Source organism: Stenotrophomonas terrae (assembly GCF_039674165.1).
Lineage (GTDB): Bacteria > Pseudomonadota > Gammaproteobacteria > Xanthomonadales > Xanthomonadaceae > Stenotrophomonas > Stenotrophomonas terrae_A.
In genome coordinates this window covers 1-48853 of the sequence record NZ_JBDJMY010000032.1, presented here as the reverse complement: position 1 = coordinate 48853, position 48853 = coordinate 1, and the positions used below count along the sequence as shown (strand labels likewise).

Sequence of the window (48853 nt, the reverse complement as noted above, 5' to 3'; positions counted from 1 at the left end):
GCCATGCTCGGCAGGGGGCTTTACCGGTAAGGCCTCTGCCGAGCATGGCTCGGCACTACAAGGTTGGCTTTACCGGCAGTGCCCCTGCCGAGCATGGCTCGGCACTACCTGGGCCTGGGTTTGGAATGATTTTTGCACGGCAATGGAAGAACCCTTCTTCCATGCCAGGCAATGTCAGAAAACGAACAGGCCGGGGAAAAAACCGAACTCCCCACCGAAAAACGCCTGCGCGAGGCGCGTGAGCAAGGCAATATCCCGCGCTCACGCGAACTGGCCACCGCTGCCGTCTTCGTCGCTGCGGTACTGACGCTATACGCGATGTCCGGCTCCATGGGCGGTTCGGCACGGCAATGGATGAAGGCCGCGCTGTCGCCCGAGCCCGGCCTGCTGGACACCCCCAACGCCTTGTTCGGCCACGCCGGCTGGCTGTTGCTCAAGCTGATGCTGGCCTTCAGCCCGCTGGTGCTGGTGTGCGTGGCCGCCGGCTTCATCGCACCGGTATTGATGGGCGGGCTGCGGTTCTCCAACAAGGCGATGATGCCGGACTTCAATCGCATGAACCCGATGAGCGGGATCAAGCGCCTGGTCGGCCCCGAAGCCCTGGCCGAACTGGTCAAGTCACTGCTGCGGGTGGCCTTTGTCGGCACCGCCGCCGGCCTGTGCATCTGGCATGGCGCGGATGCGCTGCGCGGGCTGCTGCACCTGCCACTGGAAAGCGCCATCGGCCGTGGCCTGGGCTTCACCCTCAAGCTGCTGCTGGCCACCGCCGGTGCGATGGCGCTGCTGGCCGCCATCGATGCCCCGTACCAGAAGTGGAACTGGCTGCGGAAGCTGAAAATGACCCGCGAAGAACTGCGCCGCGAGATGAAGGAAAGCGAAGGTAGCCCCGAGGTCAAGGGCCGTATCCGGCAGATGCAGATGCAGCTGTCGCAGCGCCGGATGATCGAGGCCGTCCCCACCGCCGACGTCGTACTGGTCAACCCCACCCACTACGCGGTGGCGCTGAAGTACGAAAGCGGGCGCATGAACGCCCCCACCGTAGTCGCCCGCGGCGTGGACGAAATGGCCCTGCGCATCCGCCAGGTGGCCGACGGCAACAAGGTCGCCATCGTCTCGTCGCCGCCTTTGGCACGGGCCTTGTATCGGGAAAGCCAACTTGGCAAGGAAATCCCCGTGAGACTGTATTCGGCTGTTGCCCTTGTCCTGTCCTATGTCTACCAGCTGCGCCAATGGCGTAGCGGCCCGATGCCGCAGATGGCGTCCATTGATATCGATGAATTCGGCAAGGGAGAAACCCGATGAGCAGCCAGACCTCGGGCATGTCCGCACGCCGCGTACTGGACATGCTGCGCCACGGGCTGGGCGCGCCGCTGATCGTGCTGGCCCTGCTGGCAATGGTGGTGGTGCCCTTGGCCGCACCGGTGCTGGACGCCCTGTTCACCCTCAACATCGCCATCTCGATGCTGGTGCTGCTGGCCGTGGTCTACGTGAAGCGGCCGCTGGACTTCACCATCTTCCCGATCGTGCTGCTGGTCACCACGATGCTGCGGCTGGCGTTGAACGTGGCCTCGACCCGGGTGATCCTGCTCAATGGCCAGAACGGCCATGAGGCCGCCGGCAAGGTGATCGCCGCGTTCGGCGAGTTCGTGATCGGCGGCAACTATGCGGTCGGCATCGTGGTGTTCGCGATCCTGACCATCATCAACTTCGTGGTCATCACCAAGGGTGCCGGGCGCGTATCGGAAGTGACCGCGCGCTTCATCCTGGACGCCATGCCCGGCAAGCAGATGGCGATCGATGCCGACCTCAACGCCGGTTTGCTGACGCGCGAGGAAGCCAAGCTGCGCCGCGAAGAGGTGCGCGAAGAAGCGGACTTCTACGGCGCGATGGACGGCGCCAGCAAGTTCATCCGCGGCGACGCCATCGCCGGCATCCTGATTCTTTTCATCAACATGCTCGGCGGCCTGGCCGTTGGCGTACTGCAGCATGACATGGCCTTCGGCGACGCCGCAGCCACCTACACGCTGCTGTCGATCGGTGACGGCCTGGTAGCGCAGCTGCCGGCCCTGCTGGTCTCCAGCGCCGTGGCCATGCTGGTCACCCGCGCCTCGCGCTCGCAGGACATGAGCGAGGCGATGATGGGCCAGGTGTTCGGCCAGTACCGCGCGCTTGCCATCACCGCCGGCATCATCGGCCTGGTCGGCCTGGTGCCGGGCATGCCCAACGTTGCCTTCCTGAGCCTGGCCCTGATCCTGGGTTTCATTGCCTGGAAGCTGTGGAAACGCGAAGCCAGCGCTGCCGCCAATGCGGCAGCCAACGCAAGTGCAGCCACCGAAGGCGGCATCAACGCACTGGGCCAGCCACAGCCCGCCCCCACCGCCGAGCTGACCTGGGACGAACTGCGCCCGGTTGATCCGCTGGGCCTTGAAGTCGGCTACCGGCTGATTCCGCTGGTCGACAAGACCCAGGGCGGTGAACTGATGGCGCGGATCAAGGGCGTACGCCGCAAGCTGACCCAGGACTTGGGCTTCCTGATCCCGCCGGTGCATATCCGCGACAACCTGGAGTTGCCGGCAACCCATTACCGCCTGTTGATCCATGGCGTCCCGGTCAGCACCGCCGACATCCACCCGGATCGCGAGCTGGCATTGGACCCGGGCAGTGCCATGGGCAAACTCGACGGCATCGCCGGCAAGGATCCGGCCTTCGGCCTGGACGCCACCTGGATCCAGCCGCACCAGCGCGCCCACGCCGAATCATTGGGCTACACCGTGGTCGACCCGGCCACCGTGGTTGCCACCCATCTGTCGCACCTGATCCGCGAGCACGCGCCGGAACTGCTGGGTCACGAGGAAGTGCAGCAACTGCTGGCCACCCTGGCCAAGAGTGCGCCCAAACTGGCCGAAGACCTGTCGCCCAAGGCGCTGCCGCTGTCCAGCGTGGCCCGTGTACTGCAGAACCTGCTGGTCGAGCGCATCCCGGTCCGCCAGCTGCGCAAGATCGCCGAAGCGCTGGTCGAAGCCGCACCCGTCACCCAGGACCCGGCCGCGCTCACCGCTGCGGTACGCAACGCCCTTGGCCGCTTCATCGTGCAGGAAATCGCCGGCTCCTCGCCGGAGCTGCCGGTGTTCACCCTCAACCCGCAATTGGAACGGGTCTTGCAGGAGTCAACACAAGGCAATGGTGCCGCACTGGAACCCGGTCTCGCCGAACGCCTCCACCAGAGTCTTGCCGAATGTGTCGGCAAGCAGGAGGCCCGCAACGAGCCCGCGGTTGTGCTGGTACCGGCCCCGGTCCGCGCCGCGCTGGCGCGCCTGGTCCGCCACAGCGTTCCCTCGCTGTCGGTCCTGGCCTACAGCGAAGTGCCGGAAGACAAACGCCTGAAGCTGGTCGGCACGATCAGTTGATGCAAGCCGAAAGCCGACGCCGGCAGCACTGCCGGCGACGGAAACCAGACACCTGCAGCAGCACGCACCCATTCCGCAAGAAGGAGCCCGTCACGCCATGTATGACATCGCCAACGCCACTCCTTCACCGCAACCCCACTCCCGGTACCAAAGCATGAAGATCAAACGTTTCGTCGCCGCTGACATGCGCACCGCCATGAACCTCGTGCGCAAAGAACACGGTCCCGATGCCGTGATCCTGTCCAATCGACGGATCGAGGAAGGTGTCGAGATCGTGGCTGCCGCACACTACGACGAAACCGCAGTACAGCAGGCATTGGAAGCGACCCGCCCGGCCCCGCCGGCACCGCCCAAGCCGCGCAGCGCCGCCGAAGCCATCATGGCCGCGATGACCCGCCGCAAGGCACCGGAGCCGGAACCGGTCACCGCCACCACCTCGGCCGTCGCCGCACTGGCGCGCTCGGCGGTAGGCGCCACCGGCCGCTCCATCGACAGCAGCGTTGAACTGGCACCGGGCAGCCGCTTCTCCGGCCTGCTCAAGTCGGCCGCGATCGAGCCGGTCGCACCGCGCCAGGCCGCCGTAACGCAGAGCCTGTTTGCCACCCAACCGGCCAGCGCCGACGAACTGCCGGTAGTGCCGGCATTCCGTCCCGCCGGCACGGCCGCAGTCGCCATCACGCCGCTTGCTGCCGCCCCGGTCAACACCGCGCAGGCCAGCTTTGCCGACGCCATTGCCGCCGTCACCATTGCGCCGCCCGCACCCGCACCGGTTGAACGCGCCCGCTTCGTGATCGATCCGCCGATGCCGGAGCCAGCCAGCCTGGCGCCCGTCGCGGCGCCGGCCCTGCCTGCCGCAGCGACGGCCGCTACCGCCTACATCGCAGCGCCGGTTGCAGCCAGCGCTCCGATCATCAACACCGCCGAAGTCGCGCAGCCCATCAACGCTGCCGTCACCGAAAGCGCGCCGGTTGCGGCCGCTCCGGCACTGAGCCCGGTGGCGACCAGCCCGGCCGTGGCCACCCGCGACGACGAACAGCTCAGCCAGCTGCGCCAGGAAGTAGCCGGCATGCGTCACCTGATCGAGCGCGAGATGAACCGCTTCACCGACGAACGCCTGCGTGGCAGCGCGGTGCGCGCCAACGCTTTGGACCTGATGGACGAGTACGGCTTCGACGCCGGCCTGGCCCGCGACGTCGCCACCCAGATTCCAGCCGATATCGATCCCAGCCGTGCCCGTGGCCTGATGCTGGGGCTGATTTCCAAGAAGCTGCCGATTGCCCCGGTCGATCCGATGGAAACCGGCGGCGTCATCGCCCTGGTCGGCCCCACCGGTGCCGGCAAGACCACCACCATCGCCAAGCTGGCCTCGCGCTTTGCCGAAGCCCATGCCGCCCGCGACGTGGCCCTGGTCACCACCGATACCCAGCGCATCGGCGCCCGCGAGCAGCTGTACGGCTTTGGCCGCCAGCTCGGCATCGCCGTGCACGAGGCCAACAGCGGCACCGATCTGAACCAGCTGCTGCAGAAGCTGGCCGACTACAAGCTGGTCTTGATCGACACCGCCGGTCTGGGCCAGCGCGACCGCGCCCTCACCGCCCAGCTGCAGTGGCTGCGCGCCGCCGGCCAGATCCGCACCCTGCTGGTGCTGCCGGCCAACACTGCTTTCCAGGACATGGACGAAGTGGTGCGCCGCTTCAGCGCCGCCAACCCGCAGGGCGTGGTGCTGACCAAGCTGGACGAGACCGGCCGCTTCGGTTCGGCCCTGTCGGTGGCAGTCGACCATCGCCTGCCGATCACCTGGGTAACCGACGGTCAGGACGTTCCGGAAGACCTTTATCGGGCCTCTGCCGCAAATCTGGTACTTCGCCTTGAAGATTTGCGCCGGGCGGCCGATATGCCCTGCAACACGGAGTTGAACAATGCAGTCGCGTGAGTACGCCAAGCTGACCAACACCTTCCCGCTGTCGGCTACCCGGCACGAACCGGCCGGCCCGGTACGCACCATCGCGGTGACCGGCGGCAAGGGCGGTGTGGGTAAAACCAATGTCTCGGCCAATCTGGCCGTGGCACTGGCAGGCATGGGCAAACGTACGCTGCTGCTGGACGCCGACCTGGGCCTGGCCAATATCGACGTGGTGCTGGGCCTGCAGCCCAAGCACACCCTGGCCGACCTGGTCGCCGGGCGCGCCACGCTGGAAGAAGTCATCATCGAAGGCCCGAACGGCGTGCTGGTAGTGCCAGCCGCTTCCGGCCGCCGGCACATGGCCGAGCTGCAGCCAGCTGAGCACGTTGGCCTGGTCAATGTGTTCTCCGAGCTCGAACGCGACCTTGATGTGATGATCATCGACACTGCCGCCGGCATCACCGACAGCGTGTTGACCTTCTGCCAGGCCGCCCAGGACACCGTGGTGGTGGTCTGTGACGAGCCGGCCTCGATCACCGACGCCTACGCACTGATCAAGGTGCTCTCGCGCGAGCGCGGCGTGGACCGCATCCAGGTGGTGGCCAACATGGTCCGCGACCCGAACGAAGGCCGCGCCCTGTACGAAAAGCTGGTGCGGGTCTGCGAGAAGTTCCTGATCGATGTCTCGCTGAATTACCTGGGCTGCGTGCCGCAGGACGACTGGCTGCGCCTGTCGGTGCAGCGCCAGCAGCCGGTGGTCAAGCTCTACCCTTCCGCGCCGGCATCGCTGGCCATCAACGAAATCGCCCGTCGCACCGCGCGCTGGCAAGCCCCAACCGCTCCGCGCGGCGGCGTTGAGTTCTTCCTGGAACGCATCATCCAGCAGAAGGTGAAGGCATGAACAATGCAGCCGCCCAATACCGTGAAGTCCAGCGCAACGCGGCCAATGACTGCATCGCCCGCCACGCCGACCTGGTCCGCCGCATCGCCCACCATTTGGCCGCGCGCCTGCCCGCCAGCGTCGAGGTCGACGATCTGATCCAGGCCGGCATGATGGGGCTGATCGAAGCTTCGCGCAGCTACGACGCCGAACAGGGCGCCTCGTTCGAGACCTATGCATCCATCCGCATCCGCGGCTCGATGATCGACGAGATCCGCCGTGGCGACTGGGTGCCGCGCTCGGTGCACCGCCGGGCCCGTGACGCCGCCGCCACCATTCGCCGCCTGGAGCAGAGTACCGGCCGTTCGGCCAGCGCCAGCGAAGTGGCCGAGGCGATGGAGCTGCCCCTGCCCGATTACATGCGGCTGGTCGAAGACGCCTCGCGCGGCCAGGTGCTGAGCCTGGAATCGCGCATCGAAGACCAGGGCGAACTGGATACCCCGACCACCGGCGGCCCCAATCCGCAGCAGGTTTTGGAGCGCAGCCAGTTCGGCGCCGAGCTGGGCAAGGCCATCGGCCATCTGCCCGAGCGTGAGCAGCTGGTGCTGTCGCTGTACTACGAGCAGGAATTGAACCTGAAGGAAATCGGCGCGGTATTGGGCGTAAGCGAATCCCGCGTCTGTCAGATCCACGGCCAAGCCATGCTGCGCCTGCGCGGGCGGCTGAAGATTTTCGAGGCGGCCGACGCCGGCCTTGAGGAACCATGAAGAGGAAAGTCTTTTGAACAAGAACATGCGCATCCTGATCGTTGACGACTTCTCGACGATGCGTCGCATCGTCAAGAACCTGCTCGGCGATCTGGGCTTCACCAATACCGCCGAAGCCGAGGACGGGCATGCCGCGCTGTCGCTGCTGCAGAGCCAGCCGTTTGATTTCGTCGTGACCGACTGGAACATGCCGGTGATGACCGGCATCGAGCTGCTCAAGGCGATCCGCAACGATGCCAAGCTCAAAACCCTGCCGGTGTTGATGGTCACCGCCGAAGCCAAGCGTGAGCAGATCATCGAGGCCGCGCAGAGCGGCGTGAACGGCTACATCATCAAGCCATTCACCGCGCAGACGCTGGAAGAAAAGCTCGGCAAGATCTTCGAACGCCTGGCTGCGAGCGCCTGATGAACCAGCTCGGGGAATTGAGCGACAAATCGGCCCTGGTGCAGCGCCTGCAGGACGCACTGGCAGCACTGGAAAGCGGCGACGAAGCCGGCTGGCGCAGGGAAATCGACGCACTGGCTGCGTTGCGTGCACAACCGATGATGTCCGGCCTGGGCCGGCTCGCGCGCGAGCTGGGCCAGGCATTGGGCGAACTGCCCAGCGTACCCAGCGAAGCCGGCGAGCTGGACGACGCCTGCGCGCGCCTGGACCACGTGGTGCAGATGACCGAACAGGCCACCCATCGCACACTTGATCTGGCCGAAGAATGCCGGGCGCTCACAGAGCGTCTGCGCAGCGACGGGCTCAATGCCGAACAGGGCGAAATCCTTGAGCGCATCCGCCACAACCTTACCGAAGTGGCACTGACCCAGAGCTACCAGGACCTTACCGGGCAGATCATCCGCCGGGTGGTTGGCATCGTCCGCCGCGTGCACGAAGGCTTCGGCGCGCTCGGCCTGCCGCCGCCGGAAGAAGACGCCCGCAACCAGGGCTTGGCCGGCCCGGCCGTCAATGGCCTGGACCGCCACGCCGTGTCGCAGGTGGATGCTGACGACCTGCTCTCGGACCTGGGGCTGTAAGCCATGAGTGCATTTGCCGACGACATCGCCGCCGACTTCATCCTCGAAGCGCAGGAGATCCTGGATCGCCTCGGCGAACAGCTGGTGACGCTGGAACAGGCACCGCACGATAGCGAGCAGCTCAACGCCGTGTTCCGCGGCTTCCACACGCTCAAGGGCGGCGCCGGTTTTCTGGCGATCCATCCGATGGTGGAGCTGTGCCACGCCGCCGAGGAAACCCTGGGCATGGCGCGTGCCGGCAAGGCTGAACTGCTGGCCCATCATTTCGATGCCGCCCAACAATCGCTGGACTGGCTGCAGGCCATGCTCGACGCGGTGTCTTCGGGCACCGAACCGGAGCATGCACCTGCGGCGCTGATCGCCCAGTTCGATGTCGGTGCTGCACCGGTCGTTGCAGTCGCGCAGCCGGTCGCCGCGTCTGCAGGTGGCAGCGAGCTGATCAGCGAAGACGAGTTCGAAGCCCTGCTCAACGAGCTGCACGGCAGCGGCACGCCCGGTGCCCAGCCCATCGCTGCGGCAAAGGCCGGCGATGAGCTGATCGACGAAGACGAATTCGAGGCCCTGCTCGACAAGCTGCATGGCGGTGCTGCACCCGGTGCAGTGGCCGTACACGCTGTTCCTGCGGCAGCAGCGGCGCCCAAGCCCGCCCCGCCGCGTGCTGCTGCGCCCGCACCGCGCCCGGCAGCAGCTGCCGCCAAACCGGCAGCCGCCAAAGCCGCCGAGCCCGAGCACACCGTGCGCGTGGACACCAAGCGCCTGGACGCCATCGTCAACCTGATCGGCGAACTGGTGCTGGCGCGCAACCGGCTCAAGACCCTGCGCGTGCGCTTGAAGGACGAAGAACTGGACCGCGCAGTTTCCACTTTGGATATCGCCACCGCACGCCTGCAGTCGGCGGTCATGCGTACCCGCATGCAGCCGGTCGGCAAGGTGTTCTCGCGTTTCCCCAAGGTCGCCCGCGACGTGGCCCGTTCGCTGCACAAGGAAGTCGATCTGGAATTGATCGGCGCCGATACCGAGCTGGACCGCAACCTGGTTGAAGCACTGGCCGATCCACTGGTGCATCTGGTGCGCAATGCCATCGACCATGGCGTGGAATCACCCGAACTACGTGAGGCCCAGGGCAAGCCACGGATGGGCCGGGTACGCCTGTCTGCTCAACAGGAAGGCGACTACGTCAGCATCGAAGTGCAGGACGACGGCGCCGGCATCGACCCCGAACGCCTGCGCGCCAAGGCCCGTGACAAGGGGTTGATCGACCCGGAAGCAGCCGCCCGCCTGACCAGCGAAGAATGCCTGCACCTGGTGTTCCTGCCCGGTTTCTCGACCAAACAGGAAGTCACCGACATTTCCGGCCGTGGCGTTGGCATGGATGTGGTGCAGTCACGCATCCGTGAACTCAGTGGCCAGATCCAGATCCAATCCGAGCTGGGCCGTGGCAGCCGTTTCCTGATCCGCGTGCCGCTGACGTTGGCGATCCTGCCAACCCTGCTGGTGCAGGCCGGCGACGACGTCTACGCGCTGCCACTGGCGCGGGTAATGGAAGTGCTGCATGCGCCGGCCACCTCGCTGGGCTGGTTTGACGGCCGCGCCGTGCTGGACCGCAAATCCCACACCCTGGCATTGCTGGACCTGCGCCAGTGGCTGGGAGTCACCCCGGCGCCAGCGACGCTGCTGACCATCGTCGTGCTGCAGATGGGCGAAGCCCGTTTCGGCCTGGTGGTGGACCAGGTACGTGGCCGCGAGGAAGTGGTGATCAAACCACTGCCGCGCGCACTGCGCGGCCTGAACGGTTATGCCGGCGCCACTTTGATTGGTGATGGGCGCATGGCGTTGATTCTGGATGTGGATGGGCTGCGCGGAGGGCAAGGGTAAGCGATGCAGCAAAACCCCCAGTTGAGCTTGCAATCACGCATCCCCTCTCCCGCCTGCGGGAGCACGCATCCCCTCTCCCGCCTGCGGGAGAGGGAGCCCCGCGAAGACGGGGCGGGTGAGGGCAGCTTTTAACCCGTAGAGCAAAACGCTGTCCCCTCTCCCGCCCGCGGGAGAGGGGCTTGAGCAAAGCCCCTCTATTCAAGACTGCTCCAACAGCGCCCTCACCCCAACCCCTCCCCCGCCTGCGGAAGAGGGGCTTAAGCAAAGCCCCCGATTCAAGACCGCTCCAACCAGGCCGATATACGCACCATGGACCGACTCAGCATCATTGGACTTTTCCTCGCCCTCGCCTCGCTGGTGGGTGGCAGCATCCTCAAAGGCGCCGGCCTGTCCTCGCTGTGGTCACCGGCTGCGTTTGTGATCGTCATCGTCGGCACCTTGGCGGCCATCCTGCTGCACACCTCGCCGGCGGTGTTCAAACACGCCTTCAAGATCGTGCGCTGGGTGATCCGCCCGCCGGCCAGCGATCGCCGCGCGCTGGTCCAGCAGATCGTGGACTGGAGCAATATCGCGCGCCGCCAGGGCCTGCTCGGCCTGGAGCCGCAGGTCGAGATGCAGGACGATCCGTTCATCCGCAAAGGCCTGCAACTGGTGGTTGACGGCGTTGAGCCGGACACCATCCGGCACATGATGGAAATCGAACTGGGCAGCCAGGAACAGCAGGATCTGGCCGCCACCAAGGTGTTCGAGGGCATGGGCATCTACGCCCCTACTCTGGGCATCATCGGCGCCGTGCTCGGGCTGATCGCAGTGATGAAGAACCTGGCCGACCCGAGCAAGCTGGGCCACGGTATCGCTGCCGCCTTCACCGCCACCATCTACGGCATCGCCTCGGCCAACCTGCTGTTTCTGCCGGTCTCGGCCAAGCTCAAGGGCGTGATCGCCAGCAGCTGCCGCGAACGCGAAATGATCATCGAAGGCCTGATCGCCATTGCCCAGGGCGAAAACCCGCGCAATATCGAAAACAGCCTGGCCGGCTTCGTGAACTGAACCATGGCCCGTCGCAAGCGCCACGAAGAGCACGCCAACCATGAAGCATGGGCCATCCCCTATGCCGATCTGATGACGCTGCTGCTCGCGTTCTTCGTGGTGATGTACGCGATCTCCTCCTTGAACGAAGGCAAGTACCGGGTCATGGCCGATGCGCTGACCACCGCTTTCGGCGGCGCCCCGCGCACCATCAGCCAGGTACAGGTAGGCAACAAGCAGCTGCAGGGTGGCGGTTTTGATTCACCCTCGGTGATCCGAGCACCGAGCATGACCGGCGGCGCACTGGCCGATCCTACCCAACTGCCTTCGATGGCGTCGCACATGCGCATGCCGGTTTCGGCGCATAACCAGGAACAGCTGCAGCGCGCCGAGCGCCAGCTCAACCAGATCGCCGACCAGCTGAGCAGGACACTGGCCCCGTTGGTCAAACAAGGCGTCATCACGGTGCGCCGCACCGAACTGTGGATCGAGGTCGAGATCAACAGCGATATCCTTTTCGTCACCGGTTCGGCCGCGCTCGATGTCGGTGCCCGCGAAACCCTGGGTACGCTGGCCGATGTATTGCTGGACGCACCCAACGGCGTGCGCGTGGAAGGCCATACCGACAACCTGCCAATCGCCACCGCGCAGTTCCCGTCCAACTGGGAATTGTCGGCGGCGCGCGCGGCCAGCGTGGTCCACCTGTTTGCCGACCACGGTGTACAGCCGCAGCGGCTGGCCATGGTCGGCTACGGCCAGTTCCGCCCACGCGAAAGCAACGATGCGCCCGAAGGGCGCAACCGCAACCGGCGGGTGATGGTGATCATCCTCGCCGATTCGGCAGCAGCAGCCGATCTGCCTGCAGCCGGCAACACCACAGCCAGCACCAGCGGCGATGACGACAGTGGCGGCGCTGCCGCCGCAAGCGCCATTCGCAGCGCGGTACCGGCGGTCATCGAAGGAGTCCACTGATGCGCATCTGGGCCATTGCCAACCAAAAAGGCGGCGTCGGCAAAACCACCACTACCCTGTCGCTGGGACGCGGCCTGGCCGCGCGCGGCCACAAGGTGCTGCTGATCGACCTGGACCCCCACTCCTCCTTGACCCGCGCCTTCGGTGTGCCTGTCGAGCCGGTGCCGCAAGGCGTGCAGGAGCTGTTCGCCGCACCACCGCACGAAATCGCCGCGCTGGCCCGCCACAGTGACATCCCCGGCCTGGACTATCTCTGCGCGCAGGCCTCGCTGGCCACGCTGGAACGGCGCAGCGCCAACCAGCCTGGCCTCGGCCTGGCCCTGCAGCAGGCCCTTGCACGCCACGGCGAACAGCACGACTACATCCTGCTCGACTGCGCGCCCACGCTGGGCCTGCTGATGATCAACGCCTTGGCAGCGGCCGACCGCCTGATCATCCCAACCCAGGCCGAGCCACTGGCCCTGCATGGTCTGGACGGCATGGTCCGCACCGGCGAGATGGTGGAGCGCTCACGCAAGCGTGCCCTGCCCATCTCGGTGCTGCCGACCCTGTTCGACCGCCGCACCCGCGCCGGCAACGAAACCCTCAAGCTGATGCAGGACCGCCATGGCGAACGCGTCTGGGAAGATGCGATTCCAATCGACACCCGCATCTGCAATCCGGCCGCATTGACCGTACCGCTGCTTGGCGATGATTACCCCGGTCGCGGCATGGCCGCCTACCGCCACGCGCTGGAATGGTTGCTGCTCAACGAGGCCGCGCAGCTGGAGCGCGCCGCATGAGCAACGACGTACTGGACGACTATCTGGGCGAACTGCTGATGGAAGCGGTACCGGCCCCGGTTGCTGCCGAACCGGTCCTCGCCGCACCCGCCGCCGCAAAACCAGCCTTTGAAGCGCCCGGCGACAGTGCCGAGCTGGAAGCCGTGTTTGAGGCCGCCTTGGCAGCCACGCAGTCCAAAGCCACCGCAGCACCGGCCGCGCCAACTCCGCCAACCAGCGTAGCTGGCGACAACGCTGCCCTGCAGGCCGCGTTCGACGATGCCATGGCAGCCACCAGCGCCGCCAACGCAGGCCGTCCGCCAACCTGGGACGACCTGCCGGACGAAGTGATCTACGAAACCGGCCCCGCTGAAAGCCGCAAGCTCGCCCACAGCGACAGTGCCTGTCTGCAGGCCGCGTTCGCGACTGCGGCGGGCCTGCCGGCGCCCCCGCCTGCGCCGCCGCGCAGCACACCCAACGTACGCGCACTGGAAACGCCGGTGGCAGACGCACGCCCCAGCACCTGGCAGGAGCTGCAGGCACAGGCACAGCGCCCGGCCAACAACCAACAGCGCCGCGCCTCCGAGCGCAGCACGCGTTGGCTGCGCCTGCGCTGCGGCCAGCAAACCTATGCACTGGAATTGTTGAAGGTGCAGGAGGTGGTCCTGCCGGTGCCATTGCTGGCATTGCGCGGCACCGGCCCGGCAATGCTGGGCATCATGAACCTGCGTGGCCAGGTGGTGCCGGTGATGGACCTGTGCCGCCACCTGGATGTACACAGCGCAGCGGAAGACGCGCAGACCCGGATTGTCGTGCTGGAAGAAAACGGCGAGACCCTGGGCCTGCGGGTGTCGGCGGTGGAAGACGTGGCCAACCTCAACGACTCGCAGATCGAGCCACCGGATACCGCGCGCATCTGCCAGATCTCCAACGAACTGTTCCGCGGCATCGCCCGCGTTGGCCAGCAACCGATGATCCTGCTCGACGCCGGCCGCCTGCTGCGCTGATTGCCGCCTGGCCTCCTCCCTTTCGCGCAGCGAAGGGGAGGATTGAGGAGGGGTGCTGTTGCCCCATGCCTCCTCCCTTTTGCGAAGCAAAGGGAAAGAAACAAAGGTAGTGCCGAGCCATGCTCGGCAGAGGCTTTACCGGTGAGGCTTCAGCCGAGCATGGCTCGGCTCTACACAGTCAAAAGCTACCCCTCCCCGGCCCTCCTCTGCGCTTTGCGCAAGGGAGGGAGCAGAGCTCACCCCTCCCCAACCCTCCCCTTCGCTGCGCGAAAGGGAGGGGGCAAAGCAGCCTCCACCTTCGGCGCAAGGAGGGGCTGATGCCACCAAAACCGTGCGCCGGTTAACACTATCTGCTGCAACGCATCGCAGCCCTAAAGATCGCTGGCGGATCGCCGCTATCTCTCCCAGTAACGTTTGTTCGGAGCAATGATGAGCACTGTGGCCCTGGCGCAGGATCTCGGCATCGAGTCCACCAGCGAGTTGAAGCAACAACTGGCAACCCATCTGCCGCAGGCCGGTCAGCTGCGTGTGGATGCCAGCCAGGTAGGCCGTGTGCACACCGCCGCGATGCAGGTGCTGTGCGCCTTTGTGCTGGCGCGCCAGCAGGCCGGCCATGGCACCGTGTTTGACAACGCTACCGATACCTTCCGCGACGCCGCGCGCCTGCTCGGTGTCCTCCGGACCCTGGGTCTGGAAGCAACCCCTGACACAACGAAATCTGTGGAGAACGCTGCATGAGCGCACGAATCTTGGTGGTGGACGACTCGGCGTCAATGCGCCAGATGGTCTCTTTCGCCCTCACCTCAGCCGGCTTTTCGGTTGAAGAAGCCGAGGACGGCGCTGTCGCCCTGGGCCGCGCCAAGGGCCAGCGTTTCAACGCCGTGGTCACCGACGTCAACATGCCCAACATGGACGGCATCGCGCTGATCCGCGAGCTGCGCCAGCTGCCGGACTACAAGTTCACGCCGATGCTGATGCTGACCACCGAGTCGGCCGCAGACAAGAAATCCGAAGGCAAGGCCGCCGGTGCTACCGGCTGGCTGGTCAAGCCGTTCAACCCCGAACAGCTGATTGCCACCGTCCAGAAAGTCCTGGGCTGATCAGCCCACCTGCCCTACCGATCGGATACCGCGCCAATGAGCATGGACCTGCAGCGTTTCCACGCCACCTTCTTCGAAGAAAGCCGCGAAGGGCTGGATGCAATGGAGGCCGGCCTGCTGGCACTGGAAGACGGCCAGCACGACCCCGAAGTCATCAACTCGGTGTTCCGTGCCGCGCACTCGATCAAGGGTGGCGCCGGTACCTTTGGCTTTGATGCCATCGCCGCACTGACCCACGTACTGGAAACGCTGCTTGATGAGCTGCGCTCCGGCAAGCGCGCACTGGAAGGCAACGCCGTCGATGCGATGCTTGGCTCGGTGGATGTACTGCGCGCCTTGCTGCGTGAAGTGGAGCATGGCCAGGCCGCCGATCCGGCTGCGGTCAAGGCGGTCACCGACCGCCTGCAGGCGGTGCTGGCGGGCGATGCCCCGGCAGCGGTCGTCGCCCCCAAGCAGGAAGAAACCCCGGACGCCTGGCAGATTGGCTTCGCCCCGGCGCCGTCGTTGTTCATGAGTGGCAACGATCCGCTGCGCATCATCCGCGAGCTGGAAACCCTGGGTTCGCTGCACGTCGAACCGCGTATGGCGCGCCTGCCCAGCTTCGATCAGCTCGATCCGCTGGAAGCCTACCTGGCCTGGGATCTGGGCCTGGTTGGCAAGGTGCCGCGCAGCCGTATCGAAGACACCTTTGCCTGGGTGGTGGACGACTGCGAACTGGACATCCGTCCGGCCGCACCGCCCAGCCTTGCCATCGAGGCAGCTCCGGTAACAGCTGCCGCCAGCACCGAGGCCGCCGCCAAGGCGCCGGCCAGCGCGCAGCAGCATGAAGCGGAAAGCTCGATCCGGGTCAGCGTCGACAAGGTCGATGCACTGATCAACCTAGTCGGCGAACTGGTCATCACCCAGGCCATGCTCAAGCAGGTTTCCGGCGGGCTGGATCCGGTCTTTGCCGAGCAGCTGTTTGCCGGCCTGGACCTGCTTGAACGCAATACCCGCGACCTGCAGGAAGCCGTCATCGGCGTGCGCATGCTGCCGGTGGATGCGGTGTTCCGTCGCTTCCCGCGCCTGGTCCGCGACCTGTCCGGCCGGCTCGGCAAGCAGGTGCGCCTGCGCACCATCGGCGAAGGCACCGAGCTGGACAAGGGCCTGATCGAGAAGATCGCCGATCCGCTGGTGCATCTGGTCCGCAACTCCATCGACCACGGCCTGGAAATGCCGGACGTGCGTCGCGAGGCCGGCAAGGACGAAACCGGCACGATTACGTTGGCCGCATCGCATCAAGGCGGGCATATCGTCATCGAGGTCAGCGACGACGGCCGCGGCCTGAACCGCGACAAGATCCTGGCCAAAGCGCTGGAACGCGGCTTGAGCGTGCCGGACAACCCCACCGACGCACAGGTCTGGGACCTGATTTTCCAACCCGGCTTCTCCACCGCCGACGCGGTCACCGATCTTTCCGGCCGTGGCGTCGGCATGGACGTGGTCCGCCGCAACATCCAGGCACTGGGTGGCGAGGTGCAGCTGGAAAGCCGCACCGGTGCCGGCACCCGCGTGCTGATCCGGCTGCCGCTGACCCTGGCCATCCTGGATGGCATGACGGTCTCCATTGCCGGCGAAACCCTGATCCTGCCGCTGGCCTACGTGCTCGAAGCACTGCAGCCACAGCCGGACGATATCCGCAGCATGGCCGGCGAAGGCCGCGTATTGCGGGTGCGCGGCGAATACCTGCCGATCCTGTCGCTGGGCCAGTACTACGGCTATCCGCACAATCCGCAGGCCGACCCGCTGGTGGTCGTGGTCGAGGGCGACGGCCAGAAGATCGCACTGGAAGTGGACGAGCTGATCGGCCAGCAACAGGTGGTCGTCAAGAACATCGAAAACAACTACCGGCGCATCAGTGGCGTTTCCGGCGCCACCATCCTCGGCGATGGCCGGGTTGCGCTGATCGTTGATATTGGTGGCCTGGTGCGCTCACTGCGCACCCAGCAAGCGGCCTGATCACACCGTAAACGCCTGCCCCTGACGCCGCTCGCCCCTCATCTGGGCGGGCGGCGTTCTGTTGTATGTCCGCGTATGCCCCACGCTCCAGCGGTCATTCGCGAGCGGTCCTTCGGCTGGCTGAATCACATCCGCAGAGTTTCTTCAAGAAGCTCGGAAATCTGCCGATACCGCATCGCAATGCAATCAGGTTTGTCCATCGACCTGGGCCTCCGTCGCGGCCCGCACCACTCATGACACTCCCCAGGGGCGCCGGACCTGAGGGTCGCCCCCAATGCTTGCCTACGGAGATGTCTGCAATGAAGTGGTTCCAGAATCTGTCGATCACCCGAAAGCTGGTGCTTGCTTTCTGCAGCACCAGCCTGCTTACCCTGCTGCTTGCGCTGTTCGCGCTGTGGCGCATGAACGTGGCCGACACCCAGATACAGCAGGTCAACAACAACTGGATGCCGGCGGTGCAGCAGCTCGGCGAAATGCGCGCCCAGCTCGGTGAATACCGTACCTTCGAGCAGGCCCAGCTGTCCTACCAGGGCAACCCGGCCCAACTGGCCGACTACGACAAGCGCCTGGCCGATACCCGCAAGCTGATTGAAGCTGCGGAGAAGGCCTATGACGAAATCGATTCGGATTACAGCCCGGAAGAGCTGGCCCTGTACGAAAAAATGAAGGAATTGCGTGCCGGCTATTTCGGCGCGCACGACCGCATAGCCGCGGCCATCGCTGCGGACGACTTCGTTACCGCCAGCAGCATTTCCAGCGACGAATCGCGCATGCTGCGCCGCGGCCTGTTCGACCAGCTCAAGCAGCTCTCGCAGTACAACCAGACCCAGCTGACCAAGCAGACGGCCGAATCACGCAGCGCCCACAAGCGTTCGCTGCTGGCCATCCTGGCCGGCTTGGGCGTGTCGCTGCTGCTGGCCGCAGCGCTCGGCTTGGCAATCATCCGTGCCATCACCGTTCCCCTGGCCGAAGCCGTGCGCGTGGCCGACGATGTCGCCGCCGGCAAGCTCGACCGTCGCATCGACACCTCGCGCCGTGATGAAGTGGGCATGCTGCTGCAGTCCATGCAGCGCATGCAGGCACAGCTGCAGTCGGTGATTGGCGCCCAGCGCAAGATGGCCCAGCAGCATGACGCTGGCATGATCAGCTACCGCATGGACGAGGCCGCCTTCCCCGGCGATTACGGGGTAATGGTCAAGGAAAGCAACGCACTGGTCGCTTCGCATATCCAGCTGCTGCAGTCCGCTCTGGAAGTGATCAAGCGCTATGCCAGCGGCGACCTGTCGGTGGACATCGAGCAGCTGCCCGGCGAGAAGGCCGTCATCACCGAGACCGTGGACGCGGTCAAGGCCAGCCTGTCGGCGATCAACAACGAGATCAAGCACCTGGCCAGCGCCGCTGCAATGGGCGACTTCTCGGTGCGCGGTGATGCCGATGCCTACCAGCACGACTTCCGCGACATGGTCAGCAGCCTCAACCAGCTGATGGAAACCACCGACGGCAATCTGTCCGAGCTGTCCAAGCTGTTGCAGGCCATTGCCCGTGGCGACCTGACCGCAAAGATGCAGGGTGACTTCCACGGTGTGTTCGCCAACATGCGCGACGATGCCAACGCCACGGTTGGCCAGCTGACCGACATCATCGGCCGCATCCAGCACGCCGCCACCAGCATCAATCTGGCCGCCAGCGAAATCGCCACCGGCAACAGCGACCTGTCGCGCCGTACCGAGCAGCAGGCCGCAAATCTGGAGGAAACCGCCGCCTCGATGGAGGAACTGACCTCCACCGTGCGCCAGAACGCCGAGCACGCCCGCCAGGCCAACCAGCTCGCCATCGGCGCGCATGGCGTGGCCAGCCAGGGCGGCAATGTGGTCGGCCAAGTGGTCACCACGATGAGCGCGATCGAAGCCTCGTCGAAGAAGATCGCCGACATCATCAGCGTCATCGATGGCATCGCCTTCCAGACCAATATCCTCGCGCTCAACGCCGCCGTGGAAGCCGCCCGTGCCGGCGAGCAAGGCCGTGGCTTTGCGGTGGTTGCCTCGGAAGTACGCACGCTGGCCCAGCGCTCCGCCGCTGCCGCCAAGGAAATCAAGGGCCTGATCGATGACTCGGTCGGCAAGGTCGGCGAAGGCTCGGTACTGGTCCGCCAGGCCGGCACCACGATGGAAGAAATCGTCACCTCGGTGCAGCGCGTGACCGACATCATGGCCGAGATTTCCGCCGCCTCGCAGGAACAGAGCGCCGGCATCGACCAGGTCAACCAGACCGTCATGCAGATGGACGAAACCACCCAGCAGAACGCCGCGCTGGTGGAAGAAGCCACCGCCGCCGCACGCTCGATGGAAGACCAGGCCAATCAGCTGGCCGAGGCGGTCGCCGTGTTCCGTACCGACAGCGTGCAGGTCGTGGCAGCACCGCCGCTGCAGAGCAAGCCCGCGCTGGCCGCGGCACCGGCACCCGTTCGCCGACTGCGCTCGGCGGCACCGGCACAACGCGGCAATGCCGCCGTGCGTATCGACAACGACAGTGATTGGCAGGAATTCTGATCAGCGAAGGCGCTCCCCTCCACAGGGGAGCGCCTTGCGTTGAAAAGGATGACTCCAGCGATAGATTCAGCTGCAAAAAACAAACGAAACCCCCACTTTTCAGGCTACTAGTACCCCATGTCTCTGCCCAACGGTTTCCTGACCCGCAGTATCGCAATGCGCTTGATGCTGGGAACAGCATTGGTCGCCACCTTCGCTTTCGGCTTCACCGCCCTGATCATCTACCTGCGCAGCAGTGACGCACTGCTGGGCGCTTCGCGGGTGAGCCTGGAGAACATCGCGCAGCTTGAAGCGCAACGGATCTCCACAGAACTCGGCCATGGTTTTGAGGCCAACGACACCGTCGCGCGCAGCTTCCTCACCCTGCGCCAGCAGGGTGGATTCAGCCGCCAGAGTGCGGCGGCCATGCTGCAGGCACAAGCCTTGGACAACCCGCAGTGGGTCGGTGTCGGCACCATGTGGGAGCCGCAGGCATTCGATGGCGATGACGCCAGCCATGTGGACAGCGAAGGGCATGATGCCAGCGGCCGCTTCATGAGCTATTGGGCCTGGCAGGATGGCGCGCCGGTGCGCGAACCCCTGCGTGACTATGATGTCCCCGGCAACGGCGATTGGTATCTGCAACCGCGCGCCTCCAACAAGCCCTCCGTGCAGGAACCTTACAGCTACGAAATTGGCGGCAAGGTCATCCTGATGACCACGCTGGCCACGCCCATCGTGCAGGACGATCAATTCCTGGGCGTTGTGACCGTGGACTTCGCGCTGCAGTCGCTGCAGGACCGCCTGTCCAAGATGCACCCTATGGAGCAGGGTTATGTGCGCCTGCTGTCACCGGCCGGCACCATCATCGCCGACCGTGACCCCGCCAAGGTTGGCAGCAAGGTCGATGACGCCGATACGCGCGCGATGCTGGCCGCCACCGCCAAAGGCCAGATCACCTTCGAGCAGCATCATGACAGCACGCTCGACCAGGAAATGATCGAGACCTATGTCCCGCTGAAGATTGGCAACGCCGCGCAGAATTTCGCCTTCGGCGTGGTCGTTCCACGCGCCCTGCTGATGCAGCAGGCACGCGCGTTGCTGTGGACCATCATCATCGTCGGCGTGCTTGCCGCCCTGCTTCTGTGTGGCGCGCTGTATCTGCTGCTGCGCCGATTTGTATTCACGCCGCTGAATGAGGCGGTAAAGATTTCCGACAACATCGCCGCCGGCAAGCTGGACAACACCATCGGCGCACAACGCGATGACGAGCTTGGTACCCTGCTCACCTCGATGCAGCGCATGCAGACCCGCCTGCAGGCCGTCATCGGCGCGCAACGCGAAATGGCCCATCGGCACGATGCCGGCAGCATCAGCTACCGCATGGACGAGGCCGCCTTCCCGGGTGACTACGGGGTGATGGTCAAGGAAAGCAATGCACTGGTCGCTTCGCATATCCAGCTGCTGCAGTCCGCTCTGGAAGTGATCAAGCGCTATGCCAGCGGCGACCTGTCGGTGGACATCGAGCGTCTGCCGGGCGAAAAGGCCGTCATCACCGAAACCGTGGACGCGGTCAAGGCCAGCCTGTCGGCGATCAACAACGAGATCAAGCACCTGGCCAGCGCCGCTGCAATGGGTGACTTCTCGGTGCGCGGTGATGCCGATGCCTACCAGCACGACTTCCGCGACATGGTCAGCAGCCTCAACCAGCTGATGGAAACCACCGACGGCAATCTGTCCGAGCTGTCCAAGCTGTTGCAGGCCATTGCCCGTGGCGACCTGACCGCAAAGATGCAGGGTGACTTCCACGGTGTGTTCGCCAACATGCGCGACGATGCCAACGCCACGGTTGGCCAGCTGACCGACATCATCGGCCGCATCCAGCACGCCGCCACCAGCATCAATCTGGCCGCCAGCGAAATCGCCACCGGCAACAGCGACCTGTCGCGCCGTACCGAGCAGCAGGCCGCAAATCTGGAGGAAACCGCCGCCTCGATGGAGGAACTGACCTCCACCGTGCGCCAGAACGCCGAGCACGCCCGCCAGGCCAACCAGCTCGCCATCGGCGCGCATGGCGTGGCCAGCCAGGGCGGCAATGTGGTCGGCCAAGTGGTCACCACGATGAGCGCGATCGAAGCCTCGTCGAAGAAGATCGCCGACATCATCAGCGTCATCGATGGCATCGCCTTCCAGACCAATATCCTCGCGCTCAACGCCGCCGTGGAAGCCGCCCGTGCCGGCGAGCAAGGCCGTGGCTTTGCGGTGGTTGCCTCGGAAGTACGCACGCTGGCCCAGCGCTCCGCCGCTGCCGCCAAGGAAATCAAGGGCCTGATCGATGACTCGGTCGGCAAGGTCGGCGAAGGCTCGGTACTGGTCCGCCAGGCCGGCACCACGATGGAAGAAATCGTCACCTCGGTGCAGCGCGTGACCGACATCATGGCCGAGATTTCCGCCGCCTCGCAGGAACAGAGCGCCGGCATCGACCAGGTCAACCAGACCGTCATGCAGATGGACGAAACCACCCAGCAGAACGCCGCGCTGGTGGAAGAAGCCACCGCCGCCGCACGCTCGATGGAAGACCAGGCCAACCAGTTGACCGAGGCGGTGGCCGTGTTCCGCACCACCGAAAGCAGCGCCACCACATCCGCCCCCGGGCACGGGCACGGGCAACCGCTGTGGGGCAGCGTCCGCAGCAACGGCTGCGTCCGCTCGCGGCCAGCGCACAGGGCGGAAAGTCTGCACGACAGCTGGATTATGCAGACTGGCGTGAATTCTGACCCCTGACTTCCAGCGCTGAGCTGCCGCAGGTTCCCCCAAGCCCCCGACTGCATCTGTCGGGGGCTTTTTCATGCCGCAGGCAAACACAACGGCGTTGGCCAGACCTGCAGCCGTTGCCCCTGCACTCGCCAGGAAACGTAAGAGAGTGGGTGAAATCATCTGAAATTGTGCGCCGTCGCACAGTTAACTGACAGGCGGATTCGCCAAATGCCCCACTGGTCCTGACTGTGCTGAATTCTTCAGAATTTCCGGAGTACAGCTCCCTACAGCGACGCGGGAAGGCGCCGTTATCGGCTATGACAGCACCCGCAGGGATGTGCGGTGTCGACATCACGCTGAGAGGTCCAGGCCATCCAAACGCCCGTCCGCAGCGCCTTATTCCGCAGTCGATCTGGAGAGTTAGAGATGGAGTTCTTCCGCAATCTCAGCATCGCAAAAAAACTTGCACTTGCTTTCACCCTTACTACGCTTACCACCCTGGCCATGGGTGGCTTCGCGGTGCTGCGCCTGAACCAGGCCACTGACCAGCTGGCGCAGGTCACCGCGCGCTACATGCCTGCAGTGCAGTACCTGGAGCGGATGCGTGCCGACCTGGCAGAGATCCGCATCGCCGAGCTGTCCCAGCTCTCGCACCTGCACGAGCCGGCCTTTGTGGCCGAGTACAACCAGCGCATCGTCGACCAGCAGCAGAAGTTGGCCGAGCACCGCAAACAGTACGAAGCCCTTCCCGCCGATGCCACCCAGCAAGCCCTGTATGCCGACATGGGCAAGACCTTGGAGGCCTACTTCAACGCCCACGCGCAGATGGAAAAAGCCATCAGCGCCGGTGAGTTCGAGCTGGCGCAGAATATCTCCAACGACCAGTCACGCATCAGCCGGCGTGATCTGTTCGACGCCGTCGAGAAGCTCAGCGGCCATGTCGCCTCGGTACTGGACAAGGAAGTCGCCGATGCCGATGCCGCGCAGACGCGCAGCAGCACCGCCATCATCTTCTGCATGGTCCTGCTCGGCCTGCTCTCGGTCGTCCTGGGCGTGGTGATCGTACGCGCGATAGTGCGCCCGGTGAATGAAGCATTGCGGGCCGCCGATGACGTTGCCAATGGCCGCCTGGATGGCAGCATCGACTGCACCCGCAAGGACGAAGTCGGCGCCTTGCTGGCGTCCATGCAGCGCATGCAGAACCAGCTCAAGGCGGTGATCGGCGCGCAGCGCGAGATGGCCCGCGAGCATGACCTTGGCATGATCAGCTTCCGCATCGATGAATCGAAATTCCCGGGCGAATACAGCCGCATGGTGGCCGAGGTCAACACCCTGGTTGCGCAGCACATCGGCGTCAAAATGCGGGTCGTGGAAGTCATGCGCCACTACGCGCGCGGCGACCTGTCGGTGGACATGGACCGCCTGCCCGGCGAGAAGGCCGCCATCACCGAAGCGATGGACAGCACCAAGGCCAGCCTTGCCGCGATCAACAACGAGATCAAGCGATTGGCGCATGCAGCCGCTGCCGGCGACTTCAGCCTGCGCGGCAATGCTGACCAGTTCGAACACGATTTCCGCGCCATGGTCGGCGGTGTCAATTCCTTGATGGAATCCACTGAAGACAACCTCGGTCATCTGTCGCGGCTGCTGCAGGCCGTCGCCCAAGGCGACCTTACCCAGCGCATGGAGGGTGACTTCCACGGTGTGTTCGCGCGCATGCGTGATGACGGCAATGCCACCATCGACCAGCTGGGCAGCATCGTCTCGCGCATCCAGGCGGCCAGTGGCAGCATCAGCCTGTCGGCCAGCGAAATCGCCACCGGCAACGACGACCTGTCGCGCCGTACCGAGCAGCAGGCCGCCAATCTGGAGGAAACCGCAGCCTCGATGGAAGAGCTCACCTCCACCGTGCGCCAGAACGCCGAGCACGCGCGCCAGGCCGACCAACTGGCACGCGGTGCTGCCGAGGTGGCCGCACAGGGCGGCGCGGTGGTCGGGCAAGTGGTCTCCACCATGACCTCGATCGAGCAATCTTCACAGCGCATCGCCGACATCATCAGCGTGATTGACGGCATTGCCTTCCAGACCAATATCCTGGCACTCAACGCTGCAGTGGAAGCCGCCCGCGCAGGTGATCAGGGCCGCGGCTTCGCGGTGGTGGCATCGGAAGTGCGCACCCTGGCGCAGCGCTCTGCAGCGGCCGCCAAGGAAATAAAGGGCCTGATCGACACCTCGGTGGAGAAAGTCACCGAAGGCTCGCAGCTGGTACGCCGCGCCGGCAGCACCATGGACGAGATTGTTGCCTCGGTGCAGCGTGTGACCACCATCATGGCCGATATCTCTTCGGCCTCGCAGGAGCAGTCCAGCGGCATCGAACAGGTCAATCAGACCGTGATGCAGATGGATGAGACCACCCAGCAGAACGCTGCGCTGGTGGAAGAAGCCACAGCTGCGGCGCGCTCGATGGAAGACCAGGCGCATCAGCTGTCCGCTGCGGTGGCGCAGTTCCGCCTGGCAGGCACGGTAAGCGCTTCACTGGCCAAGGTGGCGGCCAGTGCCAGCGCAGCACCGCCGCGCGGACGCCCGGCATTGCGCGCCATCCCGACCCCGACCAATCGCGCGCCGGTCGCCAGCGCCGATGATTGGCAGGAGTTCTAAGCGGTAACTGCCGGCAGCGGGCGCTCACTCTCCGGCCCGCCCGCTGCCGGCAGTACGCTCAGGCAACGCGCTCGCTGACATCTGCCGCCAACAACGACACGCCGGGAAATATGCCACTCGGATCATGCTGCTGGCGCAACTTGCGCAGGCGCCGCCAGGCGTCGGCCGAGTAACAGACAGCGACCTCATCCGAGCGGCCCTCAAGATCGAATTCGTTGATGTAACTCCCATTGGCATGTGGCGCCAGCTGGTCATACACAGCGCGCAACCAATCCCGGTTCAGCCCGTCTGCGTCCTCGTCATCCCACTGCGCATAGGTCGAGACCGAAACCCGCCCGTGGATCGAATACGCCGCGTCGTCGTGTTCATGGTTGGGCCGCAGGATCAGCAATGAGAACGTAGCCGGAGAAGGCCGCTCGCGCATGCCGGCAACCAGCACATCGGCTGCTTTTCCGGCCGCATCGGTCAGGATGTTGTCGGCCCGGTAGCGCTTGCTCACCATGGCTTGTTCGGTCTGCCGGTAGATGGGATCGAAGTTGTCGAGCACCTGCTCAGCAACATCACCCAGCCACGGCGCTACATCCATGCGCAGTGCTTCCTGCAGACCGCTGGCCTCGCCGGCGTCGTCGCAGAACACGCTGACGCTCAAGCCGGCAGGCACGCCAACCGCCCCGCCCAGTGCAAGCATGACCTGCACACGGTGGTCGTCCCTGCGTGCGCACAAGGCAAGCAACAGCGGTTTCAGGTCGGCCGTATCCACCGCGTAACTACGCGACAGCATCGCCTTGGGTGCCGGCCAGGTCTTGAGGTGGAACTGCACCACCACAAAGAACAGGCAAGGCCCACCACCACGCGCGGCCCATAGCAGCTCCGGATTTTCGGTCTCGTTGACATGCAGCAACCGCCCGTCCGCCGTCACCACATCCAACGCACGGATATTGAAGGTACTCATGCCACCCCAGGCATCACAGTTGATGCCCAGCCCACCACCGAGCAGAAACCCGGACAGCCCCACCTTCGCGCCATGGCCGGTCGGGAAAGCCAATCCATGCGGTGCCAGCGCATGCGACAGCTGGGCGCTGTTCACGCCCGGCCCGGCGCTCACCATCGCCTGCTCGGCATCGACATCAATCGCGTTGAGCTGGGCCAGGTCCAGCAATAGCCCACCACGATGCAGAAAGCTGCCCGCATAGCTGTGCCCGGACCCCTTTACCGCCACCCGCAGCCCATGCAAGCGCGCGAAGTTGACGCTCTTGATTACATCGTCAATTGAAGCGGCACGCACGATGTACTCCGGAAAGCGCTCGAAATGGCGCCGGTTCCAGGCCGAGCTGTAGTACCAGCCCGCGTACTCGGCATGATGTCGAGAGCGCACTTTTCCTTCCAGCGTCTGCGAGAAAGCGCGGTAATCATCTGGAAGAATCTTTGCATGCTGCGTATGCATGGCAGTTCCCTGGGATTGTCCGAAAGGGGAGGATCAAGCGGCCACGGCGCTGGTCGCCGAGTACAGCGGCAAGGGCTGCAAGCCAAGCCGCGTCTTGATGCGTGCGTTCAAGCGCCCTGCTTCGATGGTGTGTATGCCCGCTGCCAGCGCCCACTCGTAGGCGTAGGCGAAACTGATGGTGTACGGGCTGTAATCGGTAAGGTCGTAGCGCATCCCCGCCGACCAGATGCACATCAGCGCGCCGTCGACGAAACAGATCAAGCCCCCCACCACCACCCCTTGATCTTCGACCAGCACAAGCCGTATCAACCCATCACAGGTCCGCACGAAGCGCGCCAGCGTCTGCGCCGGGAAGTACTGCGGGGTGCCATTGCGTGCGGTGGTCTGCTGGCACAACTCGGTCAACTGCTCCAGCCGATCATCGAAGGGTGGGCTGAGCATGTTGATGACACCGGCACCGGCAGCGAACTTGCGCAGCTGGCGGGTCATTTCGTAGCGGCCGTCCTTGGGCAGGGCCTTCACCACTGCGTCGAACCCGGCAAACCGGGTCATGTCCATGAAATAGCGGTCGACCAGATAACGCACCACCAAGCCGTGTTCCGCCAGCTGCTGCCGCGCCTGCGCACCGGCAACGTTCAACAGCCCGACGTATTGCGCATTCAATGTTGCCGCCAGGTTCTTCAACGCGGTGACCAGCAGCGCCTGCACCGCCGCGCCTTCCAGCACCAGTACATTGCTGTCGAAGCAATGCATGGCATGACTGAACAGCGCGCTCTGGTCGCAGTCACTCTCGATGCCGGCGGTACGCGCCAGCAGACCGAAAGGATCCACGGTCTGCACCGACTGCAGGTAAGCCGGGACAAAACCTACCAAGCGTCCGTCTTCCCGCGCCAACAGGTAGAACGCGCCCTGGATGGCCAACAACGGTGAGCGCTCGGCAGCGCACAGAAAGCGCCAGTCGTAGAAGAACGAGGCGCCGCTGGCCTGATGAAACGCACGGTATTCGTCCTCGTCCACCGCTTCGATGGACTGCAGGATCTGCACTTCGATGGACATTGGCCGGCCCTCGGGATCGCCCAGCGCCCCGATGGGTCAATCAGGGCAGGAACGAGGATTGGTTTGTTGAAGGCGATCAAGCAGCGCCGGTGCCGCCAGCTACCGGCGAACGTGGCTACCGCTTGCGACACTCGATGATGGCCGCGTGTGGCTCATCGACATACGCCTGCAATGCGGGTGGTACCCCGGCCAGATCGTGGCCGGCAACAAGCGTGGGGTTCGACCACTGGATCGACTCAGCGCCGGCCTTGTGCAGCGCCGCCTCGATCGCCTGCTGCGACCAGTACCAGGCGTGCACGCTGGCATCGTACTGGCGGTAGCGAAGGTCCAGGCGCAGGCGCCCGCCTTCCTGATACGGATTGCTGCTGTCGTCCGCCGTCAGCGTGAAACCGCAACCCTCGTAATAGCTGGTCGCGGGCGCGTAGCGCGGATGGATCGGCAAGGCCACCAGCCGCCCGCCCGGACGCAACGGTGCCATCATCTCGGCCGCCATCTGTTCCAGTTCGGCCGGGGTGGTGGCATAGGGCAGCACATATACCGCCAGAACCACATCGAAGGCAGCGTGGCAGCTTTCATCCAGCGTGGAACGGAAGCTGATGTCCAGGCCATCGCGCTGTGCGCAGCGGCGCGCGTAATCAAGCATTCCTTCGGCAAGGTCGTATCCCACCACCTTGCGTGCGCCGGCCCGCTTCAACAGCCGTGAGTAGTAACCGCTGCCACAGCCGTATTCCATGACGTCCAGGCCCTCAAGTGGCCCGAGTGCTGCAAATACGCTGGGTGTTTCAATGTATTTGCGGAAAGGCCATGTCGCCATGTCCTCGTAGAGCGCGCCCAACTGATCGAACTGATCTGCTGCTTCCCTGCTCATCTGCTGTCCCCTTGCGTTGAGGGTACTGCCCGGAAGTTGCAGATCCTCTCGAATCGTAAGATGTTAAATTGTGATGTAAATAACACTTTTAAACTATTTCACGCTGTCATCTCCAAAATTAAGCCGGCGCTCAGCTTGATAAAAAGCGAGAGTCAAAAAACCGTCGCCACCGCGCCCAGCCTCCTCGCTCATGCGCTGCCAAGGCGGGTGGCAAGTAAATTGCCCGGCATTCGCCACGGGTCGTAACAAGCTGGCTAAAGATGTTAAAAAGGCGGCCGTTATCACAGTTTGTGGCGCTTTCCGAATGGCCACACTGATCATCGGCCAACCAATACAGTGTCCATGCCCGACCACGAATCGCCTGCACCGACGCCCTCGCCCCACGCCGGCAAGCTGTATGCCGACGACCGCTACATGGTGCGCAATCCGCACCAGGTAAGGCACCTGCTGCAGGGCATGATCGATCAGCGCTCGCTGGTCAACGTGCACCCGGACGGGCGCGATCAATCCTTCCCCTCGGCGGTGCTGGAAGTGGACATGCACGGCCTGGTACTGGATGCCAGCCCGGTGCCTTCGATCAACCGCACCGTGGAAACCGCCAGCACCCTGCTCTGCTTTGGCCAGGTGGACAAGGTGATGGTGCGCTTCCAGCTGCAAGGCCAGCGCCGCGTCGAGCGCGGCGACCATGTCGCCTTCGAGGTGCCGCTGCCGGAGGAGGTGTACCACCTGCAGCGGCGCGAGTTCTATCGGCTGGAAACACCTGTGGGCGACTCGCCCTACTGCCTGCTGCCCGATCCGGACGGCGGCGAACCCAGCCGCTGGCGGGTGCTGGATATCAGTGCCGGCGGCATCGCCCTGTTGCTGCCGCCCGAGCAGAACCTGCTCAAACTGCAGAGCCGTTACAGCGACTGCGTACTGCAGATTCCGGAAGGCGGCACGGTGAAAACCCCGCTGGTGGTATGCAACCTGCGCCAGCAGAAACAGCCCAACGGCAGCGAAATGACCCGTATCGGCCTGCGCTTTGACGACCTGCCGCGCGGCGCCGACAACATCATCCAGCGTTACATCTTCCGCATTGACCGCCTGCGAAAAGCACGCAGCAACGGCGATTAAGCCGAAAGCCTTGGCTTTTGTCTGGCCTTGGCATGGCAGCGGCCGACTGCTGCCCTTGAGCCGTCATCCCGACGCAGGCGGGAAACGCTCCTGCTCCCACCTTCGCTGTTACGCCCACGTCCCCTCGGTACCTTCCGCGCACGCGTAAAACGACAAGCTCTTTGCGCTGAAAGCCAGAGCGAGCCCCATCTGCGCGGGAATGACGGCAGCAGGGCCCGCCAGAACACCGCCCCTGCAACAGATTCCTGCCCGGCACCTAAAGTCCCGGCCGCCAACGCCGATACCGGTGCATCAGCCGCATCGCATCGGCAGCCCGCCAGGACCAGGATCCGCCATGAATGACTCCCGCACCACCGCCACCGACACCACCGGCGGCGAATACCTCAGCTTCACCCTCGGCAACGAGCACTACGGCGTGGACATCCTCAAGGTGCAGGAAATCCGCGGCTATGACGCGGTTACCCGGGTGCCGGATGCACCGGACTACATCAAGGGCGTGATCAACCTGCGCGGCACCATCGTGCCGGTCATCGACCTGCGCCTGAAGCTGCGCCTGGACGAAGCCCGCTATGACGCCTTCACCGTGATGATCGTGCTCAATGTCGAAGACCGCGTAGTCGGCATCGTGGTGGACAGCGTTTCCGATGTGATCCCGCTCAACGCCGATCAGATCCGCCCGACCCCGGAGTTCGGCGCCGCTGTCGATACCCGCTTCATCTCCGGCATCGGTACCCAGGACGATCGCATGCTGATCCTGCTGGATATTGAAACCCTGCTCGACACCGCCGACCTCGGCCAGCCCAGCGCCACTGAAGAAGCCGCCTGACAAGCGCATCTGCGAAGCCGATCACATTTTCACGCATGCAATTCAAGCGCGGCAAATCGTGGCCGATAGCCCTTGCATGCCCGTCCTCCCCGACCGGCCCCACTTCCTCATCCCGGAGTCTCCGATGTACAAGCACCTGCTTCCGCTGTTTGCTGCCACCGTATTGGCCACCGTCGCCTTTGACGCTGCCGCCGATGCGGAGATGATCCCGCCGGAAAACGCCGCGCGTTTCGCTGGCAAGGACGGCATGGTCTGCGGCAAGGTCGAAAAGGCCCGCTACGCCGAAGGCTCCGAGGGTCAGCCGACCTTCCTGCACATGGGCGGCATGTTCCCGCGCCACACCTTCTCGGCCCGCATCGCCGGCAGCAACCGCAGCAAGTTTGGCTTCCCGCTGGAAACGCTGGAAGGCAAGACCGTCTGCGTGATCGGCAAGATCCAGCGTGATGCCTCGCGCGCCGAGATCGAAGTCGCCTCGCCGGCCAACCTGAAGCTGGCCAACATCAAGTAATCCGCCTTTTGTCACGCCGGCAACGCCGGCGTGCCATCCCACGCCAGTGACCTGGCAGGGACTGTTCCCGGAGATCGCGCAAGATGCAGTGGATCAACTCGCTGAAACTCAAGCCGAAGCTGATGCTTACCTTTGGCGTCGTGCTGTTCGTCATGTTGTTGCAGGGCATCGTCGCCTTCCGCGGCCTGCACTCGCTGAACAACGTCACCACCGACCTTGCTGAAAAGCGCATGCCCAGCCTCCGCACCAACGGTGAGTTGAGCGGCATGGTCAGCGAGTACCGCAATGCGTCCTACCAGAGCCTGGTACGCGCCAGCGACGACGTCAAAGCCGATGCCAAGGCACGTGCCACCGAACTGCGCATGCAGATCGACACCACCATCGCCGCCTATCCCAAGCTGATCGACAGTCCCGAACAGAAGAAGCTGTTCGACACCTTTGTCGCCGATTGGGGCAAGACCGCTGCGTCCTATGATGCGGTGAGCGAGATGCTGGCGCTGGACCTGCCGGATGACGCCATCGACACCTTTGTCGGCGAAACCCGCAACCTGCACCGCAACGCCTATGCTGCCCTGCAGGCACTGGCCGCCAACGACAACCTGCGCGCACAGGCCGCTGCCAAGCAGGCAGCCGAAACCTACCGCACCTCTGCACTGGTCGGCATCATCGCCGTACTGATTGGTGGTGCTGCAGGCCTGGTACTGGTCTGGTTGTTCGCCCGCTCGCTGGTCGCGGCCATGCGCGGCGCGGTTGACGTTGCCAACGAAGTGGCAAGCGGCAAGCTCGATGGTTCCATCGATGTCTCCCGCGCTGATGAAGTAGGCGATCTGCTGCGCGCCATGCAGCGCATGCAGCGCGATCTGCGTGAGCGCATCGAACACGAGACGGTGATCGCCAATGAGAACCTGCGCATCCGTACCGCGCTGGATTACTCCTCCACCGGCGTGTTCCTGACCAACAACGATCTGGAAATCGTCTACGCCAACCGCGCCCTGCTCGAAAAGCTCAGCGAGCACCAGGAGCAGTTCAGCAGCACGCTGACCGACTTCGACGCCAGCAAGCCCTTGATCGGCCAGCCGGTGACCGTGCTTGAGCACGGTGGCGAAGTCGACGGCAAGGTGTTGGAAGCACTGGACAAGCACGGCGTGTTCAAGCGTGAAATGCGCTTTGGCGAAGCCGAGTTCGCGCAGACCATTTCGGTCATCCGCGACGACAACAACCAGCCGGTCGGCCATGTTGTCGAATGGCGTGACCGCAGCACCGAGGCGCAGGTCGAGAAGGAAGTGGCGCGCATCATCGAGGCCGCCGCTGCTGGCGACCTCAGTGGCCGCATCGGCACCGCCGACAAGGACGGCTTCTTCCTGCAGCTTGCCAGCCAGATCAACGGCCTGCTGGATGCCAATGCCAGCAGCCTGGAACAGATCTCCGCACTGCTGTCGGCACTGTCGCGTGGCGACCTGACCGTGCGCATGCACGGCGACTACCAAGGCGTGTTCGCCACCATGCGCGATGACGCAAACGCCACTGCCGAACAGCTGACCGGCATCGTCGGGCGCATCAAGCATTCGTCGGTGTCGATCAATTCGGCCGCCAGCGAGATTGCCGCCGGCAACAACGACCTGTCGCGTCGTACCGAGCAGCAGGCTGCCAACCTGGAAGAAACCGCCGCCTCGATGGAGGAGCTCACCTCCACCGTGCGTCAGAACGCCGAATCTGCCCGTCAGGCAAACCAGCTTGCCATCGGCGCAGCCTCGGTTGCCTCACAAGGCGGTGAAGTGGTTAGTCAGGTGGTCACCACCATGACCCAGATCGAGCAGTCCTCGCGCAAGATCGCCGAGATCATCTCGGTCATCGACGGCATCGCTTTCCAGACCAATATCCTGGCCTTGAACGCGGCAGTGGAAGCCGCACGTGCTGGTGAGCAAGGCCGCGGCTTCGCCGTGGTTGCCTCCGAAGTACGCACGCTGGCGCAGCGCTCAGCCGGCGCCGCCAAGGAGATCAAGGGCCTGATCGACGACTCGGTCGGCAAGGTTGCCGATGGCTCGGCGCTGGTCCGCAAGGCCGGTACCACGATGGGCGAAATCGTCGCCTCGGTGCAGCGCGTCACCGACATCATGGCCGAAATCTCCGCTGCCTCGCAGGAGCAGAGTGCCGGCATCGAGCAGGTCAACCAGACCATCGTGCAGATGGACGAGACCACCCAGCAGAACGCCGCCCTGGTGGAAGAAGCCACAGCCTCGGCGCGTTCCATGGAAGAACAGGCCGCGCAGCTGGCCAACGTGGTCTCGGTGTTCCTGCTGGAACAGGATGAGCAAGCCGATGCGGAGCTCAGCACGCCCGCTGCCAAGCGCCAGCCGTTGCAACGCACCGCACCGGCGCGGACACCGACACCCGCTCCGCGGTGTCGGGCCAACACCTCCAACGCTGTAGCTGAATTAGCAGACTCCGACTGGCAGGAGTTCTGATCTACCAAAAACCCCAGCTAAGGCTGGGGTTTTTACCTACTTCATTCGCCAATCCTACGGCCGATACCAAAGTATCCCCCGCCAATTGCGCCCTGCGCCCTATTCCCATGAATATCCAGCAGCTCTGGTCCAACTACCTCTCCAACATATCGGTGCGGCGCAAGCTGAACCTGCTGACGGTGCTGATCGCACTTGGCGTCATTGCCTTGGCCGTGCTCAGCGCCCGCATGCAATACCTGGATCTGATCGAGACACGCAAGCTGTCGCTGAGCAATCGCGTGGAGCTTGGGAAGACCGTGCTGGCCAACTTCCACGACCGAGCAAAGGCGGGGGAACTGAGCGATGCCGATGCGCGCCAGCAGGCATTGGCAGTGTTGGCCACCATGTACTCGGACAGCGGTGGCTCTTCGTTTGAAGTGTATGGCGACGACAACACCATGCTGCTGCATCCCTTCAACAAGGAGATGGTCGGCAAGCAGCTGTCGCAGTTTACCGACAGCAACGGCCTGCGCATGTACGAGGAGCAGGTCAAGGCTGCACGCAATGGCGGTGGTTTCGTGCAGTACCTGGTGGATCCGGCGGGCACCAAGGGCAGCGTCGAGCAGATCTCCTATGCCACCGCCTTTGCGCCTTGGAACATGGTGTTGTCCAGCGGCGTCTACATGAACTCCAGCCTCACCCATGCATTGCAGTTCACCGGCATCATGACCTTGGCCGGCGGCTTGCTGATCCTGCTGGTCATCGCCTTGAACTGGTTCATCGGCAGCCGCATCGTGGTACCGCTTCGTAGCGCCACCGGCATTGCCAAGGCGATTGCCAGCGGCCGCCTGGACAACGTCATCCCGCCGCCGAGCAAGGACGAAACCGGCCAGCTGCTGACCAGCATGCGCGACATGCAGACCCAGCTGCATGCGGTGATTGAAGCGCAGAACGAAATGGCCCGGCAGCACGATGCCGGCTTCATCAGCTACCGCATCGACCCTACCCCTTTCCCCGGCGAATACGGGGTAATGGTCAGTGAGACCAATACCCTGGTTGCGACCCATATCGGGGTGAAGATGGACGTCATCGCCCTCGCCCAGCGTTATGCGGTGGGCGATTTGAGCCAGGATATGGCCGATCTGCCCGGTGAGAAGCGTGTCATCACCGAGACCATGGCGACGATCAAGCGCAATCTGGGCGCCATCAACGCGCAGATCAAACAGCTGGCCAATGCGGCTGCAGCTGGCGATTTCAGCCAGCGCGGCGACGAAGCCCGCTTCGAGTACGACTTCCAGGCCATGGTCCGCAGCCTCAACGCGATGATGCAGAACAGTGACCAGAACCTGGGGCAGATTTCCGGCTTGCTGCGCGCATTGGCCGACGGTGACCTGACCGTCAGCATGCAGGGAAAGTTCGAAGGCGTGTTTGCACTGATGCGCGACGACGCCAGCCGTACCATGGCCCAGCTTGGCGCCATCGTCGCGCGCATCCAGCAGTCGGCCCACAACATCAATGTATCGGCCGGTGAAATCACCACCGGCAACAGCGACCTGTCCCACCGCACCGAGATGCAGGCCGCCAATCTCGAGGAAACCGCAGCCTCGATGGAGGAACTCACCTCCACCGTCCGCCAGAACGCCGAGTCCGCGCGCCAGGCAAACCAGCTGGCGATTGGCGCGGCCACCGTCGCCACCCGCGGCGGGCAGGTGGTGGATGACGTCATCACCACCATGGGCCAGATCGAGCTGGCCTCGCGGCGCATTGCCGACATCATCAGCGTGATTGACGGCATCTCGTTCCAGACCAACATCCTGGCCCTCAACGCCGCCGTCGAGGCTGCACGTGCAGGCGAGCAGGGCCGTGGCTTCGCGGTCGTCGCCGCCGAGGTGCGGACCTTGGCGCAGCGTTCAGCCGGTGCAGCCAAGGAGATCAAGGGCCTGATCGACGACTCGGTCGGCAAGGTCACCGAAGGCTCGCAGCTGGTGCAGCAGGCCGGCACCACCATGGATGAAATCGTCTCCTCGGTGCAGCAGGTGACCAGCATCATCGGTGAGATCTCTGCGGCCTCGCAGGAACAGACCGCCGGCATCGAGCAGGTCAATCAGACGGTCATCCAGATGGACGAGACCACGCAGCAGAACGCCGCTCTGGTGGAAGAAGCCATGGCCGCCGCGCGTGCCATGGAAGACCAGGCGCAGCTGCTGAACCAGGCCGTGGCCGTGTTCCATCTGCAGCAAACCACAGGCCGTGCGTCGCACGCCGATTCCGCCCCGCTGGCCCTGGCCAGCTGAAGAGACACGCCGATCATGTCCATCCCCGGCAGCGCCGAGCGCGACTTCGAATTCAGCGACCGTGATTTCCGTCGCGTCTGCGAACTGATCCACAACCGTGCCGGCATTGCGCTGGCACCGGCCAAGCGCGACATGGTGTACGGCCGCCTGTCGCGGCGCCTGCGGGTGCTGGGGCTGCGCTCGTTCAAGGACTACCTGGACCAGCTGGAAAGCCAGGACGGCGAGGAATGGCAGGCATTCACCAATGCGCTGACCACCAACCTCACCTCGTTCTTCCGCGAGCCACACCACTTCGACAAGCTGCGCGAAGAACTGCAGATGCGTGCACCACGCGCGCCGCTGAAGCTGTGGTCGTGCGCGGCCTCCACCGGTGAAGAGCCCTACTCCATGGCCATCACCGCCTGCGAGGCGTTCGCCAGCATGACCCCACCGGTGCGCATCATCGCCACCGATGTCGACACCCAGGTGCTGGCCACCGCCAGCCAGGGCGTCTATGCGATGGACCGCATCGCCGGCCTGGACCCCGCCATGAAGCGGCGCTACTTCCAGCGTGGCAGCGGCCCCAATGAGGGCAAATGCCGCGTGGTGCCGGCGCTGCGTTCGCTGATCGAGTTCCGCCCGCTGAATCTGTTGTCCAACCGTTACGACGTTGGCGGTCCGTTCGATGCGCTGTTCTGCCGCAACGTGATGATCTATTTCGACAAACCCACCCAGCGCGGCATTCTTTCGCGGCTGGTGCAGCACATGGACGAAGACAGCCTGCTTTACACCGGGCATTCGGAGAACTACCTGCACGCCGCTGACCTGATCCAGCCGTGCGGCCGCACCTTGTACCGTCGCAGCCGCAGGAATGGCGCATGAAAAGCCCGCACCAGCACCCCGATGAGGTGATGCGCTACCGCGACACGCGTTTCCAGACAATCGCCGCCAAGCTGTTGCCCACCCAGTACCTGGTGGTGGACGACGACACCGCGTTGACCACCATTCTCGGTTCCTGCGTGGCTGCCTGTATCCGCGACCCGATTCTGGGCATCGGTGGCATGAATCATTTTCTGCTGCCCGAGGGCAATATCGGCGACGGCGCGCCTGCGCGTTATGGGAGCTATGCGATGGAACTGCTGATCAACGACCTGCTCAAGCGCGGCGCCCACCGCAAGCGCCTGGAAGCCAAGGTATTTGGCGGCGCCAACGTGCTCAAGGGCTTCACCAGTAATCCGGTTGGCACCCGTAACGCCGAGTTCGTGCGCCAGTACCTGCATGCCGAGCACATTCCCATCGTTGCCGAAGACCTGTGCGGCATCCACCCGCGCAAGATCTGGTTCTTCCCGATCACCGGGCGGGTGGTGGTACAGCGCCTGCCGCATGCCCACGATGCCGAAGTCGCCGCGACCGAGTCGGCCATCCGCGCGCGTCTGTCGCGCACCCCGGTCAGCGGTGGCGTGGAGCTGTTCGAATGATGCTGCAAACGCCCTGCCGGGTATTGATCGTCGACGACTCGGCGGTGGTTCGACAGGTGTTGACCGAAATCCTGTCGGCCGATCCCGCCATCGAGGTTGTCGGCACCGCCGCCGACCCGTTGTTGGCACGGGAGAAGATAAAGCGCCTCAATCCCGATGTGCTGACCCTGGACGTGGAAATGCCGCGCATGGATGGGCTGGCGTTCCTGGAAAACCTGATGCGCCTGCATCCGCTGCCGGTGGTCATGGTGTCCTCGCTGACCGAGCGCGGTGCCGATACCACCTTGCAGGCGCTGGCGTTGGGCGCGGTTGATTTTGTGTCCAAGCCGAAGTTCGACGTGGCACGCGGTCTGGATGCCTATGCCGAGGAGATCCGCGACAAGGTGAAGATGGCCGCCCGCTCGCGAGTACGGGCCATCGGCACGGCGCCGCGCCGCCCGCCGCCGCAGGCAGCCAGCCCGGCGCATATCGGCTTCCGTACCACCGACCGCTTGATTGCCATCGGCGCCTCGGCCGGGGGCACCGAAGCACTGCGGGTGGTGCTGGAGGCCATGCCCGCCGATGCACCGGCCATCGTCATGACCCAGCATCTGCCGGCCAGCTTCAGCACCGCCTTCGCCGAACGTCTGGACCGGCATTCGGCGATGTCGGTGCGCGAAGCCAGCGATGGCGAAGCCATCCTGCCCGGCCATGCCTATCTGCCTGCGGGCGGGCGCCACCTGCGGGTGATACGCGATGGTGCGCGTTGGCGCTGCCGGGTTGATGACAGCGTGCCGGTGAACCTGCACAAGCCCGCAGTCGACGTGCTGTTCCGTTCGGTGGCCAGCAGCGCTGGCGCCAACGCCATCGGCGCCATTCTCACCGGCATGGGCGAAGACGGTGCGCGCGGCCTGTTGGAGATGAAACAGGCCGGCGCGCCTACCCTGGCCCAGGACGAGGCCAGTTCCGTGGTCTGGGGCATGCCCGGCAGCGCGGTACGATTGGGTGCGGCCGACGAGGTCATCGCGCTGGACAGGATCGCCGAGCGCATCCTCGCCCTGGCGCGCAGCTGAGCGCACTGCTACTGCACCGATAGTGCTCAGCTGGCGGTTTCGGTCTCGCGCATCGCGTCAAGCAGGGCAATGATCACCGGCAACTCGCTTGCGATGAATTCCGCATTGCTGGTCACTTCGGCAAGGTCCACTTCCGGCTGGCTGCACAGCAGCTCCACTCGATCGCAGATATCCATCAGGTGCGCCACCTGCAGCAGCCGTACCCCGCCGTTGATGCGGTGGACCAGGTTCGACATTGCCCTGGTCCCGAAGCTGGGCAGCAGTGCGCGCAGCTCGGTGAGGTCACGCACAAAACTGCGGTGCGCTTCGACAACAAGATTGCGCGTCATTGCCTGGTCGCCGCCAGTCAACTCCTGCAGGGCCGAGGCGATATCGCGCATCTGTTCCTGGCAAGGTGCCTCTGCGCCCACCCCGGCCTTCTCGCCCAGCAACACCAGCATGTTGGAAAGCGTGCTCAGGCTCACCGGCTTGAACAGGCAGTCATTCATGCCGGACGCAATGCACTTGGCCCGCTCTTCGGGCTGCGCATTGGCGGTGAAACCGATGATCACGCACGGCGGCAGGCCATAGGCCTTCTCATGCCGGCGTATCGCACGCGCCATGTCATGGCCGTTCATGACCGGCATGTTGCAGTCGGTGACCACCACGTCGACCCGCTCTTCAATCCAGCATTCCAGTCCTTCGCGGCCGTCGGACGCACTGCGCACGTTCTGGCCAAGGAACGCCAGCTGCTGGGTCAGCAGGCTGCGGTTCGCCGAATGGTCATCCACCACCAGCACCTTCAGGCTCGGATGTTTGGCGTCAACGGTCTGCAGCACCTCGGCGGTTCCGGGGATGCTGGGCAGCACTTCCAACGGCAGGTTGAGCAGCACCGAGGTGCCCTGCCCCAAGGTGCTGCGGATGGAGATATCACCGCCCATCAGCTCGCACAGGAACTTGCAGATGGGCAGGCCCAAGCCGGTTCCGCCGCGCGAACTATGACCATGGTCGGCCTGCGCGAAAGGATCAAACAGCAGCGCCACTTCACCCTCGGCAATGCCGATGCCGGTATCAACCACCTCAAGCTGCAGACGCAGCTGCCCCTCGGCCACCGGCACGCCGCGCACTTTGATGGTGACCTGGCCCTTGTCGGTGAACTTGATAGCATTGCCGACCAGGTTGGACAACACCTGCTTGAAGCGCATCGGGTCGATCAGCACATCGCAATCCGCTGCCGGGTCCAGTTCCAGCCGCAGATGCAGGGTCTTCTGTCGCGCCAGGCCATTGAATACCCGCGCCACCGACTCGGTCATCTCGCGCAGGTTGGCGCGCTTGGGGCTCAAGCTGACGTGGCCTGACTCGATACGCACCACGTCCAGGATGTCGCCAATCAACTCCAGCAGGCCATGCGCGGAATCGTAGGCCACGGCAATGGCGGACTTGTCCAGCCGGCCCTGGTCGGCGTGCTTCTGGGCCAGCTCCAGCATGCCGATGATGGCGCTCATCGGCGTGCGGATCTCATGGCTCATGGTTGCCAGGAAGGTGGTCTTGGCGCGGCTGGACTGATCGGCGGCGTTGAGCGCACGCCGCAGTTCCTCCATCAGGTGCAGGCGGTCACTGACATCGATCCAACCGCACACCACGCCCTTGGCCTGCCCCTGGGAATCGAAGTACGGGTAGATCCAATGGTAGATGCTCAGCACGCGGCCGGGCAGGTGCAAGGTGCGGTCCACCTCCAGCGGCTTGCCGTTGGCCATCACCCACAGGTAGTCGTCGTGGAAACTCTGCGCCTCGCGCGGGTCCATCTTCGCGCCTTCCATCGAGGTTTTGCCAAGCACTTTTCGCTCGGTGACCGACAACATGTCCAGATAGTTGGTATTGCAGGTGACCAAGCGGCCCTGCTCGTCACGCACGTAGATCGGATGCGGGGTTCCGTTGATCAACGCGCGCATGAAGTTGACCTGCTCGCCCAGCGCGTCCTCGGCCACTTGCCGGCGCCGGTACTGCGAGCGGATATGCATGTTCCATATCAGCGACACCAGGATCAGCACCAGCGCGCCAGCAGTGATCTTGTAGATGAGCGAACGGAAATCCGTCCATGCCGCTGGCGAGGCATCCGGACGCGGACGCCAGCGGTTCTGGAAGATATCCACTTCATCGGGCGGGATCTGCGCCATCGCCTTCTCGATGATGCTGGCAAGCTCGGGTTGATCCTTGCGCGTGGCAATGGCCAGCCAAGCCGGCGTGTCCTCGACCACATCGGATACCCGCAGCTTGTCGTCATGCAACACCGAGGTGTAGTACAGCGCCATCGGCAGGAAGGCGATGGTGGCATCGGCCTTCTCGTCGCTGACCAGTTCCATGGCCGCCGCCAGCGTATCGGTCTCGATGAACTGGTAGTCGGTGGCCGGCACCAGCAGTTCGCGCAGGGCATGGCTGGCCGGCAACGCGATGCGCTTGCCGCGCAGGTCCGCCAACGTCAACAGCCCACCCTGCTCCTCGCGGGTGATGATGCCAAACGAGGTCTGCACGAATGGCCGCGAAAAGTTGAACCGCTGCGCACGCGAACTGGTGGGAACCAGCATGGTGGCGTCCGCTGCGCCTTCCTCCAACGCCCGCATCTGCTGGTCAAGCCGCGACACCCTTACCGGCTCGAACTCCAGCCCGGTACGCTGGGTGATCGCGCGCATGATGTCAGCGCTCAGGCCACTGAAGCGGCCATCGGTATCGAAGTAGGACAGCGGCGCAGTGTCATTGCTGGCAACAAAGCGCACCACCGGGTGGTCGGCAATCCAGCGCTGCTCGGCGCTGGTGAGTTCAATGCGTGCCATCGGCACCATGCCGCCGCCACCGGACCAGCGCTTCAGCAGCTCGGCACCATGGGTCTGCTGCAGCTTTGCCAGCGCCAGGTTGACCACCCGCTCCAGGGGGAGTGCATCTTCACGCACCGCAAAGGCGAAGCCGCCGGTGTCGATGCGCGGCATCGCGGCATTGCGCACATAGTTGAAATAGCTGAGGTTGACCAGGTAGTTGCTGGACACCGTATCGCCCAGATAAAGGTCTGCACTGCCAAACGCCAGCGCAGCCAAGGCCTGTTCGCGCGAACGATAGTTGGTGATGATCGCATCCGGGTACAACTCGCGTATCTGTACCTGCGGCAGATAGTCCTCGGCCACGGCAATGCGCATGCCAGCCAGCGACGGCGGCATGACCCTGCGCTCGGCCTTGCGTACGTAAAGTACTGGCGCGTCTTCCACATAACGCTGCGTCAGGCGCACCGAATGGCCGGCCAACTCATAGTTGTTGGCACTGCCTACCAGGTCGATGCGCCCATGTTCCAGCGCCCGCAATGCAGCGGCCCGGTGCGGGTAGCGGATGACCCGCACCGGCACTCCCAGCATCTGCCCAACCGCACCGAACACATCGGCGGTTATGCCCTCATAGCTGTCATTGCCGGAGAAAACTTCCAGCGGCATGAAGCTGGGTGAGGCTACGCCCATCACCAGCTCGCCCTTGTTGCGCACCCATTCGCGGTCGCCCTTGTCCAGCTCCAGCGAGACATTGGGAATGCCGGTGCGCGCATGCAGGGTCAGCTCGATGACCTCGGCGGACGCCGCGACCGCGGCTGGTGCCACAGGCAACAGCAAGGCAACCAGGAGCCATGCCGCACGCACGGAGCGGCGCGTAAGCGTAATAAGCGGCATGGTTTTAATACCCGGTGATTCGACTATTGGGCGAGGCTGTGCTGCAGCTTGAACAGCTCTGCGTCGGTACGGACGCCAAGCTTGCGGAATGCGGCCTGCTTCTGGCCGCTGATGGTTTTCATGCTGCGCATGAACTTGCGTGAAATCTGCGACACCGACATGCCATCCAGACAGCAGCGCAGCACTTCGCGCTCCTTGGGGGATAGCGTCGGGTCATTCAGAAGCCGCTGCCCACCCTTTACGTCCGGTGTGGTACGGCCAGCGGGCAAGGGTTGGCGGCCAAGCCGGTAGGCCAGGCCAGGCGATACATAGGTTTCACCGAAGGCAACCTTGCGGATGGCCTCCACCAGCAACTCGGCGCTCTCGGACTTACCGAAGAAGCCGTTCGCACCGACGCTGAGCGACAGATTGACCACAGACGGCGATTCGGCCGATGACGCCACCAGAATGCAAAGCGAGGGAAACCTGCGGCGTATCAGGCCGATCAGGTGCAAGCCATCCAGCTCGCTGGCGCCAAGCGAATAATCCAGCACCAGCAGATCCGCCGGCGTAGCCGTCAGCGAGGCAAGCAGGTCGCGGCTATTGGAATAGACGCCGACAACTTTCAGGTCTGCCTCACGCGACAGACGCAGTTCCAGCGCCATCTGTATTAACGAATGGTCATCCAACACCGCAATGCGGAGTGGCGCCATGATCGACCATTTCACTGCATCAACTCCTCTACACTGCAAAAACCCCGCAATACGAACCAGGTGCTGGGCGACATAAAGCCCAGCGTTTCGACACCAGCCAAGCAACCCGCCAACGGCGGGCATTCTGTCTGTTCAACACGGAACGGCCCTCGATCGGATGACCAGAGCCGCACCTTTCAATCAGGGAACCGGCGTTCTGCGTACTTCAACGCGCAGCACAACCCGGCGATTCGGCGCATAACAGGCCCGCCGTGTGCTGTCGATGCTGATCTCGTATTGCGCTGGTGACGCCGTCGTATTGCCGGCCGCGTCGGTGGCGCTGATGGTGAACATGTGCTCGCCCTCGGCCAAGGCGACGCCCGGCGTAAAGGTCCACACGCCGTTGGCGTTGGTGACTGCCATGCCCAGCAAGCTGCCGTTGTCGTAGATACGCACGGTGCTACCGGCCTCGGCCTTGCCCGACAGGGTTGGGGTAGCGTCATCGGTGTGTTGACCGTTTGCGATCACACCCTGCTCGGCGCCCACGTCATCGAGTACCTGCTCGATGGTCGGGATGTTTGGCGCGGTGAGATCGACCTCCAGCATGAACGGACGGCTGGGGCCGCTCTCGCCCTTGGCGACCAAGGTCACGGTGGCGTGGAAAACATGCGCACCTTCGCTCAGCGCCGCCGGCGGAGTGAACTGCCAGGTGCCGTCGACATCCGCCACAACCTGCCCAAGCAGCACGCTGCCTTCATAGATTTTTACGATGCCGCCAGCAGTGGCCGTGCCGAACAGCGTCGGCGTGCTGTCATCGGTTGCGCCACCGCTGAAGACTTCATCGGTTATGCTGCCGACGTCGTCTTCGGCGTAATAGATATTGATCTTTTCCGGACGCGTATCGACGGTGAACTCGGTGACGTCGGTCTGTTCACCACTGTTACCAGCGCGATCCACTGCCGAGTAGCTCAGCATGTGCAGGCCATCGGCCAGCGGAGTGTCCGGGGTGAAACTCCAGGTGCCGTCGGCACCGACGGTGGTGCTGCCGATCTGCTTGCCCTTGTCATAGACAATCAGCTTGGCATTGGCTTCCGCAGTGCCGGTAATGGTCGGCCGATTGTCATCGGTGACGGTCTGGTCGGTGATCGCACCGGTGATGCGACCTTCGTCGTCCAGAATACCGGTGATCTTCGGAATGCCCGGCGCAATCTTGTCGATGGTGATGACATACGGCTCGGAATAGCCGCTGGTATCCTTGTTCGGATACTCGTACTTGACGGTCATCGAGTGCGTACCGGACGCATATGCGGACGACGGCGTATACGACCACACGCCATTTTCGTCAGCAACGGTATAGCCCTGCAGGTACTTGCCACGGTAGACGTGCACCTTCACGCCGGGATCGGCGTGGCCCATCAAAGTCGGATAGACGTCGTCGGTGTAACCGCCATTTTCGATTACGCCCTGGATGACGCCATGGTCGTCCATCACTTTTTCAATGACGGGAATGTCGTCAACAGCGAACGGCACAACGGCCGCAGGTGCGCCAACCAAACCAGGACTGGTGATTGCTTCTGCTTCCGGCGCTGTGTTGGATTCTGCTGGCGCAGCGTTCTCGTTGGTAATGGCGTTCGAGGCGCGGTCGTTGATCGCAGCGTTCTCGTTGGTATTGGCGTCCGAGGAGAGGTCGTTGATCGCAGCGTCGTCCGCGCTGACATCGTCTGCTTCGGTGTGCACTTCCGCCACTGGACCAGCGGTGTTGCCAGCATCCTGTACTGCGGTAGAGGCGTCTGGCTTTACAGAAGCTGACGCTGGCTGGCCTGCAACTGCGTCAGCACGCTGATCTTCCAGCACGAAAGCACTGGCAGCCGGCGCAGGCTGCGCCTTGCTGCCACCGCTGCTGTTGTTGCTCAACGCAGCACCAGCAGCCAGCGCCGCCACACCGCTAAGCGCGCTGCTGAATACCGAAGAACCACCTTCGGCGAGCGCGAAACTGCTCGGCGAAAACGCGGGCTGGCCGGCAGCCAACGTGAGCTGTGCCGAAGCGCCATCAGTGATTGCCGAAGCTTCGGTAGCGCCGGGCTCGCCAGCCGCCAGGTACTCCAGATATTCGCCGTCAGCACCCAGGCCGACCAGCTGGCCTTCGTTGCCGTAGAAGTCTTCGATGACTACAGACGCCGACTCAGCACCGGCCTTTTGCTGCTCAATCACCAGGTTCTTGCCAACGCGCTTCACGCTGATATCACCCGCAGCAACGCCACCGTGCATCTCGGCAAGCACATAGCGCGCGCCCTTGATCGCAGCGATACGTGCGCCCTTCCCGTTCTTCATGCCCGAAAACTGCTGGGCATGTACCACAGAACCTCCGCTAACCACTGACACCATTGCAGTCATTACATTTCACTCGTTATTGTTTGCTTAGTGGGAATTGCACGATCCGATCGGACTGGCCAGTACCTGAATGGAATCCCCATGCGTTTCATGCGACAACAGAAAGCCCCGGCTTCACTCGAGAAACCGAAAAGGCTCGTACTTCGTTTCAATTCACCGCAGCGTCACGCGAAAACTTCAGCGCTCGGCCGTTGATGAATTACCCGCGGCACCAATGGCAGCTAGTTTCACCTGTGATAACGATAGATCTCCTCCCCCGCTGCGTTACATAGGGATGATCTTAAAAACCGGGAAGGTCACTGAAGGCGCGCCGATCACAGCTAACATTGAATCTGCGTCTTTCCACCGCCCAGCCAAGCACCGGGCAGCTCAACAACAGCAGGCCAGTTCCCCTGCCATATGGCGATAACAGAGCCAGCCGCTCGAGCAGAACACTGGCGGTCGCAATGGGAATCACGGAGCTCCTACGCCCGGCGCGGCGGAAACAAGCGCAGTGAACGGAAAATCAGAACAAACACCACACATTTGGGACGAATCCTATTCGTCATAGCCCCGCGCGACCCCAGACTTCCGCTCCTCGTCGGGAGCAGTTGGCATCTTGCACTCCCGGATTAAAACCCGCCCGTCTCCGCAGGCGGCTCCATCTGGAATTGCCATGACCGACACACCTGCACCGGCTGACGAAGCCGCCGCGATGACCAAAGACCAGATCAATATCGAGGACACCCTGCTGCAAAGCGTGTCCTGGATGTGTGATCACTACGACATGCGGCGCAGCCCGGCAGCACTTGTTGCCGGCCTGCCGTGGAACGGTGCGCTGTCGCCCTCGCTCGCGCTGCAGGCGCTGAGCAATGTCGGCTTGACCGGCGGCGTGGTGAAGCGCGGGTTGGCGCAGCTGCCGGCGCAGGTGATGCCGATGATCCTGCTGCGCAAGAAGCAAGGTGGCGCCGTCCTGCTGGAACGCAGGGAAGTACGCGACGAGGAAAACAAGCGCCAGCTGCGTTACACGGTCATTCTTCCCGAAGTTTCCGCCGAGCCGGTGGATATGTCGCACGAAGACCTGGACGCGATCTATTCCGGTCACGCCATCCTGGTCAAGCCGCGCGCGCACGTGGACAACCGTGCCGGCGAAGTGCTGCCCGAAGCGACCGGCCACTGGCTGTTCAGCACGTTGTGGCGCTACCGGCGCTATTACCGCAGCGCCGCCATCGCAGCGGTGTTGGCCAACGTATTGGCGCTGGCCAGCATCTTCTTCACCATGAATGTCTATGACCGCGTGGTGCCGAACCAGGCGTTCATCACGCTGTGGTCGTTGGGCATCGGCGTGATCATCGCGATGGTGTTTGAGGCGGTCATCCGCTTCGTGCGCGCGCACCTGCTTGACGTTGCCGCCAAAAAGGCCGATCTGGTGCTGGGCGCGATGCTGTTCCGGCAAGCTTTGTCGGTGAAGATGGAACACAAGCCGGCCTCCTCCGGCGCCTTCGCCAATCAGCTGCGCGAGTTCGAATCGGTGCGCGATTTTGCCACCTCGGCAACGCTGGCGGCGATCTCCGATCTGCCGTTCGTGCTGATGTTCGTCGGCGTCATCTTTGCCATTGGCGGGCCATTGGGCTGGATTCCGCTGCTGATCCTGCCATTGATCGTCATCATCTCGGTCAGCATCCAGTGGCCGCTGGCCCGGGTGATGAAAGAGAACCTGCGCGAGTCCTCGCTCAAGCAAGGCGTGCTGATTGAATCCATCGAAGGCATGGAAACGCTCAAGTCCACCGGCGGCAGCGCCAACATGCAGCGCCGTTGGCAGCACTTCAGTGCGTTGCAGTCGGCCACGTCGATGAAGTCGCGGCGCCTGTCCAGCATCGCTACCGGCACTGTCACCCTGCTGCAGCAGCTGCAGACGGTGGTGCTGGTCATCACCGGCGTGTACCTGATCACCGCCGGCACGCTCAGCATGGGTGCACTGATCGGCACGGTGATGCTGGCCGGCCGTGCCACCGCCCCGCTGGGCCAGGTGATCGGCCTTGCGGTGCGCTTCCAGCAGGCCAAGGCCGCGCTGGGCTCACTGAACAAGTTGATGGAAATGCCGCAGGACCGCGACCCGGCCCAGGACTATCTGCCGGTGCCAAACCTGACCGGGCAGCTGTCGCTGAAGAAGATCGGCTTTTCCTATCCGGCACCGCCGATGCAACCCAATCCGCCGGTGCTGACCGATATCAATCTGTCCATCGCCCCAGGCGAGCGCGTTGCCATCCTGGGCCGCATCGGCAGCGGCAAATCCACGCTGCTGCGGGTGATGTCGCGCCTGTACTCGCCCACCGAGGGGCAGATGTTCACCGATGGCCTGGACGTCAACCAGATCGACCCAGCCGATTGGCGCAAGGCCGTGGGTTTCGTCAACCAGGAGGCGCGCCTGTTCCATGGCACCTTGCGCGAGAACGTGATGCTGGGTTGCCCGGATGCCAGCGTGGACGAGTTCCTGCGGGTATTGCGGCTGACCGGGCTTGACCAGTTTGCAGCCTCGCACCCGCGCGGCGTCAACCTGCCCATCGGCGAAAACGGTGACGGTGTGTCCGGCGGCCAGCGCCAGCTGATTTCGCTGGCCCGCACCTTGCTGGCCCGGCCGCGCCTGTTGCTGATGGACGAACCCACCAGCGCCATGGATGCCCAGACCGAAGCCCAGTTCCTCGAACACCTGCACCGTGCTACCCAGGGCCAGACCCTGGTGGTGGTGACCCACCGCCCCTCACTGCTCAACCTGGTGGACCGGGTGATCGTGATGGACAACGGCCGCGTGTTCGCCGACGGCCCCAAGGCCAATGTACTTGCTGCGCTGGGCGCCAACGCTGAAAAGCAGGCTGCAGCGCCGGGCAAGCCTCAAGCGGCGGCTGCAGCTGCAGCGCCGGCTAACAGCACGGATGCGACCAACACGACTGCGACGGCGAACGCCGTTGCCGTTACGACGCCAGCACCGGCGCCGTCCATTCAAGCCGCACCCATTCGTGTGCGGCACACCAAAACGCCTCAGCAGGAGGCTCACTGATGTTTCCGTGGAAAAAAACCAGTAAACAGACGGGTTCAATCAACGCCGCCGACGCTGCGTTCATGGACGATGTCTCCGAGTCGCTGCTCGCACAGACCACACCGGGTTCGCGCCTGGTCACCTACATGATCCTGCTGGTGGTGGTGGTCGGGGTGACCTGGGCGCACTTTGCGCGGGTGGAGGAAATCACCAAGGGCGAGGCCAAGATCGTTTCCAAAAGCCGCGAGCAGGTGATCCAGAGCCTGGAGGGCGGCATCCTTGCGGAAATGTCGATCCACGAAGGCGACATCGTCGAAAGTGGCCAGGTACTGCTGAAGATCGACCCGACCCGCGCCAATGCCAGCTACCGCGAAGCACTCAGCAAGGTCATTTCGCTGAAAGCCACCATTGCCCGCCTGCGCGCCGAAGCGTATGGCGAAGCACTGGTATTCGATGAGCAGGTGAGCCAATTCGCCGATGAAGTCGCCAGTGAAACGCGTGCCTTCAACGCCCGTCGCCGCTCGCTGGACGAAGGCATTGCCTCGCTGGAGCAGAGCTACGCTCTGTCGATGCGCGAGATCAACCTTGCCCAGCCATTGGCGGCCAAGGGCCTGCTGTCCGATGTCGAGCTGCTGCGCATGCGCCGCCAGGCCAACGACATCCGTTCGCAGATCGTGGAACGCCGTAACCGTTACCGTTCCGACGCCAACTCCGAGCTGGTCAAGCTGGAGATGGAGCTGTCGCAGACCAGCGAGAATCTGGTGGGTCGCGCCGACGTGGTCGAACGCACCACCATCACCGCACCCGTACGCGGCACGGTGAAGAACGTGCGCGTCAACACCGTTGGCGGCGTCATCCAGCCGGGCGAGCACATCCTGGAAATCGTGCCGCTGGAAGATCAGCTGCTGGTGGAAGGCAAGATCCGCCCGTCCGATGTCGCCTTCCTGCGGCCGGGCCTGCCGGCCAAGGTGAAGATCACCGCTTACGACTACGGCATCTATGGCGGCTTGGATGGCAAGGTTGAACTGATCAGCCCCGACACCCTGAAGGATGAAGAGAAAGGCGCAGCCGGTCGCCCCGACAGCACCTATTACCGGGTGACCGTGCTGACCGAAAAAAGTGCCCTGGAAGCCGGTGGCAAAGAGCTGCCGATCATTCCCGGCATGATCGCCTCGGTGGAAATCCGCACCGGCGAGAAGACCGTCCTGGAATACCTGCTCAAGCCGGTGCTGAAGGCACGCGAGGCATTCCGCGAGCGGTGATATTGGCCATCTGACCAGGCCTGCGTGGCCCGGGCAAGTACAGCGCGGCTGGGGCTCCCCAGGCACTTTCCGCCAAGAACGGTGCCTCCTGGCCGCGCTGTGC

At 64.1% G+C, this 48853-nt stretch carries 33 protein-coding genes and 2 pseudogenes; 29 read left to right on the top strand and 6 right to left on the bottom strand.

Annotated elements, in window-relative coordinates:
- The first annotated feature begins 171 nt into the window (after window positions 1-171).
- The 19 genes and pseudogenes from flhB to ABE493_RS13640 all read left to right on the top strand — a co-directional run bounded on the left by flhB (window position 172) and on the right by ABE493_RS13640 (window position 24665).
- The gene (flhB, locus tag ABE493_RS13725; RefSeq protein WP_346499471.1) at window positions 172-1302 is read left to right on the top strand and encodes a flagellar biosynthesis protein FlhB; all 1131 of its coding nucleotides are present in this window, start codon (window positions 172-174) and stop codon (window positions 1300-1302) included.
- Window positions 1299-3407: a flagellar biosynthesis protein FlhA gene (gene flhA, locus ABE493_RS13720; protein ID WP_430980784.1), complete on the top strand. Its 2109-nt coding sequence runs from the start codon at window positions 1299-1301 to the stop codon at window positions 3405-3407. Before flhB ends, flhA begins: the two co-directional genes overlap by 4 nt.
- A 154-nt stretch (window positions 3408-3561) precedes the next feature.
- Window positions 3562-5340: a flagellar biosynthesis protein FlhF gene (gene flhF, locus ABE493_RS13715; protein WP_346499470.1), complete on the top strand. Its 1779-nt coding sequence runs from the start codon at window positions 3562-3564 to the stop codon at window positions 5338-5340.
- A complete protein-coding gene (locus tag ABE493_RS13710) occupies window positions 5327-6211 on the top strand; it encodes a MinD/ParA family ATP-binding protein (RefSeq protein ID WP_057628672.1) in 885 nt (294 codons plus the stop codon). Before flhF ends, ABE493_RS13710 begins: the two co-directional genes overlap by 14 nt.
- Entirely contained in the window at window positions 6208-6957 is a 750-nt protein-coding gene (locus tag ABE493_RS13705) for an RNA polymerase sigma factor FliA (RefSeq protein ID WP_346499469.1), read from the top strand. Before ABE493_RS13710 ends, ABE493_RS13705 begins: the two co-directional genes overlap by 4 nt.
- A 13-nt stretch (window positions 6958-6970) precedes the next feature.
- Window positions 6971-7363, top strand: coding sequence for a chemotaxis response regulator CheY (gene cheY / locus ABE493_RS13700; RefSeq protein ID WP_303749801.1), 393 nt, complete (start codon window positions 6971-6973; stop codon window positions 7361-7363).
- Window positions 7363-7980: a protein phosphatase CheZ gene (locus ABE493_RS13695; RefSeq protein ID WP_346499468.1), complete on the top strand. Its 618-nt coding sequence runs from the start codon at window positions 7363-7365 to the stop codon at window positions 7978-7980. Before cheY ends, ABE493_RS13695 begins: the two co-directional genes overlap by 1 nt.
- 3 nt (window positions 7981-7983) lie before the next feature.
- Window positions 7984-9855 carry a chemotaxis protein CheA gene (locus ABE493_RS13690; RefSeq protein WP_346499467.1) on the top strand — a complete coding sequence of 624 codons (1872 nt, stop codon included), beginning with the start codon at window positions 7984-7986 and terminating at the stop codon, window positions 9853-9855.
- Between the two features lie 309 nt (window positions 9856-10164).
- Window positions 10165-10905 carry a flagellar motor protein gene (locus ABE493_RS13685; RefSeq protein ID WP_346499466.1) on the top strand — a complete coding sequence of 247 codons (741 nt, stop codon included), beginning with the start codon at window positions 10165-10167 and terminating at the stop codon, window positions 10903-10905.
- A 3-nt stretch (window positions 10906-10908) separates the two neighbouring features.
- Window positions 10909-11856 (top strand): flagellar motor protein MotD, encoded by a 948-nt coding sequence (motD, locus tag ABE493_RS13680; protein ID WP_346499465.1) that lies wholly within the window; start codon window positions 10909-10911, stop codon window positions 11854-11856.
- The gene (locus ABE493_RS13675) at window positions 11856-12638 is read left to right on the top strand and encodes a ParA family protein (protein ID WP_346499464.1); all 783 of its coding nucleotides are present in this window, start codon (window positions 11856-11858) and stop codon (window positions 12636-12638) included. Before motD ends, ABE493_RS13675 begins: the two co-directional genes overlap by 1 nt.
- Window positions 12635-13624, top strand: coding sequence for a chemotaxis protein CheW (locus ABE493_RS13670; protein ID WP_346499463.1), 990 nt, complete (start codon window positions 12635-12637; stop codon window positions 13622-13624). Before ABE493_RS13675 ends, ABE493_RS13670 begins: the two co-directional genes overlap by 4 nt.
- Before the next feature lie 429 nt (window positions 13625-14053).
- Window positions 14054-14362, top strand: a complete 309-nt coding sequence (locus ABE493_RS13665) for an STAS domain-containing protein (protein ID WP_346499462.1) — start codon at window positions 14054-14056, stop codon at window positions 14360-14362.
- Window positions 14359-14724: a response regulator gene (locus ABE493_RS13660; RefSeq protein WP_062167746.1), complete on the top strand. Its 366-nt coding sequence runs from the start codon at window positions 14359-14361 to the stop codon at window positions 14722-14724. Before ABE493_RS13665 ends, ABE493_RS13660 begins: the two co-directional genes overlap by 4 nt.
- Window positions 14725-14760: 36 nt before the next feature.
- Window positions 14761-16722 (top strand): chemotaxis protein CheA, encoded by a 1962-nt coding sequence (locus ABE493_RS13655; protein ID WP_346499461.1) that lies wholly within the window; start codon window positions 14761-14763, stop codon window positions 16720-16722.
- 65 nt (window positions 16723-16787) lie between these two features.
- Window positions 16788-17561: pseudogene (locus ABE493_RS19455) on the top strand (MCP four helix bundle domain-containing protein); the annotation flags it as partial.
- Window positions 17562-17657: 96 nt separating this feature from the next.
- Window positions 17658-19271 (top strand): annotated as a pseudogene (locus tag ABE493_RS13650) (methyl-accepting chemotaxis protein); the annotation flags it as partial.
- Window positions 19272-19388: 117 nt separating this feature from the next.
- Window positions 19389-22034: a methyl-accepting chemotaxis protein gene (locus ABE493_RS13645; protein WP_346499459.1), complete on the top strand. Its 2646-nt coding sequence runs from the start codon at window positions 19389-19391 to the stop codon at window positions 22032-22034.
- Between the two features lie 399 nt (window positions 22035-22433).
- Window positions 22434-24665: a methyl-accepting chemotaxis protein gene (locus ABE493_RS13640; protein ID WP_346499458.1), complete on the top strand. Its 2232-nt coding sequence runs from the start codon at window positions 22434-22436 to the stop codon at window positions 24663-24665.
- Between the two features lie 58 nt (window positions 24666-24723).
- Here ABE493_RS13640 and ABE493_RS13635 read toward each other — a convergent pair whose 3' ends face one another.
- The 3 genes from ABE493_RS13635 to ABE493_RS13625 form a co-directional block, all read right to left on the bottom strand.
- Window positions 24724-26109: an FAD-binding oxidoreductase gene (locus ABE493_RS13635; RefSeq protein ID WP_346499457.1), complete on the bottom strand. Its 1386-nt coding sequence runs from the start codon at window positions 26107-26109 to the stop codon at window positions 24724-24726.
- A 33-nt stretch (window positions 26110-26142) separates the two neighbouring features.
- Window positions 26143-27165, bottom strand: a complete 1023-nt coding sequence (locus ABE493_RS13630) for a GNAT family N-acetyltransferase (protein WP_346499456.1) — start codon at window positions 27163-27165, stop codon at window positions 26143-26145.
- 115 nt (window positions 27166-27280) lie between these two features.
- Window positions 27281-28033 carry a class I SAM-dependent methyltransferase gene (locus ABE493_RS13625; RefSeq protein ID WP_346499455.1) on the bottom strand — a complete coding sequence of 251 codons (753 nt, stop codon included), beginning with the start codon at window positions 28031-28033 and terminating at the stop codon, window positions 27281-27283.
- 342 nt (window positions 28034-28375) lie between these two features.
- Here ABE493_RS13625 and ABE493_RS13620 point away from each other — a divergent pair, with 342 nt between their 5' ends.
- From ABE493_RS13620 to ABE493_RS13585, 8 genes are all read left to right on the top strand, one after another.
- Window positions 28376-29146 carry a flagellar brake protein gene (locus ABE493_RS13620; protein WP_346499454.1) on the top strand — a complete coding sequence of 257 codons (771 nt, stop codon included), beginning with the start codon at window positions 28376-28378 and terminating at the stop codon, window positions 29144-29146.
- 334 nt (window positions 29147-29480) lie between these two features.
- Complete coding sequence (locus ABE493_RS13615; RefSeq protein WP_346499453.1) at window positions 29481-29972, top strand: chemotaxis protein CheW; 492 nt, start codon at window positions 29481-29483, stop codon at window positions 29970-29972.
- Between the two features lie 124 nt (window positions 29973-30096).
- Window positions 30097-30480 (top strand): hypothetical protein, encoded by a 384-nt coding sequence (locus ABE493_RS13610; protein WP_430980783.1) that lies wholly within the window; start codon window positions 30097-30099, stop codon window positions 30478-30480.
- A gap of 83 nt (window positions 30481-30563) precedes the next feature.
- Window positions 30564-32945 carry a methyl-accepting chemotaxis protein gene (locus ABE493_RS13605; protein WP_346499452.1) on the top strand — a complete coding sequence of 794 codons (2382 nt, stop codon included), beginning with the start codon at window positions 30564-30566 and terminating at the stop codon, window positions 32943-32945.
- Between the two features lie 107 nt (window positions 32946-33052).
- The gene (locus ABE493_RS13600; RefSeq protein ID WP_346499451.1) at window positions 33053-35218 is read left to right on the top strand and encodes a methyl-accepting chemotaxis protein; all 2166 of its coding nucleotides are present in this window, start codon (window positions 33053-33055) and stop codon (window positions 35216-35218) included.
- A 15-nt stretch (window positions 35219-35233) separates the two neighbouring features.
- Entirely contained in the window at window positions 35234-36079 is an 846-nt protein-coding gene (locus tag ABE493_RS13595; protein WP_346499450.1) for a CheR family methyltransferase, read from the top strand.
- Window positions 36076-36675 carry a chemoreceptor glutamine deamidase CheD gene (gene cheD / locus ABE493_RS13590; protein ID WP_346499449.1) on the top strand — a complete coding sequence of 200 codons (600 nt, stop codon included), beginning with the start codon at window positions 36076-36078 and terminating at the stop codon, window positions 36673-36675. The genes ABE493_RS13595 and cheD overlap by 4 nt, the downstream gene beginning before the upstream one ends.
- The gene (locus ABE493_RS13585) at window positions 36672-37727 is read left to right on the top strand and encodes a protein-glutamate methylesterase/protein-glutamine glutaminase (RefSeq protein ID WP_346499448.1); all 1056 of its coding nucleotides are present in this window, start codon (window positions 36672-36674) and stop codon (window positions 37725-37727) included. Before cheD ends, ABE493_RS13585 begins: the two co-directional genes overlap by 4 nt.
- A 26-nt stretch (window positions 37728-37753) precedes the next feature.
- Here the strand turns inward: ABE493_RS13585 and ABE493_RS13580 are convergent, their stop codons facing one another.
- The 3 genes from ABE493_RS13580 to ABE493_RS13570 all read right to left on the bottom strand — a co-directional run bounded on the left by ABE493_RS13580 (window position 37754) and on the right by ABE493_RS13570 (window position 44412).
- The gene (locus ABE493_RS13580; RefSeq protein ID WP_346499447.1) at window positions 37754-41341 is read right to left on the bottom strand and encodes a transporter substrate-binding domain-containing protein; all 3588 of its coding nucleotides are present in this window, start codon (window positions 41339-41341) and stop codon (window positions 37754-37756) included.
- Window positions 41342-41433: 92 nt separating this feature from the next.
- Window positions 41434-42117: a response regulator transcription factor gene (locus tag ABE493_RS13575; protein WP_346499446.1), complete on the bottom strand. Its 684-nt coding sequence runs from the start codon at window positions 42115-42117 to the stop codon at window positions 41434-41436.
- Between the two features lie 165 nt (window positions 42118-42282).
- Window positions 42283-44412 carry an Ig-like domain-containing protein gene (locus ABE493_RS13570; protein ID WP_346499445.1) on the bottom strand — a complete coding sequence of 710 codons (2130 nt, stop codon included), beginning with the start codon at window positions 44410-44412 and terminating at the stop codon, window positions 42283-42285.
- Between the two features lie 715 nt (window positions 44413-45127).
- Here ABE493_RS13570 and ABE493_RS13565 point away from each other — a divergent pair.
- Together ABE493_RS13565 and ABE493_RS13560 are read left to right on the top strand one after the other, a co-directional pair.
- Complete coding sequence (locus tag ABE493_RS13565; RefSeq protein WP_346499444.1) at window positions 45128-47509, top strand: type I secretion system permease/ATPase; 2382 nt, start codon at window positions 45128-45130, stop codon at window positions 47507-47509.
- Complete coding sequence (locus ABE493_RS13560; RefSeq protein WP_346499443.1) at window positions 47509-48750, top strand: HlyD family type I secretion periplasmic adaptor subunit; 1242 nt, start codon at window positions 47509-47511, stop codon at window positions 48748-48750. The genes ABE493_RS13565 and ABE493_RS13560 overlap by 1 nt, the downstream gene beginning before the upstream one ends.
- The last annotated feature ends 103 nt before the right edge of the window (window positions 48751-48853 follow it).

Excerpts from the sequence above, each read along its gene's own strand:
- flhB (WP_346499471.1), top strand. The coding sequence starts at position 172 with ATGTCAGAAAACGAACAGGCCGGGGAAAAAACCGAACTCCCCACCGAA.
- flhA (WP_430980784.1), top strand. The coding sequence starts at position 1,299 with ATGAGCAGCCAGACCTCGGGCATGTCCGCACGCCGCGTACTGGACATG.
- flhF (WP_346499470.1), top strand. The coding sequence starts at position 3,562 with ATGAAGATCAAACGTTTCGTCGCCGCTGACATGCGCACCGCCATGAAC.
- ABE493_RS13710 (WP_057628672.1), top strand. The coding sequence starts at position 5,327 with ATGCAGTCGCGTGAGTACGCCAAGCTGACCAACACCTTCCCGCTGTCG.
- ABE493_RS13705 (WP_346499469.1), top strand. The coding sequence starts at position 6,208 with ATGAACAATGCAGCCGCCCAATACCGTGAAGTCCAGCGCAACGCGGCC.
- ABE493_RS13695 (WP_346499468.1), top strand. The coding sequence starts at position 7,363 with ATGAACCAGCTCGGGGAATTGAGCGACAAATCGGCCCTGGTGCAGCGC.
- ABE493_RS13690 (WP_346499467.1), top strand. The coding sequence starts at position 7,984 with ATGAGTGCATTTGCCGACGACATCGCCGCCGACTTCATCCTCGAAGCG.
- ABE493_RS13685 (WP_346499466.1), top strand. The coding sequence starts at position 10,165 with ATGGACCGACTCAGCATCATTGGACTTTTCCTCGCCCTCGCCTCGCTG.
- motD (WP_346499465.1), top strand. The coding sequence starts at position 10,909 with ATGGCCCGTCGCAAGCGCCACGAAGAGCACGCCAACCATGAAGCATGG.
- ABE493_RS13675 (WP_346499464.1), top strand. The coding sequence starts at position 11,856 with ATGCGCATCTGGGCCATTGCCAACCAAAAAGGCGGCGTCGGCAAAACC.
- ABE493_RS13670 (WP_346499463.1), top strand. The coding sequence starts at position 12,635 with ATGAGCAACGACGTACTGGACGACTATCTGGGCGAACTGCTGATGGAA.
- ABE493_RS13665 (WP_346499462.1), top strand. The coding sequence starts at position 14,054 with ATGAGCACTGTGGCCCTGGCGCAGGATCTCGGCATCGAGTCCACCAGC.
- ABE493_RS13660 (WP_062167746.1), top strand. The coding sequence starts at position 14,359 with ATGAGCGCACGAATCTTGGTGGTGGACGACTCGGCGTCAATGCGCCAG.
- ABE493_RS13655 (WP_346499461.1), top strand. The coding sequence starts at position 14,761 with ATGAGCATGGACCTGCAGCGTTTCCACGCCACCTTCTTCGAAGAAAGC.
- ABE493_RS13645 (WP_346499459.1), top strand. The coding sequence starts at position 19,389 with ATGTCTCTGCCCAACGGTTTCCTGACCCGCAGTATCGCAATGCGCTTG.
- ABE493_RS13640 (WP_346499458.1), top strand. The coding sequence starts at position 22,434 with ATGGAGTTCTTCCGCAATCTCAGCATCGCAAAAAAACTTGCACTTGCT.
- ABE493_RS13635 (WP_346499457.1), bottom strand. The coding sequence starts at position 26,109 with ATGCATACGCAGCATGCAAAGATTCTTCCAGATGATTACCGCGCTTTC.
- ABE493_RS13630 (WP_346499456.1), bottom strand. The coding sequence starts at position 27,165 with ATGTCCATCGAAGTGCAGATCCTGCAGTCCATCGAAGCGGTGGACGAG.
- ABE493_RS13625 (WP_346499455.1), bottom strand. The coding sequence starts at position 28,033 with ATGAGCAGGGAAGCAGCAGATCAGTTCGATCAGTTGGGCGCGCTCTAC.
- ABE493_RS13620 (WP_346499454.1), top strand. The coding sequence starts at position 28,376 with ATGCCCGACCACGAATCGCCTGCACCGACGCCCTCGCCCCACGCCGGC.
- ABE493_RS13615 (WP_346499453.1), top strand. The coding sequence starts at position 29,481 with ATGAATGACTCCCGCACCACCGCCACCGACACCACCGGCGGCGAATAC.
- ABE493_RS13610 (WP_430980783.1), top strand. The coding sequence starts at position 30,097 with ATGTACAAGCACCTGCTTCCGCTGTTTGCTGCCACCGTATTGGCCACC.
- ABE493_RS13605 (WP_346499452.1), top strand. The coding sequence starts at position 30,564 with ATGCAGTGGATCAACTCGCTGAAACTCAAGCCGAAGCTGATGCTTACC.
- ABE493_RS13600 (WP_346499451.1), top strand. The coding sequence starts at position 33,053 with ATGAATATCCAGCAGCTCTGGTCCAACTACCTCTCCAACATATCGGTG.
- ABE493_RS13595 (WP_346499450.1), top strand. The coding sequence starts at position 35,234 with ATGTCCATCCCCGGCAGCGCCGAGCGCGACTTCGAATTCAGCGACCGT.
- cheD (WP_346499449.1), top strand. The coding sequence starts at position 36,076 with ATGAAAAGCCCGCACCAGCACCCCGATGAGGTGATGCGCTACCGCGAC.
- ABE493_RS13585 (WP_346499448.1), top strand. The coding sequence starts at position 36,672 with ATGATGCTGCAAACGCCCTGCCGGGTATTGATCGTCGACGACTCGGCG.
- ABE493_RS13570 (WP_346499445.1), bottom strand. The coding sequence starts at position 44,412 with ATGAAGAACGGGAAGGGCGCACGTATCGCTGCGATCAAGGGCGCGCGC.
- ABE493_RS13565 (WP_346499444.1), top strand. The coding sequence starts at position 45,128 with ATGACCGACACACCTGCACCGGCTGACGAAGCCGCCGCGATGACCAAA.
- ABE493_RS13560 (WP_346499443.1), top strand. The coding sequence starts at position 47,509 with ATGTTTCCGTGGAAAAAAACCAGTAAACAGACGGGTTCAATCAACGCC.